The organism is Adlercreutzia equolifaciens (assembly GCF_029076695.1).
Taxonomy (GTDB): Bacteria; Actinomycetota; Coriobacteriia; order Coriobacteriales; family Eggerthellaceae; genus Adlercreutzia; species Adlercreutzia equolifaciens_A.
The window spans coordinates 1-57671 of record NZ_JARFIK010000003.1 but is presented as its reverse complement, the minus strand read 5'-3'; the positions used below and the strand labels follow the sequence as shown (position 1 = coordinate 57671).

Below are 57671 nucleotides of genomic sequence, written 5' to 3'. Positions count from 1 at the left end.
AGAGGGTGGCGTACATGACAGCCTTGATGGTGTGCATGCGGTTCTCGGCCTCGTCGAAGACCTTGGAAGCCTTGGACTCGAAGACCTCGTCCTCGACCTCCATCTCGGTGACGCCGAAGCGCTCGGCAATGTCGGCACCGATGGTGGTGTTGGTGTCGTGGAAGGCCGGCAGGCAGTGCAGGAAGATGGCGTCGGGGTTGGCCATGGCCATAACTTCCTTGGTCACGCGGAACTTCTCGAGGTGCTTGATGCGCTCGGCCCACACCTCGTCGGGCTCGCCCATGGACACCCACACGTCGGTGTAGATGACGTCGGCGCCGGTGCAGGCCTCCTTGACATCCTCGGTGCACTTCACGGTGCAGCCGTTCTCGGCAGCGATGGCCTCGCAGGTCTTCACCAGCTCGGCGTCCGGCATGTTCTCCTTCGGGCCGCAAGCCACGAAGTTCATGCCCAGCTTGGAGCACACCACCATGAGGGAGCGGGCCACGTTGTTGGCGGCGTCGCCCATGAACACGAGGGTCTTGCCCTTGATGTCGTAGTTGAAGTTCTCCTGGACGGTGAGGATGTCGGCCAGCATCTGGGTGGGATGCCACTCGGTGGTCAGGCCGTTCCACACCGGCACGCCAGCGTTGGCAGCCAGGTCCTCAACGTCGGTCTGGGCAAAGCCGCGGAACTCGATGCCGTCGTAGAAGCGGCCGAGCACGCGGGCGGTGTCCTCGATGGACTCCTTCTTGCCCATCTGCGAGCTGCCGGGATCAAGGTAAGTCACGCCCATGCCCAGGTCCATGGCGCCCACTTCGAACGCGCAGCGGGTGCGGGTGGACGTCTTCTGGAACAGCAGCACGATGTTCTTGCCCTCGAGGTAGCGGTGAGGGGTGCCGGTGCGCTTGAGGTCCTTGAAGTTCTTGGAGAGCTTGAGCAGGTACTCAATCTCCTCAGTGGAGAAGTCGAGAAGGCGCAGGAACGAGCGACCGCTGAGATTTACAGGCATGTTGTTTCCTTTCACTTGAAACAGACGATTTATATCGCGCGGGCCCCTCGAAGGTTCAAGAGACCCGCGCCTCTTTTTCGACCCCGTGCTGGCTGGCTAGACGGGACCGGAAAAGCCACAGGGAGAAAAGCCTTACAGCGCCTCACGCCAGGCCGGCATGGACATGCAGCGCGGGCCGCCGCGGCCGCGGGAGAGCTCGGCGGAGGGCATGACCAGGCAGTTGATGCCGTTCTTGTACAGCACGTCGTTGGTGACGTTGTTGCGCTGGTACACCACGACGGTGCCGGGGCGCACGCACAGCGTGTTCGAGCCGTCGTTCCACTGCTCGCGCTCGGCCGCGATGCGGTCGCCGCCGCCGCAGGGGATCAGCGTGACCTTCTCGCCGACGTACTCGGAGAGCACGGACTCGAGGTCCTCGTTGCGCTCGCGGATCTTGGTGCCGCCCTTGCCGTCCGGGGTGATCTCGAACACCGTCAGCGGGCCCATGATGCCGGGGTGGATGGTGAACTTGTCGCGATCGATCTGGGTGAACACCGTGTCCAGGTGCATGAAGGCGCGGCTGGACGGGATGTTGAACGCCAGGATGGTGTCGATGGTGCTGGTCTCGTCGTTGAACACGTTGTGAGCGATGGCGTCGATGGCGTCGGGCTCGGTGCGCTGGGAGATGCCGATGGCCAGCACGTGCTCGTTGATGTTCAGGATGTCGCCGCCCTCGATGTGGAAGGTGTCGTTGCGATCATAGTACTGGGGCGTACCGGCGAAATCCGGATGATAGTTGAAGATGTAGTCGCCGTAGATGGTCTCACGGTTACGAGTGACCGAGTACATGCGGTTGATGGACACGCCGTTGCCGATCATCGCGAACGGGTCGCGGGTGAAGTACAGGTTCGGCATGGGGGCGCACACCAGCTTGCAACGGTCGGACACCATGTCCACCAGCAGGTGGGTGTCCTTCTGGGGCAGCTCCTGCAGGTTGATGCCGGCCATGGTCTTCATGACCATGTCCTTGGTGCCCGCGTAGTTGGAGTTGATGTAGTCCTTGATGATCTTCGTGTACGTGTCGGTGCGGATGCCGGCCTCGTAGATCCACTGATCCAGGAACTGCTCGCGCAGCTCGGGGTTGGCGTCGATAACCTCGGCCATGAGGTCCTCGAGGTACACCACCTCGACGCCCTCGGCACGCAGGATGTTGGCGAACGCGTCATGCTCCTCCTGGGCAACCGGAAGGAACGGGATGTCGTCGAACAAGAGCTCTTCCAGGGTGTTGGGGGTCAGGTTCAGCAGCTCGTCGCCGGGGCGGTGAAGGATGACCTTCTTGAGGTTGCCGATCTCGCTCTTGACGTTTACACCTTGCATGTGACTCTCCAATCCGGCGCGGTCTTTCGCGCCTCCATTGCCGAGACGCTGCGGCCTCCCGCAGCCCCGCCGCGGTCGGCGCGGCGGATAGGTTCAATGTGGCAGAAAGGCTCTCAATCGCAAAGGGTAAAGCGGGCTTACCGCTGGGTATAACTCGTGCTTACTGCCAGTTTTAAGCCCCTACAACCCTCATAAACAGCACGTGAGACGCCATTTTCTCCGCGACCGCCCTGCCGAGCGGCCCATTGGACACAACCCTTTTTCGACCTTGCCCCTATGCGCCCTCACCCTTGTTTCGGACGGGAGCTTGTTTGTCGATGGGTTCAAAGTATCATCATTTTTGTTCACATGCAATAAAAATATTCCAATAAGTTTAGCCGAGTGCTCATTTTTTTACGCTTCTTGCCGATTTTTCAGCAGGCGTAGGCGGAATATTCATTGACACCGTATCTATCCAGGGCTTTTCGATAATCATCGTTTGCCCATAACTCTTTACCTTACTAACACTCTGTCAAGTTTTCTTTTTGATCTCACTGAGCAAAGCAGCGCGTATATTCGCTCAACTTTGCGTATTTGACGGAAAAAGACCGTCGTCGCCTCTCTTTGGGAAAAATGCTTCTTTTGCAGATGAGCAATTTGCAGCAAGCGCGTATACTCCCCTCGAAGCTGTATTTCGAAGGGAGCAACTGCATGGATTCGTCGTTTTTTCCCGCCGATCTTATCCTGCGCAGCAGCGCAGTGTTTACCGGCTCCGAAGAGGAGCCCCGCGCCGCCGCGGTGGCCGTAGCTGGCGACCGCATCGTCTGGGTGGGAGATCCCGCCGATATGCCCGAGGAGCTGCAGGGGCCCGACACGGAGGTACGCGATTTCGGCGACGCCCTGATCATGCCGGGCTTTCACGACGCCCACATGCATGTCTTCCACTCTGCCCTGTACCTCTCGCCCCTGGCCGAGCGCTTCGTAGGCGACAACGAGGCCGACGCCGTAGCGCGTCTAGCGCCCTTGGCGGCGCGGCGCCCCGCGGGATCATGGCTGCTCACTCAGGGCTGGCGCGACTACCTGTGGGATCCAGCGGGCATGCCCTCGAAGTCCTCGCTGGACGCGGCCTACTCTGATCGACCCGTGGCCATGTACTCGGGCGATGCCCACACGTTGTGGCTGAATTCCTGCGCCCTGGAGCGCCTGGGCATCACCGATGACACAGTGCCCCCCGCAGGCGGCAGCTACGACCGCGACGAGGAGGGGCACCTCACTGGCATCGTGCGCGAAGCCGCGGCCATGGAGCTCATGCCGCGCATTGTGGCGGAGTTCAGCACCGAGGAACTGCTGGACGCTTACCGTTCCTTCGAGCGGTACCTGAACGAGCACGGCATCACCGGCGTGTGCGACGTGTCGCTCATGGCCATGCCTGGGCTTGATTTCGTACGCGACGACCTGTATGCCCAGCTAGAAGTTAACGATGAGCTGACGGTGCGCGTGTCGATGTTCCCCACGCTGCTGGAAGACCGCAGCCGTCTGGACGAGCTGCAGGCCGAGCACACGGGGCCGCTTTTGCAGGCACGGGGCTTCAAGCAGTTCTTCGACGGCGTTTCCAGCCAGCACACCGCCTGGGTGCACGACCCCTACACCAACGCGCGCTTCGACGGCGACTGCGGCCGCCCCACCGTGGGTCCCGAGGTCATGGAAGCCCTGGTGGCGCCTGCGGCGGCCGAGGGCCATGCCGTGCGCGTCCATGCCATCGGCGATGAGGCCATCCACCAGTGCCTGGACATTTTCGAGCGGCATCCGGTGGAGGATGCATCCGCCCGCCACACCATCGAGCACTTGGAAAACTTCCAGCCCGCCGATATCGAGCGCCTGGCCCGCGCGGGCGTGATCGCGTCGGTGCAGCCGCGCCACATCACGCTGGACCCCGGCGGCCCCGAGCGCGACCTAGGGGCCGAGCGCGTACCTTATATGTGGCCCTTCCGCACGCTGCTGGACACCGGCGCCATCTTGGCCTTCGGTACCGACTCCCCCGTCACCGACATCGACCCCCTGGACGCGGTGTATACCGCCGTCACCCGCCGCGATGCCGACACCCACGAGCCCGAAGGCGGCTGGCTGCCCGAGGAGGCCATCACCCTGGCCGAGGCCCTGCGCGCCTACACCGCCGGGAGCGCCGCCGCAGCCCAGCGATCCGGCGAACTGGGAGAGCTAGCTCCCGGCCAGTACGCCGACCTGGTAGCGCTAAGCCCCAACCCCTTCGCCCTGCCCCCCGAGGACGTCCAGCAGGCAAAGGTGCAGGCTACGTACGTGGGCGGCAAGCAAGTGTACGGGGCGGACTAGGGGCTTGCTGGGGAGGTCGGGCGGTTTGGTTCCACCTGCCCGCTCCCGGCCCCAATGCTAGGTTCCCAGATTGGGCAGTTTGGCACCGCATCCGCTTCGTTGGGAAATCCCCGACCTGGGGTTTTAGGGCAACAGGGAACCAAACCCACGTATCCCGACAGCTCTCGGGATACCAAACCGGCCGCTTCTGGAACCTAGCGTCTATTCCGGACTGCTCGACCTGCCCGCTCCCGGGCCCCGGTACTCTAACTGACTAGCTCTTTCCGCCTAGGCACCGAGGGCTCTCAGAGGAATGACGTAGACGCCCTCCTCGGCCTTGTAGGCGTACTCTCCCGTTCCCGTGATTACCGCCATGAACTCGGGGGGGCGCGTCCGGGCCTTAGGATTGGCCTCGAGCTTCTTCCTCAAGCGCAGAAGGCTTGCAACGCCCTTCTCGGCGCTTGCGCTCCCCAACTTGCATTCGAAAGCCGCCCACCTTCCATCAGACAGTTCGACAATGGCATCAGCCTCAAGGCCGCTATCGTCACGATAATAGCGGACAGGGGTCGCCGGCGCCGCGGGCAAAGCCCCCGCGTACACGGACAAATCTCGTATGAACATATTCTCGAATACGAGACCAAACGTTTGCCAGTCTTCGAGAAGGCTCTTCTCGTCCACGCCTATCAGCGCGGAGGCAATGGACGGGTCGGCGAAATACCGCTTCGGTTTCACCGCAAGACGCTTCGGAGACCTTCGCGGCGGAACCCACCCCGGCACCTCTTCAATAAAGTAGAGGTCTTTCAAAAGCTGGAGATACGATGCAAGCGTATTAGCCGCAACAAGAGGCTCATCACCAGCTGATATGTCGTCGATGATAGTTTGATACGTTGCAGATTGCCCCACGTTGCGCGCAAGAGAAAGAGCAATGCGACGAGCTGTTTGCCCGCTCTTTCCGTAACGTGCCACGCCCTCCGAAAAGACAAGCTCGAGATATTCATGCGCGACAATTTGAGCCTGCGTCGCTGTCAAATCAAGCGCTTCGGGCCAGCCGCCTCGACAAGCCAAGGAGGCAAGCGATGCCGCATCGCCGGGAACCGCCGCGGGCGCGAACCGACCCTCAAAGAGGCCGGCAAGGGAAACAGCCCCCGACGAATCTCCTGATTCAGCCAGCGACATAGGATACATGCGTATCCTGCCAATACGTCCCGCCCCGCTATGAAGGGCCTCGACTTCGGTATCGCTTTTGAGAAGCGGCGTGGACGATCCCGTGAGCACCCAGGCGCCCCGCAGCTTTCGCTGCGCATCAACAGCGTGGCGAACCTCGTTCCATACCAAAGGAGCGCGCTGCCATTCATCGATAACGTGAGGACGATCGCCTGCGAGCGCTGCGCCTGGATCGGACTTGACGAGCGGAAGAACTCTATCCACATAAGTAATGCTGCTGCCGTGCGCGCACGCCGTCCACGTCTTCCCACACCACTTTGTTCCCGCAATTTCAACGGCGCCGAATATACTCAGATACTCCTCGACACGGGCATCGACAACACGAGGAAGATACTCACCAGCCGGCAAAAGATCAGAAGGCATAGCCCCTCGCTTTCTTCTAAGACAACAGCAACATAGTATCTGATGCTTCAGGCCTTTGTAACATCCATTTACGATTTTCCGAACTTTTCATTTACGATTTTCCGAACTTTTCATTTACGATTTTCCGAACTTTGTAGTTGAAAGATTAGTTGGTGCTTCTCAAAAGCCAGTCCAGCTTCCTCAATTGTCAGGTCCGCCAGCCCGCTTCAACCGGGTGCTGCCCTCCCGGGGCGCCCTTCCCGATCCTTCGTTGCTGGAGCTGTTGGCAGTCGGTATAATGCTTTCATCAGCCAATTCGCATCCTGACCAGGGGCGCGCCGACGAGAGACGGCGCAAGAGCCCCTCAGGGCATTCTCGGGATTGGGGAATCCGACGCCATGAGCTTCGCTCGCGCGACATATTGCAATGCATTAGCAGGGAGCACCCCCCCCCCGAGGCTCTTGTCTTAACCTAGGCCGCTCTAGTCTAGAAACGGCCCCCCAGCGCTCTGACCTAAAACTTAATACCTTCCTGCTACTCTGTCATCCTCAAAGACGCGACGCCGTGCCCTCGGCACCGCGGCCCCATTCGGCTACGGAACATCCGGCCAGCACTGCTCTATCCCGGCACCCCATCCCCCGCATTCGACCCTCCCCTTCTAGCATCGGCCTTAGATGATCAATCAGAAGGAGAAGAGATGAAACAAGTGGAAGAGGCAAAACGCGCTTTTGCCCAGAAATTCGGCTGCGAGGGGCGCAGCGTCTCAGATCGGGACGACCTATTGTTCGCCGTAAAACTCGCCTACCAGGACGCGACGCCGCGCACCATCAAGGGCCACGGCGAGATCCCGTCCGACGAGATTGCCCAGATCTGCGCACGCATCGCAGACCAAATCAACCGCTATCTCGGCGGCGCCGCACCGGAGACCGCCGAGGAATTCGACGGGGCGCACGACGCACCCTGCGTCAGTGTCTTAGATGACTACAACAAGCTGCTAGAAGGACACAAGCTACCCAAGCAGGCCTACGGCAAGGCCCAAAAGATCGTGAACATGACCCTCAAGTACCTGTACTGCTTCGACGACGCGGCCAGCCGCGACGCCTGGTTCGCGCACTGCCATATGCCCATAGACAGCATCATCAGCGAATGGTGGAAGGACGAGGGCGTCACCAGCTGCACCATAACCTGGACCCGGTTAAGCGAGACCGAGTACCGCTTCTTTACGAACCTGGCGCGCAATTGGTGCGAGGGTCATCCGCTCACAGAGGATGGCGAGACCGACGCGCGCCCTCTCGACCTGGAGCTGGTGGCCTGGAACCAAGCGCGCGGCATCTAGGCGCCAACAACCAAGAGAGAAAGAAGGAGACATGGAAACGACAACGAGAAGGCCGCACCGGCCCCTGCACGTGCTCCTGGCGGCGCTGCTCTGCCTCGCCTGCGTCCCCGCCCAGACGCTGGCCGGCGCCGGAGAGGCCTGGGCCGCCAGCCCCACGCCCCTCTTCTACGAGACGATCTACAAGAAGGGCAAGGACTACACGCTCGTCCTGCAGAAAGACGCAAGAGCCGACAGGAGCTTCGGCGCGAAAGTCTGGCAGAAGGCGATCTACAGCTGGGCGCACGAGGACTATTCGCTCGACGATCTGCGGAACGAGGATGGCAGTATTTACGACGCCATCGACGAGCTCGACTACACGCGCAGAAATTTAGATGAAGACGTGCCGTACGAGCCGACGCGCATTATCGTTCGCGACAGGATACAGGCTCCCGCGAACTGCGAACGTCTCTTCAATTTTAGTAGCTGCATCTTCATGGACCTGTCAGGACTTGATACCTCGCACGCGGTAACCATGCGACATATGTTCTCTTGCGACAATCTGCGCTCGATCAAGGTATCAGGATTCGACACAAGCAACGTGGAGGATATGGGCGGCATGTTCGACGGATGCCGAGAGCTTCGTTCTGTTAATCTATCCGGGCTCGACACTGGAAACGTCGCGGACATGAGCTATATGTTTTCCGGCTGCGAAAAACTTCGTTCCGTCAAGCTATCCGGGCTCGACACCGGAAACGTCACGGACATGAGCTATATGTTCGAGTACTGCGAAAACCTTCGCGAGATTGATCTGTCGGGACTGGACACGCACAAAGTGAAGGACATGAGTAGCATGTTCTCCGGGTGCGATAGCCTCCTCAACATCGATCTATCCAGTTTCGACACTCGCAGCGTCAAGAAGGCCACTTGGATGTTTTTCCGCGGTGTTAATGTTAGAGTGATGTGGAGCATCGACATCTCGCACTTTTCCCTGCCTTCATCTTCGTACGATTCAGCCTTCTTTCCGTACAGGACGTACTCCGTGAAGCTTCCAAAAAAGCAAGCGACTGTTATCGGCAGAAGGGCCCTCAGCGGCGTATTCAAACTGACAAATCCCCAGAAAAGAGTCTTCTGCTCAACAGGCAAGTGGCTCAATTCGAAAAATAAGGCGTACTCCCCAAAAAACATCCCAAACGTTGCTGACACCTACCGCCAACAGCTAGATTTCAGCAAGGCGCCGCTCACCATGGCATCCCAGGAGTACACAGGAACGAGGCTCCAGCCCTCCCTCAAGTTTAGCAATGGAGGCACCCTCAAGAAAGGTCTCGACTACACCGTCACCTTCAAGAACAACAAAAACGTCGGCACCGCCACCGCCGTAGTGAAGGGCAAGGGACATATCGGCAAAAAGACGATCACGTTCAAGATCAACCCCAAGGGCACCCAAGCCAAGTCGCTGAAGGCGGCGAAGAAGGGCTTCAAGCTGACTTGGAAGAAGCTCTCGGCTGCGGCCCGTTCACAGATCGACGGCTACCAGGTACGCTACGCCACCGCCTCCAGCATGAAGGGTGCCAAGACTGTAACCGTCAAGGGCGCGGCAAAGACCTCTGCTAAGGTGACCAAGCTCAAAGGCAACAAAACCTACTACGTGCAGGTGCGCTCCTACAAGAAGGTAAGCGGCAAGACCTACTACTCCACCTGGTCGGCAACCAAGTCTGTAAAGACGAAGAAGTAGCGAAAATCGCCTCTACCAGATGCTCTTCCGAAGACCCAACCAAGGACGCCGCTTCTCGCAAGACGGCGTCCTTCCTTTACGCCCCGATCTTCCTCAGCCGACGAAGCAGGCAAACTGAAAAACGTATTTGACACTAACGCATGCTAGACACAAAGCGATAAACATACTTTGCACTTTGGCACCGCGCAGGATACCAAAGTGGCCGTTCCTGGAACCTACTAGCCCTGCAGCATCTTAGCCAAGCCCCAGAGCTCTTCCATCTCCTCGGCACTCAAATCCTCGATGCGCCGTCCCTGACCAGCAGCAGCGCCTTCCATGAAAGCCCAGCGGTTGCGGAACTTCGCACAGGTAAGGCGCAGCGACTCTTCGGCGTTCACACCCATTTTGCGCGCCACGTTCACCAGCGAGAACAGCACGTCCCCGAACTCCAGCGCCACCGCCTGCTTGGCGGCGGGATCGGCGTCGCCGTCCACCTTGCCGTTGGACGACTTGGGCGCCGCGGCGTAGGCCTCACGCAGCTCGGCAATCTCCTCATCGACTTTCTCCCACACGGCATCCACCGTAGGCCACTCGAAGCCCGCTGCGGCGGCCTTGCGCGAAATCTTCTGCGCCTGCATGAGGGCCGGGAAGCTCTTCGGCACGCCGTCGAGCAGCCCCTCGGGCTCATCGGCGACGGCTTCGGCAGCGCTGTCGGCCACCTGCTTCTCGGCCATTTTCACCTGGTCCCACAGATCCAGCACCTCGTTGGCATCGGCCGCCTGGGCCTCGCCGAACACGTGGGGGTGACGGCGCACCATCTTCTCGTTGATGTCGCGGCACACATCGTCGATGGTGAACTCGCCGGCATCGGCGGCAATTTGGGACTGCAGCACCACCTGCAGCAGCACGTCACCCAGCTCTTCCCGCAGGTGCTGCACCGACTGCGACTCAATGGCATCAACGGCCTCGTAGGCCTCTTCGATCATGTTGCTAGAAATGCTCTGATGCGTCTGCTCGCGATCCCAGGGACAACCGTCGGAGGCGCGCAGGGCCTCGATGGTGGCAACAAAATCGTTGAAGGACGGATGATCGGTGGCGACAACGTCAGCAACAAGCTTTTCGGTCATGGCAGCTTCTTTCGAATAAGGGGCAACACGGCTCGCAGAAGACGCTCAACTTGCTCATAGCGCCTTCTGGTTTTCTCGATAGCGCCGATTATACCGCGCCGCGCTTTTTGCAAGCGGCGACCGACCCCATCTCAAACAATGACCACCGCGCCCTCCCCAAACAACTCCGCAGTAATCGCAGCCCCTCCTTCCTCCCGCTCTCCTTTCCTCTCGCCTCTTCTCAAGCCACCGCACTCCTCGCCCCTGCGGATCGTTCCTCCCTCGTCTTTACTTTCCATGCCCGCGAACCCCTCGCTCCTCTGCCAGCCCTACCGAAACCAGGTACTTCTTTCCCTAGCAATCTCACGCTGTCACAACGTCAACAAGGTCATTTCGTCACTAAATCCCCATTTCGGAGCCTAAAAAGTGCATTTTTGCCCACAACACGGCACTTTCATCGGAAAAACCGTGCACGAAACGGCCAAATTCTGTATTATCGTCTCTGCCAAAAGCGAGGACGCGCGGCACCACTCTTTCTTGTGCCAGCGTCCTTAGGAAGTTTTCCCTGTTAGAGAACAGGGAACGAGAGAGAAAGAGTGTATTATGCCCGCACCGACAATGACCCCTGAGCAGCGTGCTGCCGCCCTCGAGAAGGCTCGTATCGTTCGCGCCAAGCGTTCCGAGATCACCAACAAGCTTTCCATGGGCCTGCTGACCCCCGCTGAGGTTCTTGACCAGATCGACGACCCGGTTGTCGGCCGCATGAAGGTGAAGGCCTTCGTGAACGCCCTCCCCGGCTTCGGCAAGGTGAAGACCGAGAAGCTCATGGAGGAGCTGGGCATCCCGGCCGAGCGTCGTCTGCAGGGCCTGGGCTCCAACCAGATGCAGTCTCTGAAGGCTGCCCTGTCCTAAGCGACATTCGCCTGAACTTTCAAGCGCCAGTCTATAATAGGCTGGCGCTTTTGTTTTGCCCGAAGCGCTCGTACCCCATTCCCGCAAGCAGGAGGAACTATGCCCGTTGTACTGGTCGACTCGCTGGACGACCCGCGCCTTGACGCCTTCGCGCGGCTGACCGAGGCCCAGCTGCGAAGCAAGCTGGAGCCGGAGCGGGCGCTGTTCATTGCCGAGTCGGGCAAGGTCATCGAGCGCGCCTTCGCCGGCGGTATGGAGCCTTTGTCGCTGCTCATGGAGGAGAAATGGCTCGAGCCCATGGCGCCGCTTATTGCCGCCATGGAGGAACGCGTACCGGAGCTGCCCGTGTTCGTGGCGCCCCGCGAAGAGCTGGCACGCCTGACGGGCTTCGAGCTGACCCGCGGCGCTTTGGCCGCCTTCCGCCGCCCTCTCCTGCCCTCCCTGGCCGACACCGTGGGCGCGGGGCGCCTCGTGGCCGTGCTGGAGGACATCACGAACCACACGAACGTGGGGGCCATCTTCCGCAGCGCCGCCGCCATGGGCGTGGATGCCGTGCTGGCCAGCCCCGCCTGCTACGACCCGCTGTACCGTCGCGCCGTGCGCGTGTCCATGGGCACGGTCTTCCAGGTGCCGTGGACGCGCATCGGAAACCTCGACGAGCCCAACCGCCCCGGCGAGGGCACCTGGAGCGCCGATGGCCTTGATCAGCTGAAGGATCTGGGATTCACCTGCGCGGCTATGGCGCTTTCCGACGACTCCCTCACCCCCGACCAGCTAAACGAGCAACTGGCGGCCAAGGAAGCCGCTACGGGCGTGCCCGCCAAGCTGGCGCTGCTCTTCGGCACCGAAGGGGACGGCTTGGCCCCGGCCACCATCGCCCGCTGCGACTACACCGTGCGCATTCCCATGGCCCCGGGCGTCGACTCGCTCAATGTGGCCGCCTCCTCGGCCGTAGCCTTCTACGCTTTCCGTCACTTGTCGAAACTGGGACGGGCCGACGCATGAGCCGCGCCTCTCAGCCAACGGAGACGCCGACGCCCCACTCGGCCGCACCACCCACGCGCCCCTCGCGCCTGCTCACGGCTGCCACCTGGATAGCGCGCCTGTGCTTCGCCTTCGTCTTCGTCGTGAACGTGCAGTGCGCCCTGGGGTTCGCCCTCACGCCCGAGGCTTATATGGGTGCCTACGAGCTGGCCGGCGTGCCCGGTCGCGTGGCGGCCCAGGGTATCGGCATTGCCTTTCTCATGTGGAACTGCACCTACCCGGCCTTCATTGCAGCCCCGCGGCGCTTCACTGCCCTGGGCGTTGTCATCCTGGCCCAGCAAGTGGTGGGGCTCATCGGCGAGTCGCTTATTCGCGCCACGCTTCCCGCCGGCCACGAGCTGCTGGCCTCCAGCATCAACCTGTTCATCACCTTCGACGCCGTCGGACTCATCCTTATGGGTGCCTCCTTCGCTTTCCTGCGCAAAGCAAAGGGGCGCTCCGAAGAGCGCCCCTTGAAGAGAGAAGGCTAAGTCTCGCGGCTATTTCATGAGATCGGCCACGGCCTGGGCGAAGGCCAGCGGGTTGTCGGGCAGGATGCCTTCCACCAGCATTGCCTGATCGAACAAGATGCCCGCGTAGGTGCGCACCTTGTCGTCGTCGCCGGCTTCATGGGCGGCCTGCAGCGTGGCGAACACCGGATGCTTGTCGTTCAGCTCCAGCACCAGATGCAGGTCAGGCAACTGCTCGCTGCCGGGCTGGCTCTTCAGCACCTGCACCATCTGCAGCGACACGCCGCCCTCGCTGGTAATGACGGCCGGCGCGTCGGTCAGACGCGTGGACACCACCACGCGCTCGGCACGGCCATCCAGCGCCTCGCGCATAACATCGAACAGCGCAGCGTTGCTCTCGGTGGCTTCCTCAGCCTGCTTCTTTTCCTCATCGGTGGTCAGGCCCAGGTCCTCGGCGCCCACATTCTTGATGAAGTAGGGCTGCTGGTTGTCCTCGTCGCCATCCACCGCGTGCTCGCCGTAGGTGCCCATGGCCATCATGCAGAACTCGTCCACGTCCTGATCGCACAGAAGCACATCGTAGCCCTTGGCCAGCACCGTGGTGACCAGCGGCATCTGCGCCAAGCGCTCCAGCGAGTCACCGGCAGCGTAGAAGATGGAATCGGCCCCGGCCGGCGCATCGGCCAGGTACTCGTCCAGGGTGATGAGCTTCTTCTGCTTCGCCGAGTAGAACAGTAGCAAATCGCCCAGCACGTCCTTTGCCATGCCGTAGCTTTGGTAGATGCCGAACTTCAGCGTGCGACCGAACTGCTCGAAGAACTTCTCGTAGCCCTCGCGGTCATCGTCGCGGAAGGAAGCCAGATCGCTCTTGATCTTCTTCTCCAAACGACGGGCAATGGCACGCAGCTGGCCGTTGTGCTGCAGCGTCTCGCGGGAGATGTTGAGCGTCAGGTCAGACGAGTCCACCACGCCGCGCACGAAGCTGAAGTAATCGGGCAGCAGTTCCTCGCACTTCTCCATGATGAGTACGTTGGAGCTGTAGAGCGCCAGGCCCTTCTTGAAGTCCTTGGAGTACAGATCCCACGGCGCGCGGCCGGGCATGAACAGCAGGGCGTCGTAGTTCAGCGAGCCCTCGGCGTGCACTGAAATAGTGCGGGCCGGGTCCTCGAAGTCATGGAAGTCGGTCTTGTAGAACTCGTTGTACTCCTCCTGGGATACCTCGGACTTGCGGCGCTTCCAGATGGGAATCATCGAGTTGATAGTGGCAATTTCAGTGTAGGTTTCCCACTGGGGCTGGCCCTCGGCACTTTCCTCCTGCTCTACCTTGCGGCTGCGGGTGACTTCCATCTGAATGGGGTAGCGCACGTAGTTGCTGTAACGCTTGATAAGCGAAGTCAGACCCTGCTCGGTGGCAAAGGTGTCGAAGGACTCCTCGTCAGTGTTGTCCTTCAGGTACACAATGACGTCGGTGCCGTGCTCATCACGCTCGGCCGGCTTGATGTCGTAGCCGTCCACGCCGTTGGACTCCCAAGCCCAGGCCTCGTCGCTGCCCACGGCGCGGGACACCACGCGCACCTTCTTGCCCACCATGAACGCCGCGTAGAAGCCCACGCCGAACTGGCCAATAATGTCCACATCGGTCAGATCGTCCAGACCCTTCACGTCGGCGCCGTCCTCGGGGGCGTCGCCCTCCACAACCTGCTGGGCACGCTCGGCCTTGAACTCGTAGGAGTCGGAGTGAGCAATAGTGCCCAGGTTCTTGTCCAGCTCGTCCTTGGTCATGCCGATGCCATTATCGGACACCGTCACAGTACGGGCCTCTTTATCGAAGCCCACAGTAATGGCCAAGTCACCGCGGTTCACCGCCACCGAGCTGTCCGTCAAGCTGCGGAAGTACAACTTGTCCACGGCATCCGACGCGTTGGAGATAAGCTCGCGCAGGAAAATCTCACGGTTGGTGTAGATGGAGTTGATCATCAGGTCGAGCAACTTCTTGCTCTCGGTTTTGAACTTTCTCATAGGGTGCAATCCTTCTTTCGCGAATACGGGAGACGCAAACGCCTTCAGCATAGAACCGTTGCAGGCAGTGTCTTGCGTGCGCTGCATCCTGAAAAAGAGTCGTTGACCTGCGACGGCGAAAACGTTAGCAGTCTCCATCTTTGAGTGCTAACATGCTATTGTATACAGAAGGAAATCTAAGTCAAGTTATATAAGGTTTCTCCAAAAACCGCGACGAAGTCGCGAGCTGCATCAGCCTTCGCGGACCTTGAGATACGCCAGCATGTCAGCAGCGGAAAGAGCACCCTTGGGCGCCTTGCGACAAAGTTCTTCGTCGTTGGTGACAAGGAAATCAGCCTTGGAGGTTTCAAGTGACGCCAGCACTAGATCGTCTTCGAGGTCACCGTGCACATCCTTATAGTGGCAGGCAAGCCAAACTTGCGGCTCGCCGATGGGGGCCGCAACGGCAATTTCCCTCATGGCATCCACGCAAGCCCAGGCATATTCGCGACATGCCTGGGCCTGTGGCTCTGTCAGAGCGCCAGTTGCTTTTCGGAACTCCCTTTTTGTTTCCTGATTGAGAACGTAGTAGAGATCTTTGATGCTCAGAGCGGGGTAAGCAAGGGTAATATTGCGCATGTCAGCAACGGAAATCAACTCTGCCGCTGCTTTGCTTCCCGGCCGATCGCCCAGGTAATAGTCTATCCAGATATTAGTGTCGAGCAGAAGCGTCGGGGGCATTTCCTCATTCACAGCAAGCCCCTTTCACGATAGCGCTCATAAAGCGCTTCTTGCCGAAGCTCCTCATAGGAAGCCATATCGCTTGGATCAGGCTCAGGCAACCCATGCTTCTTGCGGAAATCGCGGATAATCTGCGGACCCCGGAGCGCTGCCTCCGAAGGTTGGGGCTGCTCCCCCGCCAAGCTGGGTCTATCCTCGAGAATACGCTGTATCTCTTTGAGCTTGCGCGGGTTGCGTTGATTGCGGGCGGCGTAGCCCCACAGCGCGCGCGTGGCCTGGGATGGGCTCCAGCCCACTTCCTCAAACGCCTGGTTGCCCTCGGCGCGCAACTGCTCGTCGATGCGCACGTTCATCTGACTCATCATGACAGCCTCCCTTGCTTGGAATGCTGCGAGTATAGCAGCAGTAGTTTCTGCTATACATGCAGAATCATGAGATATTTTCCGCGCACAGAAAAGAAGGCGGACTCGGAGCAACATACTCCGAGCCCGCCTTCGGTGCCTACCTCAAGCGCTTCATCGCACCGTCGCCAGCCGACCCCCTACTTCTCCAGCAGATCGATGGCTTCGGCGAGGGAGGCCATGATGTTGCGGCGGGACAAAGCGCCCACCAGCTTGCCGTCCCGCACCACGGGCACCTTCTTGATGCGCTTGGCGGCAAACAGCTGGCATACCACATCGACCGGCGTGTCCCACTCCACCGACACGACGCGCTTGGTGGCAACATTCATGACGTTCAGCTTCACAAGGTCCTTCAAGCGGTCCATCTCGGCCTCGTCGTCCACGTAGCGGTAGATGTTCAGCGTGGCGTCGGCCAAGGAGATCTCCGCCTTGCCGAGGTAGGCGGCCACATCGCCGTCGGTCACAAAGCCCACGAGCTCGCCCGCCTCGTTCACCACCGGCACGCCGCTCGTCTGGTCGGCGGCCATCAGGCGGATGACCGAGCCCATGGTATCGGTGTCGCGGGCGCACACCGGCTCGCGGTTCATGACGTCGGACGCCATGTACACGCGCTCGCCGCCCAGCGCCTCATCGGCCGTGCCGTCAACCGTCACGCCGGAGATGCCGGCCGCGTAGTCGGTGGCCTCTTCCCCGCGCTGAACCGCCGTAACGGCCGCGCCCTTCTTGCGATCGCGCACCAGGAAAATGATAACCAGGGCGGCCACGCACATAAGGCCGAAGGTGGTGCAGTAGGCCATGTGCTCGCCCAGGTAGCTCTGGTCGAAGGCACTGGCATCGGGCGCCACCATCGGAGCCAGAGCGGCCACCGACACCAGCATGGCCGTGCCGAAGGAGCCCGCCACCTGGTTCATAGTGTTGGACAGCGCCTGGGCGTGCTGGATAACGCGGTTGTCCAGCGAGTTGACGCCCCAGGTGTTAAGCGGCGTCATGGTGAACTGCAAACCGATGATCAGCGTCGTTACCGTAAGCATAACCGTGATGAAGTTCGCATCGATGGCCAGGGTAGCCAGACCCGAGGCGCCCAGAGCCGCCACCAGCACACCCGGCACCGCTACTTTGCGCACCCCGAAGCGATCGAAGAGCCGTCCACTTACCAGACCCGTAAAAGCACCGATGACCGCGCCGGGCAGCATGGCCAAACCAGACATGGTGGCCGTAAAGCCCAGGGTTCCCTGGATGTAGAGCGGCGTGATGACCTCGGTGCCCAGCAACGCCGCCTGCACGATGATAATGACGCAGGCCGCCGTGGCGTACTGCCGCGTCTTCAAAATGCGCACGTTCAGCATGGGCTGAGGCAGCTTCAGCTGGCGCCGCACATACAAGGCCACGAACACGATGCCCACCGCAATAAGGCCCAAGGTCAATGCCATATTCTCCGTGGAGGCAAAGGTGGAAAGCCCGTAGAGTAGGCACACCAGACCCACCGTGGAAAGCAGCACCGACAACTTGTCGAAGGTGGTGCGGGAGAAGTCACCGTAGTTGCGCAGCAGGCACGCGGACAGCACAACCACCACCACGCCCAGCGTGGTGACAATGGCGAACAGCGCGCGCCAACCCACCGAGTCCACCAGCAGGCCCGAGAGCGACGGACCCACCGCCGGCGCAAAACCGATAATAAGCCCGATAACACCCATAGCCGTGCCACGCTTTTCGCGCGGGAAGACCAGAAGGATCACCGTGAACACCATGGGCATAACGGCGCCGGTACAAGCCGCCTGCATGATGCGGCCCAGCAGAAGCACCCAAAAGTTCGGCGCTAGAGCCGCCGCCAGACTGCCCAAGGTGAACACCGACAGGGCGGAAATGTACAGCTGGCGCGTGGTGAAGCGCCCCACCAGGTAGGCCGACAGCGGAATGACCACAGCCTCGACCAGGGCGTATACCGACGTCAACCACTGCGCCGTTGTGGCACTGACCTGCAAGTCCTCCATAATGGAGGGCAGTGCCGGCGACAGCATCGTCAGATTCAACACCGCCAAAAGGGTGCCCGTCAGAAGCACCGCCACCATTACCATGTCTTTTCTTGTCACGCCCATAGCCATACGCATCCACCTTCGCTCTCGTCTCGTCTACGTGAAAAAGTCGAATGTTCCGAGGCTACAGGAGCAACTATGAAAACGTAAGGGGCTGCTCGGCGAAAGGCGCCGGGATCGACCATTCTCCACAGGTCACCCACGGTTACTGTTTGCGCACCAGTTTTACCGAGTCGCAGTCGCAGAAGGTACGTCCGGAATCAGGGAGCAGCCCTAATCATCCAGGGCGTGCAACCGATCAAGCAGCTCTTGGCGCTTGTGAATGTCCAGCTTGGTATAGATGTGCTTGGCATGGGTGCGCACGGTGTTCTCGCTGATGACCAAGCGATCGGCAATGGCCGCCATGGAGTTGCCGCGGGCAATGAGCTCCATCACCTCGGTTTCGCGCGCCGAAAGACCGTAGCTTTCCTGCAGCTGCAGGCACTGCTTGGACACTCTATCGCGAATAGCTCCGGCATCCTCGGAGGCCGATGGGCGGTTGCGGCGGCGCTTGGGCCGCGCCACAGGAGCCGCGGGGGCGTCGGAAGCGTCGGCCACTGACCCAGGGTCCTTAGCTACATCCGTGACGCCGAGGGGCGTGTCTGGCGCCACTGCAACGGGACGTCGCCTCTTCGCCGGCTCTGGCGTCCCCGCCCGCTCCGCTGCCGCCGAAAGCGCCTGAAACTCGATGGGGTCCACCGTCACCGTCCCCTTGGCCACCACGGGCTTGAACAGGGTGCCCGTGGCCACAAGCAAAGTCAGGCCCAGCACGTAGCTGGACACCATGGCGATGACGAACAACCAGGTGGACCCCGACGGGCCCAACACGTTGCTGGTCCACCCCAGCAAAAAGCCGCCGCTTTGCATAATGTAGGCCACGCCACCGAAGAAGCCGTAGATGAACACGGGGTTGATGCCGCGGTCGCGCGACACCTGGGCGCACTGCATCATCATCAACATCTGCACCAGGGAAAACACCATGTAGGCCGCCGCGGCGAACAAATTAAGGTGCACCGGGCCGCAAAACGGCAGCAGCAGAAATCCCGTAATAAGCAGCGGGTACACCACGCGAAACACCGACGTCAGCCCGAAGCGAAAGCTCATGCGATACCACAGCAGCAACAGCACCGCCGCCGACAGGAACGCGCCGATCATAGAGGCGCTGTTAACCACCAGGCTTATCTCCTCATGCAGCAAGGCCACGCCGCGGATAACGCCGCTGGCAAAGGTCAGCGCGCCCACGCACAGGGCGCTCCGCCAATAGTCGGCCACCACCTGACGGTACACCCGCGGGTGCTGGCGCGGCACGTCCTCGAACATGGGCTGATCAAAGCGCATCTCGCGCACTGAAAGAGCCACGCACAACCCACAAAGGGGCACGAAGATGAGAGGAATGAGAAATGCCGTAAGAGCAATGGGCACCAAGTAGAGCGCAAAGTAGATGAACGGCGCTATGGCCGTACCCACCATAAGATACAGGTTGCCCTCGCGCGCCGGGAGCGATGCGAAGAAGCGCTGCCACAGCATGAACATGCCGGCACAACCAATGCCCAACAGCACGCCGCCCGCTCCCACGAGCCACAGAGTGAGCGGATCAAGGTACATGGCCGCAATCAGGCAAGCCGAACCGATAAAGAGCAGAATGGCCGAAAGCGACACCAGCATGCGGCGCGCCCCATGGGGAAAGTAATAGGAGCCCCACATGCTGGCGATGAAGGCGCCACCAAACGATACCGCCTGCGCCAGAAAGAACGTGAGCGTCACCGAGGCGGTCTGAAACGCCAAGGGAAGAAACGGGAAGATGCCGCCCCAGACCGACGTGGCGTTCACCGTAAGGAAGCAGGCATAGCCCCAACTGGACACATGCGAAAGCCCGCTTTCCAGCTTCATAGTATCAGCGCTCCCCTCCCTCTTCGATGTTTCGCATGGTAGCATAGGCACCGCTGCGCTTCGGCGGCAGTTGATGATGTTTGGGGTATCTAACATTACTGCGAACTGGGGTTTCTTCCTTAAATCACACTCGTCGTGTGATTCGACGCCGCACCGATTTCGGTACTTTGGGAGGCGGCGAGAGAGAAATCGACAGAGGAGGGACCTATGACTGAACCTACTTCGACCGTGTCGCGCCGCACGTTCGTCAAGGGCTCGCTGGCCAGCGTGGCGCTGGCTGGAGCCGCGGGCGGAGCCTTGTACGGCTGCGCTCCCCAGGCCCAGGAGGAGGACCTGGCCACCACGGGCGACAACGCCCCGGCCGCCGAGCCCGACACCATCAGCTGGAGCCAGTGCAACGTCAACTGCGGCGGCAACTGCGTGTTCCAGTGGCACTCCCGTGACGGCAAGGTGCTGTACATGGAATCCGACAACACCGGCGACGAGAGCCTCCAGGCCCGCGCCTGCCTGCGCGGCCGCTCCATGCGTCGCTGGCTGAACAGCCCCGACCGCCTGCTGTACCCCATGAAGCGCGTCGGCAAGCGCGGCGAGGGCAAGTTCGAGCAGATTACCTGGGACGAGGCCCTGGACACCATCGCCGAGAAGCTGCAGTACACCATCGACACCTACGGCAACGAGGCCATCTACGTGAACTACGCCACGGGCATGTACTCGTGCACCGGCAAGCAGCCTGGCCTGCGCCTGCTGAGCCTTCTGGGCGGATACGTCAATCAGGGGTACGACTACTCCACCCATATGCTGCAGATGGTCATGCCGTTCATGTACGGCAGCTACGCCAACATCGACGAGAACGGCAACCACGTGACCCTGGGCAAGCCGGCCACCGGCTTCAGCCCCTACGACAACGTGAACGCCTCCTCGTTCTCTGAGGCTGCCCGCGCCTCCGACCTGGTGGTTATGTTCGGCAACAGCCCGGCGGAAACCCGCATGGGCGGCGCCAACGCCGTGTGGGACTTCGCCCGCGTACGCGAAGGCGTCACCAGCCGCGGCGGCAAGATCATCAGCATCGACTACCGCCTCAACGAGACCGCCTCGGGCCATCCCGACGAGTGGCTGCCCATCCGCCCGGGCACCGATGCGGCGCTGTGCTCGGCCATTGCCTACGAGTGGATTAAGAACGACCAGGTGGACAAGGAGTTCCTGGACAAGTACTGCGTAGGCTACGACGACGACACCATGCCGAAGTCGGCCAAGGGGAAGAACAAGTCCTACAAGGACTACATCATGGGCACCGGCTACGACAAGGTGGAGAAGACCCCCGAGTGGGCCGCTCCCATCACGGGCATTCCCGCTGCCACCATTCGCGAGTTGGCCTCCACCATTGCCAGCGCCGAAGCCCCCTTCATCTGCCAGGGCTGGGGCAGCCAGCGCCATTCCAATGGCGAGGACACCACCCGCGCCATCTGCATGCTCCCCGTCCTCATTGGCAAGCTGGGTCTGCCGGGCACCAACACCGGCCAGCGCGAGGCCGAGCCGCCCACGTACCTGGTGGGCAGCATCCCCTTCTCGAACCCCATTGCCACCACCATCCCCGTGTACCAGTGGCTGAACGCCGTGGACCACGGCCACACCATGACAGCCACCAACGCGGGCATCATCGGTGCCGACAAGCTCACCAGCGACATCAAGTTCATCTGGAACTACGCTGGCAACTGCCTGACCAACCAGCATGGCGACATCAACAAGGTGCACGAGATCCTCTCTGACGAGAGCAAGTGCGAGTTCATCCTAGTGTGGGATACGGTCATGACCGACTCGGCCCGTTACGCCGACATCCTGCTGCCCGACGCCATGCGCTCCGAGCAGCTGAACATGCAGACCCAGGGCTATTCCGAGTATTACACCGCCGTTGTGGTGGGCGGCCCGGCCCAGGAGGCCCCGGGCGAGTGCCGCAGCAGCTATGACGTGTGCGCCGATTTGGCCGACCGCTTCGGCATCAAGGACGCCTTCACCGAGGGCCGCACGCACGACGAATGGGTGCAGTTCCTCTACGAAACGGGCGCCGAAGCCGACGGCTCCATGCCCACGTGGGACGAAATCAAGGAGCAGGGCATTTACAAGCGCGAAGTGGAGCCTGCCATCGGCCTCGAGGCCTTCCGCACCGACCCCGACGCCAACCCCCTGGGCACCCCCTCGGGCAAGATCGAGATCTACTCCGAGGATCTGGCCACCATCGCTGAAACGTGGGAGCTGGAAGAGGGCGAGGTTATCAGCCCCATTCCCGTGTTTACGCCGGGCTTCCACGGCTACGGCAGCGTGACCGAGGAGTTCCCGCTGTACGCCTGCGGCTTCCATCACAAGAGCCGCACCCACTCCTCCTTCGGCTTCATCCCCGAGCTGGAGGCTGTGGCCCGTCAGCAGCTGTGGATCAATCCGGCCGACGCCGCCGAGCGCGGCATCGTCAACGGCGATCTGCTGGCCGTCACAAGCCCCGCAGGCGAGATTCGCATCGAGGCGAAAGTGACGCCGCGTATCATCCCCGGCACCGTGGGCATTCCCCAGGGCGCCTGGCATCAGGCCGACATGAATGGCGACAAGGTGGACCAGGGCGGCTGCGTGAACACGCTGACCACCTACAAGCCCACGCCGCTGGCCAAGGGCAACGGCACCCATTCCATGATCGTCCAGGTTGCGAAGGCGTAAAGGAGGAGAGACCATGACTCAGTACGGATTCTATTTCGACAGCACCCGCTGCACGGGCTGCCGCACCTGCGAGATGGCCTGCAAAGACTACAACGACCTGCCCGTCTCCTACGCTTACCGTCGCGTCTTCGACTACGAGGGCGGCGACTGGACCGACAACGGCGACGGCACCTACAAGCCCACCACGTTTGCCTATCACGTGTCCATGGCATGCAACCATTGCGAAATGCCCGCCTGCATGGCAAACTGCCCTCAAGGCGCCCTGGACAAGGACCCCGACACCGGTCTGGTCGTGCACGACGACGAAAAGTGCATCGGCTGCGCTACCTGCGTGAACAGCTGCCCCTACGAGGTGCCCGTAGTGGACACCGAGGTAATGAAGAGCCGCAAGTGCGACGGCTGCGCCAGCCGCACCGCTGAGGGCCAAGCCCCCATCTGCGTGGAGGCGTGCCCGCTGCGCGCCCTGGAGTTCGGCGACATCGAAGCGTTGCGCGCGGCCCATCCCGAGGCCGTGGACGCCATCGCCCCCATGGCCGCCCCCGATCAGACCCACCCGAGCACGGCCATCCTGCCCTGCCCGGCAGCAAAGGAGCCCGGTGACACCACGGGCGCCATTGCCAACCCGCTAGAAGTAGAGAACGCCGCCTAAGGCCTCTCTCCCCGCGGCCCGCGCGCCTCCCCCTCCCTGGGGCGCGCGGGCCGCCTCGATTGAACGGACGGAACCATGACGCTCCGAGGATTCTTCTTCGACAACAGCCGCTGCACCGGGTGCAGAACCTGCGTCATGGCCTGCAAGGACTATCACAACCACGGAGAAGGGCAGGCATTCCGTCGCGTGCTCGACTACGAGGGTGGCTCCTGTCTGCTCCACGACGATGGCACGGTAACGCAAGACGCCTTCGCCTACCATATCTCCCTGGCCTGCAATCATTGCACCAATGCCGTTTGCACCCAGGTGTGCCCCACCAAGGCCATGCATCGCGACGAGCTGGGATTGGTCTGGCCGGACATCGATCGGTGCATCGGATGCGGCTACTGCACCATGGCCTGCCCCTATCACGCGCCCGCTATTGACCAAGAGTTGAAGCGCTCCAGCAAGTGCGATGGCTGTCGCGAGCGCGTCGGCGCTGGCAAGGCTCCCATTTGCGTGGAGGCGTGCCCGCTGCGCGCCCTGGACTTCGGCTCCACCGCCGAGCTGGTCGATCGTCACGGCGACGCCTATCACAACGCGGTGCGCAGCATCTTGCCCCTTCCCGAGGAAAACGCCACCGCCCCCAACCTGTTCATCGCGCCCTCGCCCGCGGCCCTCCGGGCCGAGCAGGGGGACGGCGCCCTTGCCAACCGAAAGGAGCTGGGGCTGTGAGCAGCGGTTTCGATCCGGTTTCCCTAGCCGTCTTTACCACGCTGGCACCCGCTGGCGCCGTGGCCTTCCTGGTCTTGGCCCTCGCGCGCCTCGCAGCGCCCGATCATGCCGATGCCGTGCGCATCGACCGCGTGATTGCCCTGCCCTTCGCCACGGCCCTGCTGGGGTTCATCGCCTCGGCCACGCATCTGGGAACGCCGGCCAACGCGCTGCATGTCTTCTCGGGCGTAGGCACCTCGCCCCTCTCCAACGAGGTGCTGGCCGCCGTCATTTTTCTGTTCTTGGTGGGCGCCTACTGGATGTGCGCCTTCAAGATCAACTTCCCCGACGGCATTGCCGACCCGTGGCTTGTCGTAGCCAGCCTGGCCGCCGTGGCGTTCATCGCCTGCACGTCCTTGGCCTACGCCGCACGCACCGTGCCCACGTGGGACACGGTGTTCACCCCGGTCAACCTGATTCTTGCCGCCCTTATGGCGGGCACGCTTCTGGCGCTGCTGTTCTTGGCCGTGGCGCGCATCGAGCGACCACTCCTGAACCGGGCTTTGATGACTCTTTCGCTCGTAGCCCTGGTCTTTGGATTAGGCTCTCTGCTGCTGCAGCAGGCCGATCTGGCCACCATAGGCAACAACGAAACAACGGCCCTCTCGCTGGTGCCGCACTATCCGCTCGTCATCGCCGCCTTCGCCCTTCTGGGCGTCGGTGCCGAGGGGCTTGGCATCTTCTCACTGCGCCGCAGCCTGGCCCGTCGCGGGCGCATTGTGGTGCGCGTCGCCGCCAGCCTGCTAGCCGTAGCGGCGGTATTGGCCGTGCGCACCGCCTTCTACAACCTGCACATGACCGTCGGGTTCTAACCCGTCCTCCTGGTTCCGGTTGCCAGCGCGGCGGCGAAAGAGCGCACGCCCGCGCTGCTGATGACGGTACCGCCCCGCAGACAGCGCCGCTTACGCCGTGGTCTTCACCGCGCCCTTGTCGCAGCGGTTGCCCCAGGAGTCGATGATGTCCTTGTCACGATAGACGCAGATGACCTCGCAGTGGTTGGCGCATTTCTGGCACTCGATCTCGCGAGTCTTGAAATCGAAGTCCAGCATGGCCTCGAAGTCGAAGGTGCCCCCGGCGAAGGGACCCGACTCGGCGTTCTCGATAGGGCCGGCATCGGCAGCCAGCAGCGCGGCGCCGAAAGCACCCATCAGGTGGCCATCGGGATCCACGGCCACGTCCATGCCCAGCTGCTCCTCGAACGCATGCACCACGCCGGCGTTCTTCGACACGCCGCCCTGGAACACCACGGGCGCGGCAATCTTCTTGCCCTTGCCCACGTTGTTCAGGTAGTTCGAGGCCACGGCATTGCACAGGCCGGCAATAATGTCCTCGCGGGCGTAGCCCACCTGGATCTTGTGCACCAGGTCGCTTTCGGCGAACACCGTGCAGCGGGCGGCAATGTTGGCGGGCTTCTTCGAGGTAAGGGCAATGTCGCCGAACTCCTCCACCTCAACGCCCAGACGATGGGCCTGACTCGACAGGAACGAGCCGGTGCCCGCAGCGCACAGGGTGTTCATGGCGTAGTCCACGGCAATGCCGTCGTTCACGCAGATGATCTTGGAGTCCTGGCCGCCAATTTCCAGGATAGTGCGCACGTTGGGATGCAGGAACGTGGTGCCCACCGCATGGGCCGTGATCTCGTTCTTGATCACCGAGGCGCCCAGCATGGCGCCTACCAAACGGCGCGCGCTGCCCGTGGTGCCGGCGCCGACAATCTGAACGTCCTGGCCCTCCACCTGGCTTTCCAGCTCGCGCACTACGTTCTTCGATGCCTGAGAGGGGTTGCCCTCGGTCCACAGGTAGGAGCGGGCGATAATACGACGATCCTCGTCGATGATCACGCCCTTGGTGGAAATGGATCCGATGTCGATGCCTAAATACGCTTTGGTCATTTCGCTTTCTCCTTCTTCATGGCAAGCATGTCGTAGAACGCCTCGAGGCGCGTATCCAGACCGGTGTCGGAGGTCTGGGAATCATAGGTGAGGTACAAAATGGGCATGTGGAAGTCCTCGCTGACCTTCTGCAGCACCGGGATGCAGTCAATCTCGGGCGTGCAGCCGGCGGACTTCGCGTGGATAACGCCGTCGAAGCCCTCGGCCGCGTACTTGCGCGCAGCGGCCACCGTCAAGGTAGACGTGGGGCCCATATCGTAGGTGAGGTAGTCCTTGGCGCCGATGCGCAAGTTGGGCTCGTTGTAACGAAGGTAGCGGTTGGTGAAGTTCAGCATGCGGTGCACTTCCACGCCCATGGCCATCAGCTTGTGGTCGAGCTCCAAATTGCTGCGCTCGTCGATGGCGGTGAACATCTCTCCCACCACTCCGATGCGGATGGGATCGGCCGGCTTGTTCAGCGGGATGGACCGCATATCTTCCATAGCCTCGCGGTAAACCTGGTTGATGTCGCGCTCGTCCAGGCAAGTACGCATGGCGTCCATGGCGCGGCTCCATGCACGGTCAAACGAGCCCGGCTCTACCTCAAAGCCGCCGTTGGCCAGGTAGAAATCGCGCAGGCTGTCCAAATGCTCGATCATCTTCGCCACGGCCTTCAGCTTGACCACGCCGTGGGGCACATCGATATTGGGGTTCACCGTCTGCAGCACTTCCTTAGCCCAGCCGATGTAGCCCTTCTCGATGCCGTGGGCGAAATTGAGCATGATGAAGTCGTAGCCCATGTCGCGCAGGATGGATTCCTGCAGCTCGCCGTAGTAGCCCAAACGGCAGGGGCCGCCGAACTGAATGAGAATATCGGCCCCCAGGTCCAGGGCCTCGGCGAAGTCGCCCAAGATGTGCTTGAAGGGCGTGCACACGTAGTCGCTGGAATTCTGGGCACCTACCTCGCTGGATACGCGGGTGGCCTCGGGCAGCGGCAGATAGTCAACGTCGAGCACCTGCTCGCAGAAGAACTTGAACGCCGGGTCGTAGTAGCAGTAGCGGAAGAAGGCCGCCTTGGTGTACTTGTGGTGCTTCGCCTTGTGCTTGGCCTCCTTCGCCGCCTTGCGGTCGGCCTGCAAGCTGGGAGGACGATGACGCTCGAACTCCACCGTCACCTTCGAGCGCACCTGCTCGATCATAGACTGGGGCTTAGCCATGAACGTAGCCTCCCTTCTGCTGGAAGCGCAGAATATCGACGAAGCTTTCCACGCGCGTCTCCACGCCGGCCGTGCCCGACTGGGCATCGATCATGAGGTTCAAAATAGGCGTGCCCTGAATGCAGCGCATGATGGCATCGTCGGTCATGGAGTCGGGGCCGCAGGGGAAAGCGCTGATGAGCACAATGCCGTCGATGCGGTCCTGCAGAAGCAGGATGGCGCCGATCAGCTCGCGGTTGATGAGCCACGGCATGGTGTCCGAGAACTCGAAGCTCTTCTTGTAGGCCTTCTCGTGATCTACGGCATCGGCATAGAGCACCGTGGCGCCCATATCTTCCAGGGCGTCGATAACCGCGCCGGACAAATAGGCGTCGTGGGTAATATAGGGATGGGCCACCACCAAAATGCCCAGAGGCAACTCGGCGTTGGGGTTGCCACTTTTCTCCACCTGGCGGCGATGGTCCTCCAAAGCCTTCAGCAAGCGGTTCTGCGCATCGAACAGGGCCTCGTCATGGGCGCGCTGCGCTTCCATGGCGGCCTTGATCGCCCGACGGGCATCGCGGGGGCTTACCCCCATGCGCGCCGCCATCTCCTCGAAGGCGCGGCGCACCTCCTTGGGCTTGTGCACGTTGCGCACCTCGCAGGAAATAACCCGCAGGTGCCGGTCGCGAAACGTGTTGCGCACCACATCGGTAACCGACTGGAACTTGGTGCAGAAACCCGTGCGCGGCTCGCCGGTGGGATACGCAGGCACAAACACCGCGTCGCAGCGGCCTACCAAGCTGTCCACATGGCCCATGTACACCTTCGAGGCCAGACAGCACTCGTCCACGGACAAGTGCTCGCCGCGATCGGCAATGGCCTTGTCCGTCGCGTCGCTGACCACTACTTCGCGACCAATGCCCTCGAAGAACGTAGTCCACAGCACGCCGAAGCGAAAATAGAGAAGGCTGCGGGGAATGCCCACTACCTTGACGTCGGCCCAATCCGTTGGCTGGGGCACGAAAACCTCCTTTGATCAGCCCGCCTGGGCGGGAAATAGCAACCTTGTATTGTAGACCAAGCCTCCGACGGTTGCCATAAAGAGCCTACAGGCAGCACAGGAACGGCTGACAGAAGGCAGGGGCGCACAAAAAGCAGCAGCACAGCGAGGTGGGATCAACGCAGCCGGTGGAGAACCCGCGGCTCTCGCTTTCCTGCTGGTAGCTGCGAGCGCGGGCGCCTATGACCGCCTCAGCCTGACGATAATCCGCATTCGTGGGGTCGGCCTTGCGAGCTGCGCGAATCTGATCCACCGCAGCCACCACGTTGCCTGCCCCGTAATTCGCCAAAGCAGCCAGGTAATACCAGCGAGCCCGACGGTCTTTGATGTTGATGGCAGCCAACACCGACAGGGCCGCCTTGTAGTTGCCGCCGTCAATGAACAGCACCGCCTGGCGCAACTCGGCCGAGTCGGTAGCCGACACCTCGGGGCGGGGCACCGAGGAGGCCTGAGCCCATCCGTTGAAGATGTCCTCCCAGTTCACTTCCACCCATTGGTACTGATAGCCACCAGGACCCGTGCCGCCGGGCGCACCGCCGAAGGGATTGCCCGCCCCCGTGCCCGAGCCGGGGCGGGGCGCACCGTATCCGTAACCCGGATTGTAGGGAGCCCGATAGCGGCGGGCGTCTTCGCGGGCGAACTTCTCGGGGTTGGTAATGCGCTCATAGGCCTCGTTGATTTGCTTGAGGCGCTCTTCGGCCCCCGGGTCGTCGGGGTTGAGGTCGGGATGATTCTCGCGGGCCTTCTTGCGATAGGCTTTCTTCACCTCATCGGGCGAGGCATCGCGCGAGACGCCGAGAACTTTGTAGGGGTCGTCGATCATGGGGTTTCCTAAGAAGAGCGATGGGCCGCGTCGGGGTTGATGCTCATGGATTCGAAGCGGTTCTCCATCCATTGGTTGTCGAAATGCTGAGCGCAAAACTGTTCAAGAGCGTTGTCGGGCGGCAATCCGGCCAAGCGCGAGTACCAGCAGTCGAGGGCCACCAGCGTCATGGCGCCATCGAGCAGCATAAGCACCGCGCACACCACGGTGACCGAGTAGCGCCACCGCCACGGAATGAGGTTCACGGTGTGCAGCAGGGCCGGCAGTGCCAGACGCACCCACACCACGCCCAATACACCCCACATGCACATGAACATGAAGTTCGTACGGCCGTGGATGTTGAGGAAGGTGCCAGTGTAGTCCCAGGCCACAGCGCCAAAGGCATACTCCATGAACCAGCTGACGAAGTATTCGAACGCACCACCGATAACGGCGCTGACCAAAAACACCACCCATACCGGCGCGTTATGGAACCGGTTGAGCGCCATGGTCATGAGCACGGCGCCGAAACCGTAAATGGGCGAGAAGGGCCCCCACAGAAGACCGGCGCGATCTTCGTAATGACCGAAGTCCACCACCAGCACGTGGTACACCGACTCGATAACCACGCCGGCCACCGAGGCAATGACGAAGATCCAGAACAGGTTAAAGAAATCGAGCTCGATGTAGCCCTTGCCCGTTTTATCGAGTCCCAAGATGCCCTCTTCGGCATCCTCGCGGGTTTCCATCAGGCGAAGCTTGCGCTGCAACTCGCGCTCTTCGGATAGCGAGGGATCCACGAAAACATGGGCCGTAATGAGGATGAGCGCCGACGCCCCCAGAAACCAAAGGCCCGGATTGACGCCGAACAGCAGCAGATCGGCCAAGAAGGCCACCACCAGCGCCACCGCCATGGATTCGGCCACCAGGCGCGCGCGACGGCGCTTTCCCAACAGCAGACGGACACCAAGCACCACCGAGCACAGCACGGTGTAGGACACGCCCACCACCAGCGTGACGTACAAGATAATGGTGAGTACGGAATCGTCGGCGTAGGAACCTTCCACAAAGACTTGGCCCATCTGCACCAGCACAGCCACCACTTCGGGCACCAGCACCGCGCCCCCGACAATAAGCAGTACGCCGAAGACTTTCAGCAACAAAGGCGTACGCGCCCCGGGGGCATCGCGGCCGATACCGGGGTCGGGTTGCAAGGGGGTTTGTTGGAGAACCGGTGATTCCATAGGGCTATGGTATCATGACCCCCGAAACCCCGCCTGTGCACCGCCATCTTGGGCACAAGCGTTACGAAAAACCCACGGGCGCCCTCGACGCCCTTCTGGAAGGAGTGCGGTGGAATCCCAGCGGAAAGACAGCGTCTCCTGGTACGTGCGGGCCTTTTCCTACTTGCTTCTCCTGTGGGGCATCGTCGGCCTGCTCAGCGGCGCGGCCATTCTCTACGCCGCTTTGACGGAATGCTTCGCCGCAGGCGCTTCCCTCTCGCTCTCTGCCACGGTTCTCGGGGTAGTCGAAGCAGCCCTCAGCGGGCTTACCCTGGCCGTGGGCATCATGGGGCTGCGAGCCTCGCGACAGCCGCAACACGCCGGCTCGCTGCGCACCCTGGCGGTGGCAGGCATCGTGAGCACCGTGCTCGGCCTGGGGCTTTGTAACGCCGTCGGAAACGACCTTCCCACCTCCCTGCTTTTCAACGGTGTGCTCATGGTCATCTGCCTGGTCGTTGCGGGCAACCTCGACCGCCAAAACCGCGCCTAGCAGTCCCATCTATTGACACTTCGTGCATTAAGGCGCCCCGACGCCTCCTCATTCCCCTTTTCCCCTAGCCGACAAGGGGCTTTGTCGAGTACAATGCTCGAATAGGTAGCATACACGCTGCCCTGAATTATTCAGGAGGACGTTATGACTGAGCAAGATTCGCAGAAGCCTACCCAAGAGCCCGATTACGGCACCGTGGGCGCGGCTCAGGCCCAGAATGTAAAGAAGGGCCATCGCGGCGCCATCATTATTGGCCTGGTCATTGCCGCTTTAGTAGCCGCTGGCGTAGCGGTGTACCTGTTCACCCAGGGCACTTTCAACGAGCCCGTTGTTGAAACGGTTCAACGCGTACCGCTCTCCGAAGAGCGCGCCCTGGCCGCTCTGGAAGAGGCCGATATGGCCGCCCCCGACATCTCCAAGTACGCCTACGTTTCCCAGGACGACCTGATCGGTCCCAAGTTCAGCGACGTCAAAGTGGCCGAGCCGGTGGATCTGGGCGCTCCGGCCAACGTTGTGGTGGAGTGCACCGTTACCGCTACGGCCACCTTCAAGAACAAGGGCGTCGAGATCAACGTGCCCGTTACGCTGCCTTTCGATTATTCCGTCGATAGCGAGACCTGGGTGCCGGGCGACCTGACCCGCGGCGACGTTACTTCCAAGCCGCTGGCCTCCGCCAAGGCCAGCGAGATTGTCGAGCACCTGGACACCATCTTGTACGAGCACGATCCCACCTACGGCGAGGAAATGGCCGAGGCCAGCGTGGTGAAGACCAGCTCCGACCTGTCCATCGACGGCGGCCCCATCACCGTGGAGCTGTCCAAGCAGGCCGAGGTTGAGAAGGACAAGAAGAAGTACAACCAGCTGCGCACCTGCACGGTAGAGCTGGCGGTCACCTGGGCCAACGACGCCGGCTGGCAGGTAGCCGTGGCCGATGCGGGTCAGATTGACCGCAAGGACGTGCCCGTGCCCACCGATGAGGAGACCGAAGGCGACAAGAGCTCTAACGAGCAGCAGGCCGAAGTCACCGCCGCCGAAGTGAAGCCCGTGAAGCTGGGCAAGGTGAAATTCGGCGACACGGTGAAACTGAGCGGCACGCTGGAGAAGATCGGCAAGACCAAGGCCTCCAAGCTGGCCAAGGACAACGATTACAGCAACAAGGATGCTTCTGATGACGCCGACGGCGACGTGCAGTTCGTCCTCAAGTTCAACCAGCCCGTTACCATGACCCTGGACGGCAAGAAGTACGAATTCACCACTTTGCCTGTGGCGGTATCCGGCGTCAGCAAGTCCCAGATGAAGACCCTCGACGGCTTCAAGGTGGAATACGTGGAAGGCCCCTTGGAGGAAAGCTTCGCCACCAGCTGGGCCCCGGCTGGCATCAAGGCGCTCAACATCAAGCAGGCTGGCTAGCCCCGTTGCCCTTAGGGGCGAGCAGAAAGCTCAGCAGCGTCTTCCCTGAAAACCAAAGGGCGCGCGACTAACGTAGTCGCGCGCCCTTATTTGTTGCGCTCCGCCAAGCTCTTGCTTGGCGGCTTAAACACCAGCCCGACAGGACTTTCCACCTAAGAGTTCATGCCATAGGCGCCGACCCTTCCCGTGAACGGCCGGCGCCGAAAGCCCTACTGGAACGAGCCCGGCGTGGGCGGTTGCGTGGTGTAGGTGGGATACAGCGGCGGCTTCGGCACCGACAGCGTCGTCCAGTCGGACGCATAGCGACCCACCCAGTGCCCGAGGGCGCGATAGGACAGAGCCGACGCGATAACCTCGCCAATGCAGGCTACCACGTAAATGACCAGTACACCGATGACGAGCGGACCCCCCATGGCGCCCAAAAGCGCCATAGCCTGGCCAAAAGTGGGCTCAGCAACGGAGCTCATACCGGCCATGGCCGGCATAGCCCCGCCAATGCCCAGCATGACGCAGGGCATCATGACCACGAAAGACAGCACAGCGATGATGAAGCCCATCACAATGGAAGGCACCAGCGTAACCAGCAGCAGCTCGCCCCCTTTGCGCTTGCCCTTTTCCCACAGGTCCTTCACGTCGAAAGCCGCACCCAGGTTCATTGCCATGATCATACGCATTTGCATGAGCATGACCGCCACGCTGACAGCCAAGGTGACCGCAAGGCCCAACAGGCCGCCCAGGATCGGAATGAAGCCCAGGATGCCTCCCACGATACCACCCACAATGGCACCGATGAGCGACAGCACAAACGCGTAGAAGCCGTATTCGAACGTTTGGCCCGTCACCATTTTCTGAGGCAGTGGCGTGCGACCGCCGAAGGGCACCTCGCGCGCCCACAGCAGCAGGTAACCTGCCACGACAAAATTGAGGACGGGAACGCACATGATGAGGCCAAGCAGCAACAGCCGCTTGACGTAGTCCGGCGACGCCTTAAGATCAGCCCACCCGGCCGACAGGCAGCCTTGGGCGTACACCGGCGGTTGATAGTTTGCAGGCTCCATGCAAAACCTCCTTTGCGTTAAGACGCACGATGCGTCGATGCCAGGTGCGGGCCTTGAGCCCATCTGGCGCAAAAGCACCTTCCTCTGAAGCTCTCGCGCAAGACGGCTCACCCGCGCCCCTATTGTGCCAGCCTCGGGGTATCGACCTGGAATCAGATAGAAAAATGTCAACTTTTACCACGAGAATCCGCTACCATCGAAAAGAACTGCCAACCGCGCCTTCGCGTCTCCCATCGGCCGCAACGGCGCCTTCGAAAGGACGAATCATGCCCCAGGTATCCACGCCCGACGCCCCCGCCGCTTTGGGCCCCTATTCGCAAGCCATTCGCATTAACGGCTTCGTCTTCGCCTCCGGGCAGCTGGGTCTCGATCCGGTCAGTGGCGTCTTGGCCGAGGGCGTTGAGGCCCAGACCACCCAAGCCCTCACAAATCTGCGTGCTGTGCTGGAAGCCGGCGAATCGAGCCTTGACCTGGTAGTCAAGACCACGTGCTTCCTGGCCGATCTTGCCGATTTCGAGGCATTCAACGCGGAATACGCAAAATTCTTCGCCACCCAGCCGGCTCGCGAATGCGTCCAAGCGGCCGCCCTGCCCAAGGGCGCGCTGGTGGAGGTATCCGCCATTGCCGTAACGAGGTAGCCCTTCGCTCAACCCAGCGACCCTCCCTGGCTGCTTCTTATTTGAGCGCCCGCTTCTCAACCATGGTGTAGCCCTGACGCAAATTGCGTTTCACCAGGCGGTAGCACCCAAGAGCCGTAAGCGGCATACCCAGCGCCAGCACGGCACCCACATCGAAGCTGGCCAGGGTGCCCAATGCGTCGATAACCGCGCCGCCCAGGGAGGGGCCTACGGCCGCGCCGCAGGTGTAGCCAGCGCCCAGCCACGTGATGGCCTCGGTCAAACGCTCCTCGGGTACCGCCTTTTCGCATACCGTATTGGCCACAATGAGCAGCGGCGCATAGGTAGCGGCCCCTGCCAGACCCACCAACGCCAGAGACACCGCCGAGTCGATAAGGAACATGGTGGCGAAGGCGCAGCCCACCAGCGTGGCCGCTACCGCCAGCTGTTTGGCCAGCGGCTGGCGCAGGCGCACCATACCGAAGGCAAAGCCAGCCACCATGGACATGACGCCCTGCATCACCAGCACGACGCTGGCCACGTTGGGGCTGTGCAGATCTTCGGCCAACGATACCGTCGCCGTATCGAACAGGCCCAGAAACGACCCCATGAACAGATAGATAAAGAACAGTACGCGAACGACGGATGACGTACGGAACAAGCTGCGTCGCCTGGACCTTTCCGGGGCGTCCCCCGAGGCTGCCAGCTGCGCATCCTCCACTTCACTTAAGGCTCCGGCCTCTTCTTCAACGCTGGCACCTTCGCTCCAACCTGGCTGAGGCGCCGTCGAGCGCGCCAGCGTCAACAGCAAGCAGCCCGTGACAAAGGCCACGCCTCCTGCCACCATGCCAGCAACTGGATGAACGGAAGCGGCCAGGGCAATAGAGATAGAGGGGCTGAAAATAAACGCCATATCGTCAAGCACGCTCTCGTAAGAGAACATGGTACGAAGCTCGGGCGCATGGGAGCCCAGCCGCCCCGAGCGAATCAGGTACGTCCAACGCGCACGGGCCATCGCCTGAGGGCTCGGATAGAAACCCACCAGCACAGCGCCAACAAACAGCGGCCACACCGGACCATGGGCAAGCACGACCGCCAGCAAAATAACCAAGCCCGTTAAGGCCACGGCGGCGGCCTTCGGCACCACGGCCGTCTGACCACGCTCGTCAATGCGCTTGGAAACGCGCGGCCCCACTACAAAAATGGAGAGCGCGATGGTGGAGGATACGAGACCCGCCGCGAAGAACGAATACCCGGACAGCGTCATCATGGTCACGACGCCGATATTCAGCATGCTTCCAAAGAAGCGCATGAGCAAGCAGGCAACGTCGAAGGGATACGCCTGGCGCACGCGCAAGATGTCCTTATAGACCCCGGGATTAACCGCCGCCACGTTCCCTCCTTCCGCCCAATCGCCCCGAAACAGACACGCCCGAGCATCGCCGGGCGCGCATAGGCCCAGATTAACACGATGCTCAGAAAAAACGAACCCCTCCGCCTTCCAATTGTCGGACGGTCTTTTTGTTCCCTTCGACAAAGGGCACGGGGCCTCCTCTCCGTAGAAACGTTCCTGAACGTGTGCGAACTACTGCCTGTTCCATCCGCAATCGCTGTGACGGTCGCAACCGCTTCAGCATGCACCACGAGCCGCTGCAGCGCGGCCCTGGGCGCCCAAACGCAAAAGGGCCCCGCAGCAGGGCAGCTGCGGGGCCGAGACAACGGGGCGGCAAGTCGGACGCCGCCCCTTTACCACGGGGACGGACGAGCCGGGCACCTCAAGGGAAGCTGGACCAAGGGCTCAAGACCAGCATTAGCAACCCGGCTACTGGATTTCGTCCAGGGGTATACCGTTATAGTCCTTAGCAGTGAAAAACAAGATGATGCCGGCAACGGCAGCAATGGCCATCATATAGAACGCCGGCATGAGACCGTTGCCCGTGGCGTCAATCAGAGCCGTCGCCACAAACGACGCAGTGCCGCCGAACACCACATAGGCCAAGTTCGAACCCAAGGCCGCACCGGTGTAGCGCACCTCGGTCGGAAACATCTCAGCCTGATAGCAGGCAATATTCGCATCGTTCAGCGACAAGGTGATGCACATTATAAGCTCGGCAACAATGACGACGGGCAGCGTGGCCGTTCCCAACATAAGGAAGCAGGGCACCGAGAGCGCGATGAAGGCCACGCACGCAGAAAGAAGCATGCGGCGGCGACCCACTTTGTCGGACAGCGTGCCCGCGCCAAAGATGATGAACAAGTACGCCACCAGCGCCACATCCGTGGCCAGCTGCGCCTGGGAAGCCTCCATAACCGTATAACTGGTCAGATAGGTGGGCAAATAGGTCAACACCAGGTAGAAGCCTACCGCGTTCACCATGGTAGCGGCGATGGAGGACAAGAGACGTCGGCGATACTTCTTGAACACGAGACGCGTGGGGTGAGCCGCTTCCTTGTCTTCTTTTTCCATTTCCTTGAACGCTGGAGAGTCCTCCAGCTTCGTACGGATGTAGTGAGCGATAAAGCCCAGCGGACCGGCCAGCAAAAACGGGATGCGCCAGCCCCATTCGATAAGTGCCGCTTCTGGCAGAGCCATTTTCAGCACGAGGGCCATAGTAGAGCCGGCCAGAAGCCCCGTAGCCGTAGACGCCGGCACCAGCGAGCAGTAACGACCGCGCTTATCAGGCGGCGCGTACTCGGCCAGAAACACGGCAGCCCCCGAATACTCGCCCGCCACCGAGAAGCCCTGCACACTGCGCAGCACCAGCAAAAGAATGGGCGAGGCAATACCGATGGTGGCGTAGGAGGGCAAGCAGCCGATAAGGAAGGCCGCGCCCGACATGAGCAATACTGAGATAGCCAGCGATTGCTTACGTCCCTTCTTGTCGCCCATATTCCCCCAGAACATCGCACCCAAGGGACGGAAGATGAAGGCCAAGGCGAAAATAGCGAAGGCAAGCAGCGTAGAATTTACCTCGGAGTCGGGAAAGAACACAAGACCGATGGTGATAGCAAAGTAAGTGTACGTGGCATAGTCGAACCACTCGATGAAATTGCCTAAGAAGGAAGAGGCGGCGACACGTTTCAGATCGCGACCCGCAGAGGCGCCTGAGGTGGCCGGCGCAGGCCCGTCGCTAGTTCTCATGGAAATCACCCTCGCGATAAAACTCGTGCTCGATAGCACTTACCATGTTTCGCACCGCCACGTCGCGCAGGATGACGCCCTTTTCGCGCGTGGAAGCACCTGGGTGAGACAGGCACCCCGAAGGCGGCGTATAGGAGGCCACCACTGGCAGAACGTCATAGTTGGGCAGCTGAGCGGGCAGATCGCAGTACACGCCGACATCAATGCGATCCATGTCCACCAGATCGGGATGGAACAGCAGCATGAGGGAGGTTTCCATTACGCCCGCGTGCTCCAAATCCCAGCCCGTGAAGCCGTCGGGGTACAGCGCCTCGATGGTGGCGTCGTCCACGAAGTCCCAGTACGAGAGCAGCTGCACCTTCACGCCCTCGATGCCGTCGGCCTTCGCCTTTTCCAAGGCAAGCTGCGCCCCCTCGAAAATGAACTGGTAATTCTCGTAGTGTCCGTTCATGAACACGATATAGCGGGCACCGTCTTCAATGAGGTTGTAGCAAATATCGCGGGCCAGCGAGATAAGGGTGTTGCCGGCCAGCGACGTCGTACCTGACAGGTGAAAACCACCGCCGCTGCGCTGCTGGGAGCGATAGCCGAAGTTAATGGGAGCACACACGATGCCCTCAACCTTGCCCTGGGTGTCAGCCACCAAAGCCTCGGCCGTGGCCCCGGCCATGTCCTTGGTAAGCGCCGCGTCAACGCACATAGCCATATGGCTGCCATGCTGTTCCAACGCACCCACGGGGATAAACACCACTGCATCTTTGGCGATTTTATCGCGATAGGTGAACGCGTCCATTTCCTCCATATACACCGAGTTCTTCATGAGAGCGTCCTTTCCCAAGGGCCCCGCCGCCAGGGCGGGGCCGATGTCGTGAAAAAGATATTGAGGAGCCGTTACGCCGTTGCGTCGGAGGGGTGATCCCGATCGTAGGTTGCCGCTGCCGCATCGGCTGCGTCAGCCATGGCGGCAAGCTTCGGGTCCATGCCGTCGGGCGATGCATCGATGAAGCCAGCGCCGCCAGCGCCCACCTGGGCAGCCAGGGCCACTTCGCCGTCAACCGCCGCGTCATTTACTTCCGTGTTGGCTGCCTTGGTGGTGAACACAATCTGGCTCACACCGCCCAGCACAATGAGCGCGCCGCCGATAAGCTGGAAAGCCGTCATGGTCTCGCCGAAGAGCAGCAGGCCAAGCAGACTTGCCATAATGGTCTCCTGATAGGAGATGGCCGCCAGCTCTCCCGCCTTCAGGCGCTTAGTGGCATGGGTCAACAGATAGAAGGCACCGAAGCCCGTGATGAGTGCCGCAGCAATGAGCCAGAGCCACGAATCCAGCGGCATGGTGAACAGATTCCACGGGTGCGTGATGATCTCTCCGGCGGCGTTGATCTGCGTAACGCCGTTAATCTTTTCCGGATAGGACAGCGGCTGCAGGAAGAAGTTGTGCCACAGCAGCAGCACAAGAATGGCCAGCGATGCGAACAGGAAGTTCCACCACGAGCGCACGTTCGAGTCGCAGTCCTCGCGATAGCGCGAGAAGAACAAATACAGGCCGTAAGCGATGCCGGAAGCAAAGGCGATGGCGTTACCAAAGGCATAGGTGGGATCGAGATCGAGCGTGAGGCCGTTTGGCGTCACAATGCCCACGATGAACAACATGCCAACCACCACGGCCACAATGCAAAGAACGCTCTTCCAGTTGAGCTTCTCCTTCAAGAAGATGGCCGCCAGAATAGTTGACCAAATGGGACCGGTGTAAATCAGAAACGATGCATTGGCGAGCGTAGTGTACTGCGTGGAAAGGCAGTACAGGCCCGACAAGAGCCCCAAGAAAATACCGGAGAGCAGCATAGTTCCCGAAAAGCGCGTGGTCTTCACCTTCTTGAAGCCACCGATGAACAAGAAGATGATCGACAAGGCGATAAGACCCGCGAAGTTGCGCCAGAACGACACGAAGTCGCCGGGGGCGTCGATGAAGCGTGTAAAGGCGCCGATGCCACCCATCAGCGACGACGACGCGAACATCATGATAAAGCCGATGAGTTTGTACTTTGCCCGTTCGTTCATAGGAACCCTCTTTCCCTGAGCGTCAATGGAATTGGAGTGAGCCCTTCTCCCTGCCTTCGATTCTGAAGAGCACCCGCGCAAATCGCAAAGGTCGTTCAAGGAACCTTGTTCCCCACGACAGAATGTCAAAGGGTTTCTGTTCGCTTGAACGGACAAAAACCGTCATGTGTCAAATTTTCAGAACAGACATGCTAATATGTCTCTAGCAACGGCATATCTCTGATAGACGTGTTGTCAATATTTGACTTTTATCTGGTACTATTCGGGCAGCACACAAACGCCCTCAAGAGGATGAACGGCCAGCCCGGTTGAAGGTGGAGGCGCCATGATCACGGATCTTACGTTGGGCGAAAGCATCTTTAGCTCGCCGGAATTGAGCACAAAGATGAAGATTCTCCATTCGGTGAACAAATCGCTCGACCAAATCACCGTGGCAGAAATTTGCCGCAATGCCGGCATCTCGCGCCAGACCTTCTACCGCCACTTCGAGAGCAAGTACGACATTCCCTGGTGGTACTCCATTTTCTGCCGACAGTTCTATCTCAACGAGATTGGCCGCACTATTGATTGGCGCACGGGCTATTACCACCATATGCGGCTCATCGCCCAAGAGCGCGACTTCTTCCGCGAGTCCATTCAGTACTCCATCAACACGCCCTTCGGGCAAACCATCATGCCCGAGAACCGCAAGACCGTGCTTCTTGATACGCTGGAAAATTACCGGCATGTGCCCGTCACAGACAACTTGCGCTTCATCGTAGAGGTGTTCTCGAAGCTGGAATGCGAGGTGCTGAACGACTGGTTCCGCTCCGATGAGCCCACCGACCTCGTGCGCTGGACTGACGACCTGGTCAGCCTTGTCCCCGACCGCCTCTACCGCGCCCTTGAAATCCCCGGGCCGCCGGAGCCCAATTCCCAGCCCTGACGCAAACGCAACGGAGAAGTGCCACCTTGTGCCCCTCCTTGGCACGCAACAGGTTCACGTTGGAAAACTTGTAGTACTATGGCGAAGAATCATTTCACCATCAGCCTGCAAGGAGCATGACCTATGTACGACGGACTTCCCACCCCCGGCCGCAATGACGAATGCTGGTGCGGCAGCGGCAAGAAGTACAAGAAATGCCATCTCAGCTTCGACGAGCGCCTGGAGGCCCTCTACGAAGCTGGCGAAGAGGTTCCCCCGCGCGACCTGCTGAAAACCGCCGAGGACATTGCCGGGGTCAAGCACAGCGCCGAAGTGAACATCGGCGTGCTGGACTATGTGGCCGAGCGCATTGGGCCGGGCGTCACCACCGAGCAGATCGACCAGTGGGTGCACGATTACACCGTCGAGCACGACGCCATTCCGGCCCCACTCAACTACGAAGGCTTCCCGAAAAGCGTCTGCACCTCCGTCAACGAGGTAGTCTGCCACGGCATCCCCTCTTCCGATGAGGTGCTGAAGGAAGGCGACATTGTCAACGTGGACTGCTCCACTATCCGCGACGGCTATTTCTCCGACTCCTCCCGCATGTTCTGCATCGGCGAGGTATCGCCCGAAGCGGCCGACCTGGTGCGCGTCACCAAGGAGGCCGTCGAAGAGGGCCTGAAGGCCGTCAAGCCCTGGGGACACTTGGGCGATGTGGGCGCCGTCGTGAACGAGTATGCCAAGGCCCACGGCTATTCCGTCGTGCGCGAATTCGGTGGTCATGGCATCGGTCTTGAATTCCACGAGGATCCCTTCGTGAGCTTCGTCACCGAGCCGGGCACGGGCCCCATTATGGTGCCGGGCCTCATGTTCACCATCGAGCCCATGATCAACGCCGGCGCGCAGGAGATCGACATGTCCGACCCCAACGGCTGGACCGTGCGCACCGAGGACCGCTCCCTGACCGCCCAGTGGGAAGTGCAGCTCGTCATCACCGAGGATGGCTACGAGCTTCTGAGCTGGTAGCAAGTCCAGGTTCCAGCCCTGCCTACCCCGAACCCGCCCTCTTGCCCCTACAACAAGATGGCGGGTTTTTTACGGTCGGCATACGCTTAGCGCGCGACTTCGCGTTTGCTGCTTTTTCCCGCCTATGCTGAGGTCTGTCTTACCAAAGCACCTCAATGAGAGGAGTTCTCATGACCGAAAACAACACCGATCCTCGCGTCTCTAACGGCTACACCGAGGACGGCCATCAGGTAGAAAGCCAGGTAGTAAGCGGCTCGGACGCCATGTCCATCCCGAATGAGCCCGTTGTCCCCGCTGGCGACGACGAAGCCGCCGGCTTTGCCCTGCAAGCAGAAACGCTGAGCGACGGCGAGCCGGCTCGCGTTACCTCCGCCCCCGTGTCGCCCTCCCCGGCCGATGCCGACGAGCGTGCCGGCGCCCTCCTGCAGCAGCAGGAGCTGTCCCCACAGGAGCCCGTCGCTACCGCGCCCGCAGTCGCTCCTGCCGCCAACCCGGTCAGCGCCGGCTACAGCGTCGAAGGTCGACAGCTTGAACAACAGACGGTTTCCCCTGTTTCACCTTCCTCCTTCCCCACCGAGCCCGTTGTGCCCTACGGCGCCGCCCCCACCGCCTCTCAGGCCTACCAGGCCGCCTATGGCGCTCCGGTGCCGCCGCGCCCCACGGTGCCCACGGGCAATGCACCGCAAGGCGCTGGCTACAACCCCCACGCTGCCGCCACGGTCGCGGCCTACCAGAAAACCCGCAGCGCCGTTGATCCGCGCCGCGTGTTCCTCATTTGCGGCATCGTCGTAGGCGCCGTCATGGTGCTGTTCGGTCTGTGCATGCTGGCCTTCCATACGCCCAACGTAGCCGCGCAGGCCATGGACGCCTTCCAGCTGGGCCAGCAAACCTATCAGGCCACCGGTGCCACGTCTCAGGAAATCCTGAAGACCGGCTTCTCGCTGCTGCTCATCGGCTTCGGCGCTACGGACATCTGCGCCTTCGGCGCCAAGCTCTTCGCTAAGAAGGGTGCCGACCGTAAGTAAGCGCGAAGCGCAACGTCTATCTCTGCTGCACTGAAGAAAGGGGTGGAACGAGAGGTTCCGCCCCTTTGCATAGTTAGGCGTTTGCCGAGCCAAGACACCACGCTTGCCAAACCCCCAGTCGCTGTTCGCCGGAATCCACGAACGCCCTCCCAGAAACCGCGAAATCTGGGAGAACGTTTTGTTCGGCAACAATTCTTTTGCTTTTTTAATGTTCCTGTTATAATAGTCTGCAACTTACGAGGAAGCGCACAAGCTTCGCTAGATGAGGGTTCTGTTTTTGGAGGGGACAGAACCCTTTGTCTTTTCTTGGGGACTTACGCGCACCTGAAGCCAAGGCTCAAAAAAGCGTGCTCGAGCCGATTATCCACGTGCAGTAATCGACAGCTTTGCGGAATCCCCCAGGCCACTCCAAGCCCGTGCTCGTCCAGCGCCCCGTCGTCCCGTCTCTTCGGCCCGAACACCCCAGCCAATCGGCTCTATCACCCCTCTTGCCGCACCCCACACTGGTCAATCAGACCGCGTTTGCCATCCTCGCGTCTGAAAACGCGGGTTTCTGGTCAATTTCTTTGCGCTTACCATCAATTCAGAGGTATTGCTCAACTTTATCTGATTTCCGAATAAATCTGACCAGGCCCTGCGCACGCCCTCAGAAGCTCGGATGGAAAACACTCCTTCATTGACCAGCAAATTGTCGGAAAACACATGCTGATTGACCAAAGAATGGCATTTTTCAAAGGCAGGATGGAAAACGGGGCTTTATTGACCATCACGACACAACGCGCCTGTCGAAGCGGAGGCGTCGCGGCCATAACCGCCCCGTAGGCGCCAAGGCGCCGCGCCCCTGCGCGCGGAAAGGCGACGCAGCCGCGGACTGCTCCTCTGGCGCAGCGAAGCCGTAGCGCGCCGCGCCATAGCGAAGCCGCTCCACGGCCCCCAGTGCAGCGCAGGACCCCTCCATAGCGAAGCGGCCCCACATCGGGGGCCGCTTCGCATGCTTCGTTCTCTTTTGTCGCTACCGCTCTTCGGTACCGCCCTAAGCGGCGAACACGATGGAGCAGATGCTCAGCAGAATGGCACCGAACACCAGCGTGAACAGCATCATGGGCCACACGAACTTGAACCAGTGGGACATCTTCATGTCCAACATCTGCAAGGTAGCCATAATCAAGCCCGTCGGCGCAATGTAGAGCATGGCGTACTGGCCGAACTGGTAGGCAGCCACAATAATCCAGCGAGGAATGCCCACGGTGTCAGCCAGGGGAGCGAAGATGGGCATGGACAGCACGGCCAGGCCGCTGGACGAGGGAACCACGAAGCCCAGCACAAAGAAGATGAGCAGCAGGCAGATAACGAACAGCGGGCCGCTCATGCCGGTGACCAGGTTGGAAGCGGCGTTCAGCATGGTGTCGCTGATCATGCCCTCGGTCAGCACGTGATTCACACCGCGAGCCAGGCCGATGATAAGGGCCACGGGCACCAGACTCGAGGCGCCGGCGCCGAAGGCGTCAACCATCTTGGCCTCGCCCACGCCGTCCTTGCCCGTGCCGCCAATGACCATCACCAAGATGGACAAGGTCACGAACTCGGCCGCCATCTGCGGAAACCACCAGCCCAGGCTCATAACGCCCACGATCATAATAACGAAGGCAGCCACGAAGATGACCAGCACCAGCTTGCGACGCCAGCTGAACTCACGGCCCTCGGCGCTCGACTCGTCGAGCTTCCACTCGGCATTGAACTTCTCACGGTCTTCGTAGGAATAGCTGAACTCAGGATTGGCCTTGACCTTCTTCGCATACCAGTGCAGGTACAGCAGGAACACAATGCCGCCCACCACCAGGGCCAACGCACGAACGGCAATGCCCTCGGTAAACACGGTACCGGCGGCGTTCGAGGCGATAACCGCCGAGAAGGGGTTCACCGTCGAGAAGGTGGTGCCGATGGAGCCGGCCATGAAAATGGAGCCCACCACCACAATGGAGTCATAGCCCAGGGCAATAAATATTGGCGCCAGAATGGGATAGAAGGCCACCGCCTCTTCCTCTAGGCCGCACATAGTGCCACCGAAGATCATGAACACCGACACGCCGAATACGAGCAGAAACTCGCGCCCCTTGGTCTTCTTCGTCAGGGCCGCCAGCCCCGACTCAAAGGCCCCGGTAACTTTGACCACACCGATCAAGCCGCCCAAACAGAGGATGAACACCATGACGTCGATGCCGTCAATGACGCCCCACACCATGGAATAGGGAATATCCGCCAAGCTTACCGGGTTCTGGTCGAGGCCCTCATAGGTACCGGGGATAGACACGGCCTGGGTAATGGCGCCGTCAGTGAACTGGTTGATATCGATCTTCACACCCAGCTTGTCCAGGCTCTCCTGGGTGGCATCCATAGTGGACACCTCGCCGGTGGGCGAGGTTACCTGCAGCTGGCCGCTGTCCGTGTCATACATCAGCTTCGAGTACTGGCCAGCTGGCACAAACCAGGTGCAGATAACCGCAATGATGGTGACGATGAACAGAATAGTGAACGCCGAGGGGAAGGAGAACTTCCGCTTCTTCTTCTCGCTCTTGGGCTCTTGCGCGCTGGGAACGGTGCCGTCGATCACTGCTCCCGTGGTTGCTTCAGCCATGATTCGCCTCCTTACGTTTGAGGGCTTCGTTGTCTCACAAGGAGGCCCGTCGTCGCTCGGACCTCCTTGTCTTTCGCTGCCCCTAGGCTATCGGGCGCCCCCTCTGGTCGCCAAGGTATAACGTGGCAAGAACGAGGCTCTGGAACGGCTATAATGCGGTAATAGAGAAGGAAAGTGGCGGCTAAACCGAAAATAAACGCCAGATCAAGCGCTTAATTGACAGCGTTGCATCGACTCGCCTTTTCCTCAATGACAAGACGCGAGATTCGCTAAACTATGAGCAGATTGCCCATTGTTCGCCACGGGCCGTGGCTTGAGGTGCTTCATGACGCTGTTGTTCTACTACACGCTTATCATCATGTTCTTCTACACCCTGGTAGCCGCCTGCAGCCTATGCGCCTACTTCGTGTCGCGCCGAAAAGCCTACCTGTTCGCCACCCTCGGCTTCGCCTTCTATTTCTTCGACGTGTCCCTGGTGTTCAAGGACAACTTCATCACGCCGGCGGCGGTCTTCGACGCCCCCTCGTTCTACGACGTGGGCAATCCCCTGGCCACCATCATTACCGGAGCAGGCACGTTCCTTTTCCTGTGGCTGGCCGTGTGCCGCTATTGCCGTGAAGGGCGCTGGCCCATACGCTTTCTTCCCACCGTGGTCTGGGTGGCAGCCAGTGCGGCAGCCTACCTGCTCATCAAAGACCCCCAGTGGCGCGAGTTCATCTTCTACTCCATGCGCGCACTGCTGCTGTTCTTCAGCTACGGCGTGCTCCTGTACTGGTACCGCACCTCGCCCGACGCCCAGCGCCGCTCCATCATGCGTGGGCACCGTACCGCCTACCTGTGTGCCGTGGGTCTGACCGTGGCCATCGTGCTGGAGAACGTGTATTTCCAGCTCATCTACGATCCCTCGAACCTGCCTAGCGGCATGTGGATCATGGCCGAGCGCAGCCCTTCGGAGAACATGCTGTTCGTGTGCATCGGTCTGGCTGTGCTCCATGCCGCCCAGATAACCCTGCGCCTGCGTGCCGCCGAAGTGCCAGCAGGAAGCGATCCGCTTTTAGCCGAGTCCATCGACCGCCTGATGCCCCTGTACGTGCAGGCCCACGAGCTCTCAAAACGCGAAGAAGAGGTGTTGCGCTACGCCCTCATGGGCCTCGACAACCAAAACATCGCCAGCACCCTGTCGCTTACCGCCGGAACGGTGAAGGTGCACATGCACAACATCCTGAAGAAAACCGGCCACGCCAACCGCACCGAGCTGGCTCAGCACTTCTGGGAGCATTAAAAAAGCGCTCGGCTTAGCCAAGCGCTTCGTTGTTTAAATTCTGCGAGACGCACCCCTGCGAGTGCCCCGGCTCCCTACAGCGGCAAGCGCGCCTCCAGGGCGCGACCGAGGGTTACCTCGTCGGCGAATTCCAAATCGCCGCCCACGGGCAAACCGCTAGCCGGACGCGTCACCTTAATGCCGAGCGGCTTGATAAGGCGAGCCAGATAGGCCGCCGTGGTCTCGCCCTCCACGTTGGGATTCAGGGCCAGCACCACCTCGTCCACCTCTTCGCGCCCCAGGCGAGCCATGAGCGGCGCAATACGCAAGTTGTCGGGGCCAATGCCGTCCATGGGAGACAGCACGCCTCCCAACACATGGTAGACGCCGTTGAACACAGCCGTGCGCTCGATGGGCGGAATGTCGCGCGGCTCCCCCACGACGCAGATGACCGCACTATCGCGCTTGGCGCTGGCGCAAATCTCGCAGAGATCACCTTCCGCGTAGTTGAAGCAACGGGTGCAAAAATGCACGCCGGCCTTCACTTCGCGGATGGCATCGGCCAGGCGCAGCGCCTCGGAGGCGTCGGTGTTGAGGATCCAGTAGGCCATGCGCTGGGCCGACTTGGGCCCTACGCCGGGAAGGCGCTCCAGCTCATCAAGAAGCTTCTGAATGGACGGTGCCGCTTGCACGAAAAGTCGCTCTCGCTCGAACGGCTACATCAAGCCGGGGATCTTCACGCCGCCCATAACGGCGTTCATGCGGTTGTTGGCCGCCTCGGAGGCCATGCGCAGGGCCTCGTTCACCGCTGCCACTACCATGTCCTGCAGCATATCCACATCCTCGGGATCCACCGCAATGGGATCGATGGTGATGTCGGTGATAGCCATCTCGCCGGTAGCCGTGGCCTTCACCATGCCGCCGCCCGCCGAGGCCTCGAAGGTCATGGCAGCAATTTCCTCCTGGGCCAGGGCGGCCTCGCGCTGCATCTTCTGGGCCTGCTTCATCATTTTCTTCATGTCCATGGGAATGATCTCCTTGGGGTCGTAAGCTTGCTAGAGCTATTGTAGGGCAATTTGCCTAGAGCACTTCTTCGAAACTGATGCCCTCGCCAAATCCGAAAGCCAGGGAAGCGTTGAGCTCGTCGCTCGACACGGCGGGCGCTGCAGGATCAGGCGCGGGTGCTGGGACCAGGGTCGAAGCCGCCGAAGTCGGCTCGGCAGCCACCGGCGCCGAGGGCGCAGCGGGGGCAGCTTCCCACGGGGGCACCTCAGCGGGAGATACGGGCGCGGGCGTCGGCGCAGGAGCCGGGGCCGAGGGCGCAGGCGCCGTCGAGCGCGGCTCGAAGGGAATGTCGTCGTCCTCGTAGGGTACGTAGTCGTCGTAGGGAGGCACATCGTCCAGGGCCGTCAGCGACGGGTCGGGGAAGCCTGGCGAGGCGGACGAAACGGTGTCGGGCTCGGGAGGCAACGGCTCGGCGGTCGGAGCGGCCAGCGCGGGGGCCGCGGCGGATGCCGGCGCGACCGCGGACGCAGGCGCCGGAGCCGTAGGAGCAGCCGGAGCGGGCATCGGCGCCACGGACGACGGAGCGGGAGCCGACGGCGAGGCCGCGGCCGAACGCGCGGGAGCTGCGGGAGCCGCCATAGGTGAAGCCGAAGACGTCGGTGCCGTCGAAGCGGCCGAAGCGCTCGCAGCGCCCTTCATCTGGCGCAGCGAGAACGCCAACGGCGCCCCGGCAGCCTGCTGCAACGCACGGGCCAGCTCTTGCTGCACTTCGGGCTTCTGCACCACGCGGAAGGCAAACTCGCTTTCCGCAGGGAACTCGATGACCAGCGACGAGGACGCGGGATCGAAAACCGCCTTTGTGGTCAGGAACAGCGCGCCATAGGCCGCTTTGGCTTTCTTGAGAGTGCCCTGGGCCGTATGCCATAGGCGCTGGAGCGACGCAGGATTGCGCAGCTGCTCCTCCAGGCCAGCCGCCAACGGGCCGCCGGCAGCCACTACGGGAGCCCCAGCAGCCGAGGCAGGAGACTCCGAAGCGGGCGCGGGCTCGGGCGCCGCGGGAGCAACCGCAGGAGCCGGTGCGGACGCAGCGGGAGCCGGGGCTGCGGACGGTTCGGCGGCGATAGAAGCCGGCGCGGCTGCGGAAGACGGGACGGGCGCCAAAGCTGCCTCAGCCGCCGGAGCCGAGGCAGGCGCCCCCTTGGGTGCCGACGCCGGAGCGACGACAGGTGCCGGCGCAGGCACCGCAGCTGGCACGGGCGCCACCGCACCCCCCGCCAACGAGCGCTCCAGGGCCTCGATGCGCTCGGCCAGCGCCTCCAGCGTCACATCGGACTCGGGACGCACCATGCGCGTCAGGGCAATTTCGAAAGAAAGCCGCGGATTCGTGGACGTCTTCAGCTCGGCGGACACATCGCCGAGCACACCCAGCAAGCGCGCCAGCCGATCCACACCGAACAACGGCAACTCTTCAGTCAGCTCGCGACGGGTGGCATCGCTTACCTCAAGGGGCACGTCTCCTCCGGCCACGGCCATCACGTACATATTGCGCAGGTGATCGGACAGCTGCTGTACAAACTGGGCCAGATCGGCGCCGGTTTCCACGTACTCCGCCACCCAGCGGAAGCAGCCGGCTCCGTCGCGGGCCCCGATAGCCCGCACAATGTCGGCCAAATCCGTGGAGTCCACCGACCCCAGCATGCGCTCGGCCACGGCCATGGTAACCGCGCCGTCGCCGAAGGCAATGAGCTGCTCCAACGACGTCAGCGCGTTGCGCATGCCGCCTTCGGCCCGATGGGCCACCAGCTCCAGGGCCTCGCCCTCGAACTCAACGTGTTCCAGCTCGCAGATAGCCCCCAAGCGCGCCACCATGGCCTCGGTGGAAATGCGGCGGAAGTCGAAGCGCTGACAGCGCGAGTGAATGGTCTCGGGCACCTTTTGCGGATCGGTGGTGGCCAAAATGAACACCACATGGCTCGGCGGCTCCTCGAGCGTTTTCAGCAGCGCGTTGAACGCCGCGGTGGACAGCATGTGCACCTCGTCAATGATGTACACCTTGTACCGTCCGCGGGTGGGCGCATAGCTGACGCGGCCGATGATCTCCTCGCGCACGTTCTCGACGCCGGTGCGGGAGGCAGCGTCCAATTCGTAGACGTCGGGGTGCTCGCCCGCAGCAATCATCTGACAGTCCTCGCAGGTGCCGTCGGGCTCGGAGGTAGGACCGCATTCGCACAGCAACGCCTTGGCCAGAAGGCGCGCCGTGGTGGTCTTGCCCGTGCCGCGCGGACCGGTGAACAGGTAGGCGTGGCTGACCTTGTCCTGCTCGATGGCGTTCTTGAGGGTACGCTCGATATGCTCCTGCCCCACCACATCCTCGAAGATCTGGGGGCGATACTTTCGGTAGAGGGCCTCGGCCATAACCTAGTTCTCCTTGCTCTCCTCAGCAACCCGCTGGCGCGCTTCGGCCTTCGCCTCGGCCTCGGCTCGCAGCACCTTCTCCTCAGTCAGCTCGCGCTCGTACTCCGCCTGGCTCACCTTCTCCTCGGCCTTGGCCACCGGATCGCCTTGCTTGGCCTTGCGCGCCGTCATGGCCGCCTTGATGGCCCCGATGAACGCCGGCGCCACCGACACAGCCACAATGCCCAGCACGATAACCTCGAAGTGCTCCTGCACGACGGGAATACCACCGAAGAAGTAACCCACCAGCACGAACAGGCTGACCCAGGCGATGCCGCCGATGGCATTGAACAGCGTGAACTTCCCGAAATTCATATGGCCCGTACCCGCAATGAACGGAGCGAAGGTGCGGAAGAAGGGCATAAAGCGCGTGATGATGATGGTCAGGCCGCCGTAGCGCTCGAAGAAATGGTCGAGCTTGGCCATGCGCTCGGGAGTGAGCGCCTTCACTTTGCCCGAGTCGATAATGCGAGCGCCGAACAGACGCGCAATCCAGTAGTTCGAAGTGTTGCCCAAAATAGCCGCGGCATAAAACACAATGAGCGTGGCCCAAATGTTCAGACCGCCACCGTCGGCCGAGAACACGCCCGCCGCAAACAACAGCGAATCGCCGGGCAAGAACGGGAAGAACACCAGGCCCGTTTCGACGAATACGATAAGGAACAGCGGCGTGTACACCCACACTGGCCCCAAGGCAATGATCCAGCCGGCAATGAAGCCGCGCGGATCCTTCAGGAGATTAATGAAGAAATCGATGATGCCCATGGTTGCCTTTCAAAGCAGAATGCAGAAAGTGCCTCGAATAGGTATGGGCGCTCGTCAGCGGTCCCTTATGGCTGCTTCCTCCCGGACCTGACCAGGTTCGGAACTTGGCGCCGCCCATACCCATTCGAGGCACTCGAACTCGTGAGTTCATAGTATAGGCGAACGGAGCCCCAGGCGCGCGCCTCCGTTCGCCGTGTAACCAAAAGTCCACAGGGCGAAAGGTGCTTGGGGGCCTGTTCGGTTCCGTGGTACCATGCATCTCGCAGAAAAAACGATGCTTAAACGATGCAATTCTGAAGGATGCCCATGGCCCGATCCGATCGCAGCCGCACATCCGCCGACCGACGGCCCCGCTCCTCCGAGCCGGCCCTGACGCTCTCCACGGGGCGCCTGGAAGGTCGCTCTGCTCAAGAGGCAGCGGCGCGGCGCAACCGACATAATCCCCTGCGGGACGAATATCCCTCACGGCGCGACGATCCGCGCCCTTCTCGCTTTTCCGACGACGCCGACTCCTCCCGATCGCGACGTCGCTCTCGGACCTCGCAAGACGACCACAACCGCTCCTCGCGTTCTCGTCGCGATACTGGCAGCCGCGGCCCCAACTCGCAACGCTCCCGCGGTGCTGCTCGCACCGCCCCTCGCCGCAGCTTGGACCTGCGCACGGCCGCCCTGGGCGCCGTCGCCCTCATCCTGGCCGTCATCTTCGTCATGGCCCTGGCCCATGTGGGGCCCTTTAGCCGCCCCCAGCAGCAAGATCCCGCCAAAAACGTCGGCGTCCTGGGGTTGGCCGCCGTCAGCAACAACGCCACGGGGCTCTTCCAGAACGCCGCCACGCAAATCAGTTTTGCCCTGCCCGTCGAGCCCGAGCTTGACGAGCTGCCGGCCCACACCCCAACGGCCCAGGAAATCCTGGCGCTCTCGGATCAGAAGACCCCCTTCGCGTTTACCCTGAACAGCGAAGACACCAGCAGCGCCCCGGTCCTGAGTGACCGATCGCTGGTGGCCCTCAACAACGCCCTCATGTTCTATGAAGTGCGCGACTATGCCGCCAGCTACCTTATGCTGGACCTTGCCACGGGCCGCGGCATAGCCGGCAACCTGGATCAGACCATTTACGGCGCCAGCTCCTTCAAAGGCCCCTTCTGCACCTACGTGGTGCAGAAGGAAATGCCCAACGACATCAACGAGGCCTCCTCATCGCGGATCACCGAGATCGAGAACGCCATTGTGTACTCCGACAACGCCTCCTACGGTCAGCTGCGTCGGGATTTCGGCAACGACGGCATCAAGGAGTGGCTGGGTGAAGCCGGCGTCGATGCGGCCCTGGCCGATGACACTATGTTCCCCCGGTATACCGGGCGCCAAGCAGCGCTTATGTGGCTGAAAATCTACGATTACCTGAAGAACGCCGACACCTCAGCAGCCGAGTGGCTCTCCGACACCTTCGAGAAGACCGAGGTGTCCTTCCTGCGCAACGGCGCCTTGGGCACCAGCAGCGCCGGCCACACCGACTATCTGCCCGAAGAGGGGTCGGGCAGCGAAGAGGGCTTCGAGGAGACGGAACTGGCCGCCGATGCCGCCGACGATACCGAGCCTGCCGACGATGAGCTCCTGGCCGTCACCGTGGTTGAAGACGGCGAAGAGGCCGCGGAACCCGCCCCTGAGGTGGCCAGCCTGGGCAGCAGCATCACCGTGCGCAACAAGGCCGGCTGGATCGCCGGCGAGGAGGACGACGCCATCTGCGACGCCGGCATCGTCACTATCAACGGCCACGACTACCTCATGGTCATCATGACCTCGGCCGCCGATTCCGCCGAAGGCGAGCAGGCCTTCGCCCATTTGGCTCGCACCCTCTTCGAGGTGCGCACTGATTTGGTATAGGCGACTCCGCACTGCCGCAGCAAAAGACCCTTCCGACAACAGAAAAGCCCCGCGCTCCGACTTCGGAGCGCGGGGCCCTTTGCTTTAACGCTGCAACCAAAGTGGCTAATAATCCCTTACAGGATGCGCAGGCTGACTTCCTTCAGCTGACGGCCGGTGACAGCGGAAGGCGCGCCCGTCATGGGGTCGCTCGCCGAAGAGGTCTTCGGGAAGGCAATGACGTCGCGGATGGAGTCCTTGCCAGCCAGCAGCATGACCAAGCGGTCGAGGCCCAGGGCGATGCCGCCATGGGGCGGAGCGCCCAGCTCCAGGGCACGGATGAGGTGACCGAACTTCTCGTCGATCTGCTCGTCAGTGAGACCCACCACGCGCAGAATGCGACGCTGCTCCTCGGCATTGTGGATACGAATGGTGCCGCCGCCTACCTCGAAGCCGTCCATGACCAGGTCGTAGGAGTAGCTGCCGCAGGCCAGCGGATCGCTCTCGATCTTATCCAGGTCCTCCTTCAGCACATGAGTGAAGGGGTGATGCTCGGCGGCGTACTTCTTCTCGTCCTCGTCGTAGCGGAACATGGGGAAGTTCACCACCCACAGCAGCGCATGGCCCGGACGCGGAATGTCCAGCGCCTCGGCCATGTGCAGGCGCAGCGCGGAAAGCACGGCATTGGCCACTTCGGGCTTGTCGGCCGCGAACAGCAGCAGGTCGCCAGGCTCTACCTCCATCTCGGCCTTCAGAGCCGCCCACTCCTCGTCGGTGAAGAACTTCTTGATGGGGCTCTTCTCCTGACCATCGGTGGTGAAGGCCACCCAGGCCATGCCCTTGGCGCCGTTGGCCTCGGCAATGGCGGCCAGCTTTTCTACCTCGCCGCGGGACCAATCGCCGGCGCCCTTGGCGTTGATGGCCTTCACAATGCCGCCGGACTGAGCCACGGAGGCGAACACCTTGAAGCCGGTGTCCTTCACGATGTCGGTAATGTCGTGCAGCAGCATGCCGAAGCGCACGTCGGGGCGATCGCAGCCGTAGAGGCGCATGGCCTCGGAATACTGCATCTTCTGCAGGGGGAACTGCACGTCGTCGACGCCCACGGCCTTCAGCGTCTCGGCCATGACGCCTTCCATCATGTCAGTGACGTCCCAGCCCTCCACGAAGGACATTTCGATGTCCACCTGGGTGAACTCGGGCTGGCGGTCGGCACGCAGGTCCTCGTCGCGGAAGCAGCGGGCAATCTGGTAATAGCGCTCGACACCGGCGCACATGAGCATCTGCTTGAACTGCTGGGGGCTCTGAGGCAGAGCGTAGAACTTGCCGGGGTTCGGACGCGACGGCACGATGTAGTCACGAGCGCCCTCGGGAGTGGAGTTCGCCAGGATGGGCGTCTCGATCTCCAGGAAGCCGCGCTCGTCCAGCGCGCGGCGCATGGCCTGGGTAACCGTATGGCGCAGCTTCAGGTTGGCCAGCATCTCGGGACGACGAATGTCCAGGTAGCGCCACTTCATGCGCGTGGTCTCATCGGTCTCGATGCCGTCTTCGATGGAGAACGGCGGCGTAACCGAGGTGTTCAGCACCTCCACGGCATCGGCCAGCACCTCGATGGTACCGGTGACCATGTTGGGGTTCACGGCCTCGGGGGCGCGCTCGCGCACGCGGCCGGAAATCTTCAGCACGTACTCGCGGCCCAGGTGCTCGGCCTTCTGGAAGTCCTCCGCGCTCACGCAATCGGGGTCGACCACAATTTGCGTATAGCCCTCGCGGTCGCGAAGGTCGATGAAGATAAGGCCGCCGTGGTCGCGCGTGTGCCACGCCCAACCGGTCAGGACCACTTCCTGGTTCACATCATCGGCACTCAGCTGCCCGCAGGTGGCCGTGTGCATGCAGTACTCGTTACGGAAATCTTCCATAGTGCTGTTCGTTCTCCTAGTCGTCATTGAAACAAGCCCTTCTCAACCTTAGTTGAGTTTAGAGGGATACGGGGTGGCACTCACCAAGCGAGTTCCGCAGCGAACGGAAATGTCCAGTGAACATTTCCGCCGAGCGAGGACTGTCTGAGCGACTGAGCGCTACCCCGTAGCCCGTTCCCGAGGAGTCGCTACTCCTCGATGAGGTCGCGAAGGACGTATTGCAGGATACCACCATTCTCGTAGTAGCGGCCCTCCGTAGGGGTATCGATACGCACGGTGGCATCGAACTCCACTTCACTTCCATCTTCCTTGGCCGCCGTCACCTTCACCACGGCCGGATTGGGCAGACCCGCCGAGAAGTCGATGGGGGCCACCGTGATAATCTCCGAGCCATCAAGGCCGAGCCATTCGGCGTTCTGGCCCTCCATGAACTGCAGCGGCAGAATGCCCATGCCAATAAGATTGGAGCGGTGAATACGCTCGAAGCTTTCGGCGATGGCCACGCGCACGCCCAGCAGCATGGGGCCCTTGGCCGCCCAGTCGCGCGAGGAACCGGAGCCGTACATCTTGCCCGCCAGCACCGCCGCCGGAGAGCCGGCCTTCTCGTAGTTCACCGCTGCGTAGTACAGCGGTGCAATATCGCCCGTGGTGAAATCGCGGGTCCAGCCGCCCTTACGACCATCGGCCAGCTTGTTCTGCAGCTTCACATTGGCGAAGGTGCCACGCATCATCACCTCGTGGTTGCCGCGACGGGCGCCGTAGGTGTTGAAATCGGCCGGCGCCACACCGTGCGCCTCCAGATATTCCGCTGCCGGCATGTCGGGCGCAATGGAGCCCGCCGGAGAAATGTGGTCGGTGGTGATGAAGTCGCCGAAGTTGCCCAGCACGCGGGCATCGGCCACCGGGGCCGGCGCCGTCACCGCGCGGGTCATGCCGTCGAAGTAGGGAGGACGGCGCACGTAGGTAGACTGCTCGTCCCAGGCAAAAGTGTCGCTGGGCTCCGCGCCCAGGTCCTGCCACGCCGCATCGCCCTCGAACATGCCGGCAGCGCCCTGCTCGTACAAATCGGCCGTCACATAACGCTCGACCAAGGCCGCCACCTCATCGGCATCGGGCACGATGTCGGCGTAGTAGACGGGGTTGCCCTGGCCGTCGACGCCCAGGGCGTCCTTCTCCAGGTCGATGTCCATGGTCCCCGCCAGGGCGTAGGCGATAACGTTAGCGGGCTGCATCAGGTAGTTCTGGGACACGTCAGGGGAAATACGTCCCTCGAAGTTGCGGTTGCCCGAAAGCACGCTGGCCAGCTCGATATCGTCGGCAACGGCATGCACCGGCTCCATCAGGGGGCCGGAATTGCCGATGCAGCTCATGCAGCCGAAACCGCAAGTGTAGAAGCCCAAATCGCGCAGAGGCTGCGTGAGCCCCGCCCGCTCCAGCAAAAGCTCGGTGGCACGGCTGCCCGGGGCCAGGATGGTCTTCACCCACGGCTTGGGGGCAAGACCGCGCTCGGCGGCGTTGCGCGCCATAAGGCCCGTCGCAATCATCATGGCCTGATCGGTGGCCGTCGTGCAGCTGGTTACCGCGGCAATGGCAATGGCGCCGTGGGTCAGCTCGCAATCCTGACCGTCGATGGCCACGTGGACGCTGGTATCGTCCAGGCCGCGCTCCTTGCAGATGGCGCGGAAGCGCTCGCCGGCCTCGGCCAGAGGAATACGGTCATGGGGACGGGAGGGACCGGCGATAGAAGGCTGCACCGAGCCCAAATCCAGCTCGATAACCTCGGCATAGGTGCGCGGTGCGGCTTCCGGGTCGTTCCAATAGCCCTGGGCCTTGGCGTACGCCTCCACAAGAGCAACTTGATCGTCGCTACGGCCCGTCAGGCGCAGGTAGTCCAAGGTGCGCTCATCGACGGGGAACAACGTGCAGGTGCTGCCATACTCAGGCGTCATGTTCGCAATGCAGGCGCGCTGGGTTGCCGAAAGCGCTGCTACGCCAGGACCGAAGCATTCCACGAAGCAGCCCACCACGCCGCGAGCGCGCAGCATACTGGCAAAGGTGAGAGAAACGTCCATGGCGGACACGCCAGCCGCCAGCTGGCCCGTCAGCTTCACGCCGATAACGCGCGGTACCAAGGTGGTAATAGGTTGGCCCAGAGCCGCCGCCTCAGCCTCGATGCCGCCGACGCCCCAACCCAAAACGCCAATGCCGTTGGCCGTAGGGGTGTGGGAGTCCGTGCCCACCAACGTATCGAAATACACCAGCGGGTTGCCGTCGGCACCAGTCAGCCCCGCAGGCGATTCCATGACCACGCTAGCGAACTTCTCGATATTCAGCTGATGGCAGATACCCTGTCCCGGCGGCACGATGCGCACATTCTCGAAGGACTCCTGAGCCCATTTCAAAAAGTCGTAGCGCTCGGCATTGCGCTGGAACTCGAGGCGCATGTTCTCGTCCATGCAGCCCGGACAACCCGCCTCGTCGGCGATGACGGAATGGTCGATTACCAAGTCGCAAGGAACCTGGGGGTTGATCTTCTTAGGGTCGCCGCCCAATTCGGCGCAAGCCTCGCGCATAACGGCAAAATCGACGAATACCGGCACGCCCGTGAAGTCTTGGAACAGCACGCGCGCCGGCGAGAACTCCACCTCATCGCCCGTCTGCCCCGTCAAGCCGGCCTGCACGATGCGATCGGCCATAACCGAGGCCTCCTCGGCCGTGCGGCCATTGCGCAGGGCGTTCTCCAGCAGCACGGTCAGCGAATAGGGGAGCTTTTCGGCACCCTCCACGGCACTGACGGGATAATAGGCATAGGCGGCATCGCCCACTTTGAGCGTAGATTCAAAACTCATGAGGTTGGTTCCTCCCTTAAGAAACGTTTTCCAGAATCTGAGAAGCGCGGCGCTTAAGCATGCCCTTGCCGTTGGTGGCATCGAAGCGCATGCGCTCGGCCAGCTCCTCCTTCACGGACGGGTCCAGTTTGCCCGCAGAAAAATCGATAACAGCCAACAGCATATCTTGGAATTCCAGATCGCCGTGATAGCACTGAATGCCCTCGTCGATGAGGGGCCACACCTTCTCGGAACGCTTCTCAGTGGTAGCGCCCAAGTAGCACAGAAAGCGCATGGCCGCCAGACGCAGCGGACCGCTGTCCTCATCGAACAACGCGCTCTCCGCCCCCGGCACCGCCTTGTCGCAGATACGGGAGTCGAGGGGGATCAGCTGAGTCAGGGCGTCGAGGCACTCCCACCGCGTTTGCGCCTCAGGGCGCTCCAGCGCGTCTACCAACGCAGCGCTATGGTCCAAAAGCAGTTCTGGGTTTTCTTTTGCCACAACGGCCACCGTCTTGGCCGCCTGCTGACGCTCGCGGCGACTCGCGCCCGCCAAGGCATCGACAACCGAGGTCAAAACGGCCGGATCGGTAAGAGCGGCCTGGGCAATGTTCTTTGCTTCCGAAGATTCTGAACTCAAGGGGAACAGTCCTCTCTCTTAAGCAGGCACGCCCAAGCGTGCCCACAGCTTTCCAGAACACATTATACGCCCCGTATAGAAAGCCTTTTATGAAGTTGACTGATTTGCTGGTCAAATGGCAGCAGACGGGAGACGCCACCCTGCCCTCAAAGAAAAGCATCCGCATACAAAAATAGACCAGCAATGCTGGTCTATCGTTTCAAGACAGTGAGTATTGACGCAGAACCTTTTCGACGTTCTGCAAAACCACTTAAAGGCAATCTATCGCCGCCACGTAAAAGCGCCCCCTGCGAGCGGAACGACCTGTCCTCCCGCGGCCTGGCGCCGCAGTACTTTCGGCGAGGTGGGGCTTAACTGCCGAGTTCGGAATGGGATCGGGTGATCCCCCA

Annotated in this window: 45 protein-coding genes, 1 rRNA gene and 1 other RNA gene (1 of these 47 running past the window's edge); 18 read left to right on the top strand and 29 right to left on the bottom strand. The window is 61.6% G+C overall.

Annotated features, from left to right (window positions below; all coding sequences use genetic code 11):
• Positions 1–991, bottom strand: the 5' portion of a protein-coding gene (gene argF / locus PZH32_RS11130) for an ornithine carbamoyltransferase (RefSeq protein ID WP_275208316.1). It extends 8 nt beyond the left edge of the window; the window shows 991 of its 999 coding nt (coding positions 1–991); the start codon lies at positions 989–991; the stop codon falls past the left edge of the window.
• A 132-nt stretch (positions 992–1123) separates the two neighbouring features.
• On the bottom strand, positions 1124–2347 hold the full coding sequence (gene arcA / locus PZH32_RS11125) for an arginine deiminase (protein WP_275208314.1): 1224 nt from the start codon (positions 2345–2347) through the stop codon (positions 1124–1126).
• A 690-nt stretch (positions 2348–3037) separates the two neighbouring features.
• On the opposite strand from arcA, the gene PZH32_RS11120 reads away from it, so the two are divergent.
• Positions 3038–4675 carry an amidohydrolase gene (locus PZH32_RS11120; RefSeq protein ID WP_275208312.1) on the top strand — a complete coding sequence of 546 codons (1638 nt, stop codon included), beginning with the start codon at positions 3038–3040 and terminating at the stop codon, positions 4673–4675.
• 267 nt (positions 4676–4942) lie between these two features.
• Here the strand turns inward: PZH32_RS11120 and PZH32_RS11115 are convergent, their stop codons facing one another.
• Positions 4943–6241 carry an ATP-binding protein gene (locus tag PZH32_RS11115; protein ID WP_275208310.1) on the bottom strand — a complete coding sequence of 433 codons (1299 nt, stop codon included), beginning with the start codon at positions 6239–6241 and terminating at the stop codon, positions 4943–4945.
• 676 nt (positions 6242–6917) lie between these two features.
• On the opposite strand from PZH32_RS11115, the gene PZH32_RS11110 reads away from it, so the two are divergent.
• Together PZH32_RS11110 and PZH32_RS11105 are read left to right on the top strand one after the other, a co-directional pair.
• On the top strand, positions 6918–7556 hold the full coding sequence (locus tag PZH32_RS11110; RefSeq protein WP_275208309.1) for a hypothetical protein: 639 nt from the start codon (positions 6918–6920) through the stop codon (positions 7554–7556).
• A gap of 31 nt (positions 7557–7587) precedes the next feature.
• Positions 7588–9267: a BspA family leucine-rich repeat surface protein gene (locus tag PZH32_RS11105; RefSeq protein WP_275208307.1), complete on the top strand. Its 1680-nt coding sequence runs from the start codon at positions 7588–7590 to the stop codon at positions 9265–9267.
• A 218-nt stretch (positions 9268–9485) separates the two neighbouring features.
• Here PZH32_RS11105 and mazG read toward each other — a convergent pair whose 3' ends face one another.
• Positions 9486–10373, bottom strand: a complete 888-nt coding sequence (gene mazG / locus PZH32_RS11100; RefSeq protein WP_275208305.1) for a nucleoside triphosphate pyrophosphohydrolase — start codon at positions 10371–10373, stop codon at positions 9486–9488.
• A gap of 582 nt (positions 10374–10955) precedes the next feature.
• On the opposite strand from mazG, the gene mihF reads away from it, so the two are divergent.
• The 3 genes from mihF (at position 10956) to PZH32_RS11085 (ending at position 12778) form a co-directional block, all read left to right on the top strand.
• A complete protein-coding gene (gene mihF, locus PZH32_RS11095) occupies positions 10956–11264 on the top strand; it encodes an integration host factor, actinobacterial type (RefSeq protein ID WP_275208303.1) in 309 nt (102 codons plus the stop codon).
• Positions 11265–11363: 99 nt separating this feature from the next.
• Positions 11364–12269 (top strand): TrmH family RNA methyltransferase, encoded by a 906-nt coding sequence (locus tag PZH32_RS11090; RefSeq protein ID WP_275208302.1) that lies wholly within the window; start codon positions 11364–11366, stop codon positions 12267–12269.
• The gene (locus PZH32_RS11085; RefSeq protein WP_275208301.1) at positions 12266–12778 is read left to right on the top strand and encodes a hypothetical protein; all 513 of its coding nucleotides are present in this window, start codon (positions 12266–12268) and stop codon (positions 12776–12778) included. Before PZH32_RS11090 ends, PZH32_RS11085 begins: the two co-directional genes overlap by 4 nt.
• A gap of 9 nt (positions 12779–12787) precedes the next feature.
• On the opposite strand, the gene htpG is transcribed toward PZH32_RS11085, so the two are convergent.
• From htpG to PZH32_RS11060, 5 genes are all read right to left on the bottom strand, one after another.
• Positions 12788–14776, bottom strand: coding sequence for a molecular chaperone HtpG (gene htpG / locus PZH32_RS11080; RefSeq protein WP_275208300.1), 1989 nt, complete (start codon positions 14774–14776; stop codon positions 12788–12790).
• Between the two features lie 231 nt (positions 14777–15007).
• Positions 15008–15508 carry a type II toxin-antitoxin system VapC family toxin gene (locus PZH32_RS11075; protein ID WP_275208299.1) on the bottom strand — a complete coding sequence of 167 codons (501 nt, stop codon included), beginning with the start codon at positions 15506–15508 and terminating at the stop codon, positions 15008–15010.
• The gene (locus PZH32_RS11070; RefSeq protein ID WP_275208298.1) at positions 15505–15849 is read right to left on the bottom strand and encodes a type II toxin-antitoxin system RelB/DinJ family antitoxin; all 345 of its coding nucleotides are present in this window, start codon (positions 15847–15849) and stop codon (positions 15505–15507) included. Before PZH32_RS11070 ends, PZH32_RS11075 begins: the two co-directional genes overlap by 4 nt.
• A gap of 188 nt (positions 15850–16037) precedes the next feature.
• Positions 16038–17999 carry an MDR family MFS transporter gene (locus PZH32_RS11065; protein WP_275208297.1) on the bottom strand — a complete coding sequence of 654 codons (1962 nt, stop codon included), beginning with the start codon at positions 17997–17999 and terminating at the stop codon, positions 16038–16040.
• 204 nt (positions 18000–18203) lie between these two features.
• Positions 18204–19859: a LuxR C-terminal-related transcriptional regulator gene (locus tag PZH32_RS11060; protein WP_275208296.1), complete on the bottom strand. Its 1656-nt coding sequence runs from the start codon at positions 19857–19859 to the stop codon at positions 18204–18206.
• Positions 19860–20066: 207 nt separating this feature from the next.
• Here PZH32_RS11060 and PZH32_RS11055 point away from each other — a divergent pair, with 207 nt between their 5' ends.
• The 4 genes from PZH32_RS11055 to PZH32_RS11040 all read left to right on the top strand — a co-directional run bounded on the left by PZH32_RS11055 (position 20067) and on the right by PZH32_RS11040 (position 24776).
• Positions 20067–22562, top strand: coding sequence for a DMSO/selenate family reductase complex A subunit (locus tag PZH32_RS11055; protein WP_275208295.1), 2496 nt, complete (start codon positions 20067–20069; stop codon positions 22560–22562).
• 13 nt (positions 22563–22575) lie between these two features.
• On the top strand, positions 22576–23211 hold the full coding sequence (locus tag PZH32_RS11050; protein WP_275208294.1) for a DMSO/selenate family reductase complex B subunit: 636 nt from the start codon (positions 22576–22578) through the stop codon (positions 23209–23211).
• A gap of 75 nt (positions 23212–23286) precedes the next feature.
• Positions 23287–23925 carry a 4Fe-4S dicluster domain-containing protein gene (locus PZH32_RS11045; RefSeq protein ID WP_275208293.1) on the top strand — a complete coding sequence of 213 codons (639 nt, stop codon included), beginning with the start codon at positions 23287–23289 and terminating at the stop codon, positions 23923–23925.
• The gene (locus PZH32_RS11040; RefSeq protein WP_275208291.1) at positions 23922–24776 is read left to right on the top strand and encodes a dimethyl sulfoxide reductase anchor subunit family protein; all 855 of its coding nucleotides are present in this window, start codon (positions 23922–23924) and stop codon (positions 24774–24776) included. Before PZH32_RS11045 ends, PZH32_RS11040 begins: the two co-directional genes overlap by 4 nt.
• A 90-nt stretch (positions 24777–24866) precedes the next feature.
• Here PZH32_RS11040 and PZH32_RS11035 read toward each other — a convergent pair whose 3' ends face one another.
• From PZH32_RS11035 to PZH32_RS11015, 5 genes are all read right to left on the bottom strand, one after another.
• Complete coding sequence (locus tag PZH32_RS11035) at positions 24867–25856, bottom strand: acyl-CoA dehydratase activase (RefSeq protein WP_275208289.1); 990 nt, start codon at positions 25854–25856, stop codon at positions 24867–24869.
• On the bottom strand, positions 25853–27052 hold the full coding sequence (locus PZH32_RS11030; protein WP_275208287.1) for a hypothetical protein: 1200 nt from the start codon (positions 27050–27052) through the stop codon (positions 25853–25855). The genes PZH32_RS11035 and PZH32_RS11030 overlap by 4 nt, the downstream gene beginning before the upstream one ends.
• Complete coding sequence (locus tag PZH32_RS11025; protein ID WP_275208286.1) at positions 27045–28055, bottom strand: acyl-CoA dehydratase activase-related protein; 1011 nt, start codon at positions 28053–28055, stop codon at positions 27045–27047. Before PZH32_RS11025 ends, PZH32_RS11030 begins: the two co-directional genes overlap by 8 nt.
• An 85-nt stretch (positions 28056–28140) precedes the next feature.
• On the bottom strand, positions 28141–28917 hold the full coding sequence (locus tag PZH32_RS11020) for a DnaJ domain-containing protein (RefSeq protein WP_275208285.1): 777 nt from the start codon (positions 28915–28917) through the stop codon (positions 28141–28143).
• An 8-nt stretch (positions 28918–28925) separates the two neighbouring features.
• Entirely contained in the window at positions 28926–30110 is a 1185-nt protein-coding gene (locus tag PZH32_RS11015; RefSeq protein ID WP_275208284.1) for a putative ABC transporter permease, read from the bottom strand.
• 139 nt (positions 30111–30249) lie between these two features.
• Here PZH32_RS11015 and PZH32_RS11010 point away from each other — a divergent pair, with 139 nt between their 5' ends.
• Together PZH32_RS11010 and PZH32_RS11005 are read left to right on the top strand one after the other, a co-directional pair.
• Positions 30250–30669 (top strand): hypothetical protein, encoded by a 420-nt coding sequence (locus PZH32_RS11010; protein ID WP_275208282.1) that lies wholly within the window; start codon positions 30250–30252, stop codon positions 30667–30669.
• 144 nt (positions 30670–30813) lie between these two features.
• Positions 30814–32079 carry a hypothetical protein gene (locus PZH32_RS11005; RefSeq protein WP_275208280.1) on the top strand — a complete coding sequence of 422 codons (1266 nt, stop codon included), beginning with the start codon at positions 30814–30816 and terminating at the stop codon, positions 32077–32079.
• Positions 32080–32288: 209 nt separating this feature from the next.
• On the opposite strand, the gene PZH32_RS11000 is transcribed toward PZH32_RS11005, so the two are convergent.
• The gene (locus PZH32_RS11000; protein ID WP_275208278.1) at positions 32289–33137 is read right to left on the bottom strand and encodes a DUF4013 domain-containing protein; all 849 of its coding nucleotides are present in this window, start codon (positions 33135–33137) and stop codon (positions 32289–32291) included.
• Positions 33138–33403: 266 nt separating this feature from the next.
• On the opposite strand from PZH32_RS11000, the gene PZH32_RS10995 reads away from it, so the two are divergent.
• Positions 33404–33775: a Rid family detoxifying hydrolase gene (locus PZH32_RS10995; RefSeq protein ID WP_275208277.1), complete on the top strand. Its 372-nt coding sequence runs from the start codon at positions 33404–33406 to the stop codon at positions 33773–33775.
• 37 nt (positions 33776–33812) lie between these two features.
• Here the strand turns inward: PZH32_RS10995 and PZH32_RS10990 are convergent, their stop codons facing one another.
• From PZH32_RS10990 to PZH32_RS10975, 4 genes are all read right to left on the bottom strand, one after another.
• The gene (locus PZH32_RS10990; protein ID WP_275208275.1) at positions 33813–35147 is read right to left on the bottom strand and encodes an MFS transporter; all 1335 of its coding nucleotides are present in this window, start codon (positions 35145–35147) and stop codon (positions 33813–33815) included.
• A 429-nt stretch (positions 35148–35576) separates the two neighbouring features.
• Positions 35577–36896 carry an MFS transporter gene (locus PZH32_RS10985; RefSeq protein ID WP_275208273.1) on the bottom strand — a complete coding sequence of 440 codons (1320 nt, stop codon included), beginning with the start codon at positions 36894–36896 and terminating at the stop codon, positions 35577–35579.
• Complete coding sequence (locus PZH32_RS10980; protein WP_275208271.1) at positions 36886–37716, bottom strand: creatininase; 831 nt, start codon at positions 37714–37716, stop codon at positions 36886–36888. The genes PZH32_RS10985 and PZH32_RS10980 overlap by 11 nt, the downstream gene beginning before the upstream one ends.
• 71 nt (positions 37717–37787) lie before the next feature.
• On the bottom strand, positions 37788–38957 hold the full coding sequence (locus PZH32_RS10975) for a DMT family transporter (protein WP_275208270.1): 1170 nt from the start codon (positions 38955–38957) through the stop codon (positions 37788–37790).
• 325 nt (positions 38958–39282) lie between these two features.
• Between PZH32_RS10975 and PZH32_RS10970 the strand changes: the two genes are divergently transcribed.
• The 3 genes from PZH32_RS10970 (at position 39283) to PZH32_RS10960 (ending at position 41915) form a co-directional block, all read left to right on the top strand.
• On the top strand, positions 39283–39882 hold the full coding sequence (locus PZH32_RS10970; RefSeq protein WP_275208267.1) for a TetR/AcrR family transcriptional regulator: 600 nt from the start codon (positions 39283–39285) through the stop codon (positions 39880–39882).
• Positions 39883–40005: 123 nt separating this feature from the next.
• Positions 40006–40890, top strand: coding sequence for a methionyl aminopeptidase (locus PZH32_RS10965; RefSeq protein WP_275208265.1), 885 nt, complete (start codon positions 40006–40008; stop codon positions 40888–40890).
• 170 nt (positions 40891–41060) lie between these two features.
• Positions 41061–41915 carry a hypothetical protein gene (locus PZH32_RS10960; RefSeq protein WP_275208264.1) on the top strand — a complete coding sequence of 285 codons (855 nt, stop codon included), beginning with the start codon at positions 41061–41063 and terminating at the stop codon, positions 41913–41915.
• A 1033-nt stretch (positions 41916–42948) separates the two neighbouring features.
• Here the strand turns inward: PZH32_RS10960 and PZH32_RS10955 are convergent.
• Positions 42949–44550, bottom strand: coding sequence for a YfcC family protein (locus PZH32_RS10955; protein WP_275208262.1), 1602 nt, complete (start codon positions 44548–44550; stop codon positions 42949–42951).
• Between the two features lie 325 nt (positions 44551–44875).
• On the opposite strand from PZH32_RS10955, the gene PZH32_RS10950 reads away from it, so the two are divergent.
• Positions 44876–45832 carry a helix-turn-helix transcriptional regulator gene (locus PZH32_RS10950; protein WP_275208261.1) on the top strand — a complete coding sequence of 319 codons (957 nt, stop codon included), beginning with the start codon at positions 44876–44878 and terminating at the stop codon, positions 45830–45832.
• Positions 45833–45906: 74 nt separating this feature from the next.
• Here PZH32_RS10950 and recR read toward each other — a convergent pair whose 3' ends face one another.
• From recR to ffs, 5 genes are all read right to left on the bottom strand, one after another.
• A complete protein-coding gene (recR, locus tag PZH32_RS10945; protein ID WP_275208259.1) occupies positions 45907–46503 on the bottom strand; it encodes a recombination mediator RecR in 597 nt (198 codons plus the stop codon).
• Positions 46504–46527: 24 nt separating this feature from the next.
• Positions 46528–46836: a YbaB/EbfC family nucleoid-associated protein gene (locus PZH32_RS10940; RefSeq protein WP_275208257.1), complete on the bottom strand. Its 309-nt coding sequence runs from the start codon at positions 46834–46836 to the stop codon at positions 46528–46530.
• Positions 46837–46891: 55 nt separating this feature from the next.
• Positions 46892–49231 (bottom strand): DNA polymerase III subunit gamma/tau, encoded by a 2340-nt coding sequence (dnaX, locus tag PZH32_RS10935; protein ID WP_275208255.1) that lies wholly within the window; start codon positions 49229–49231, stop codon positions 46892–46894.
• A gap of 3 nt (positions 49232–49234) precedes the next feature.
• Positions 49235–50035 (bottom strand): VTT domain-containing protein, encoded by an 801-nt coding sequence (locus PZH32_RS10930; RefSeq protein ID WP_275208254.1) that lies wholly within the window; start codon positions 50033–50035, stop codon positions 49235–49237.
• 32 nt (positions 50036–50067) lie between these two features.
• Positions 50068–50161: signal recognition particle sRNA small type (gene ffs, locus PZH32_RS10925), an RNA gene on the bottom strand.
• Positions 50162–50341: 180 nt separating this feature from the next.
• On the opposite strand from ffs, the gene PZH32_RS10920 reads away from it, so the two are divergent.
• The gene (locus PZH32_RS10920; RefSeq protein WP_275208253.1) at positions 50342–51916 is read left to right on the top strand and encodes a hypothetical protein; all 1575 of its coding nucleotides are present in this window, start codon (positions 50342–50344) and stop codon (positions 51914–51916) included.
• A gap of 116 nt (positions 51917–52032) precedes the next feature.
• On the opposite strand, the gene aspS is transcribed toward PZH32_RS10920, so the two are convergent.
• The 4 genes from aspS to rrf form a co-directional block, all read right to left on the bottom strand.
• Complete coding sequence (gene aspS, locus PZH32_RS10915; RefSeq protein ID WP_275208251.1) at positions 52033–53814, bottom strand: aspartate--tRNA ligase; 1782 nt, start codon at positions 53812–53814, stop codon at positions 52033–52035.
• A gap of 188 nt (positions 53815–54002) precedes the next feature.
• Positions 54003–56663 (bottom strand): aconitate hydratase AcnA, encoded by a 2661-nt coding sequence (gene acnA / locus PZH32_RS10910; protein WP_275208250.1) that lies wholly within the window; start codon positions 56661–56663, stop codon positions 54003–54005.
• 16 nt (positions 56664–56679) lie between these two features.
• Positions 56680–57282: a hypothetical protein gene (locus PZH32_RS10905; protein WP_275208249.1), complete on the bottom strand. Its 603-nt coding sequence runs from the start codon at positions 57280–57282 to the stop codon at positions 56680–56682.
• A gap of 290 nt (positions 57283–57572) precedes the next feature.
• Positions 57573–57671: ribosomal RNA gene (rrf, locus tag PZH32_RS10900) — 5S ribosomal RNA — on the bottom strand; the annotation flags it as partial.

Coding starts and splice junctions, on each gene's coding strand:
- PZH32_RS11115 (WP_275208310.1), bottom strand. CDS start 6,241: ATGCCTTCTGATCTTTTGCCGGCTGGTGAGTATCTTCCTCGTGTTGTC.
- PZH32_RS10950 (WP_275208261.1), top strand. CDS start 44,876: ATGACGCTGTTGTTCTACTACACGCTTATCATCATGTTCTTCTACACC.
- mazG (WP_275208305.1), bottom strand. CDS start 10,373: ATGACCGAAAAGCTTGTTGCTGACGTTGTCGCCACCGATCATCCGTCC.
- PZH32_RS11035 (WP_275208289.1), bottom strand. CDS start 25,856: ATGACCAAAGCGTATTTAGGCATCGACATCGGATCCATTTCCACCAAG.
- PZH32_RS10985 (WP_275208273.1), bottom strand. CDS start 36,896: ATGAGAACTAGCGACGGGCCTGCGCCGGCCACCTCAGGCGCCTCTGCG.
- PZH32_RS10965 (WP_275208265.1), top strand. CDS start 40,006: ATGTACGACGGACTTCCCACCCCCGGCCGCAATGACGAATGCTGGTGC.
- PZH32_RS11000 (WP_275208278.1), bottom strand. CDS start 33,137: ATGGAGCCTGCAAACTATCAACCGCCGGTGTACGCCCAAGGCTGCCTG.
- PZH32_RS10960 (WP_275208264.1), top strand. CDS start 41,061: ATGACCGAAAACAACACCGATCCTCGCGTCTCTAACGGCTACACCGAG.
- PZH32_RS11085 (WP_275208301.1), top strand. CDS start 12,266: ATGAGCCGCGCCTCTCAGCCAACGGAGACGCCGACGCCCCACTCGGCC.
- arcA (WP_275208314.1), bottom strand. CDS start 2,347: ATGCAAGGTGTAAACGTCAAGAGCGAGATCGGCAACCTCAAGAAGGTC.
- PZH32_RS11005 (WP_275208280.1), top strand. CDS start 30,814: ATGACTGAGCAAGATTCGCAGAAGCCTACCCAAGAGCCCGATTACGGC.
- PZH32_RS11065 (WP_275208297.1), bottom strand. CDS start 17,999: ATGGCTATGGGCGTGACAAGAAAAGACATGGTAATGGTGGCGGTGCTT.
- PZH32_RS10995 (WP_275208277.1), top strand. CDS start 33,404: ATGCCCCAGGTATCCACGCCCGACGCCCCCGCCGCTTTGGGCCCCTAT.
- PZH32_RS10955 (WP_275208262.1), bottom strand. CDS start 44,550: ATGGCTGAAGCAACCACGGGAGCAGTGATCGACGGCACCGTTCCCAGC.
- PZH32_RS10920 (WP_275208253.1), top strand. CDS start 50,342: ATGGCCCGATCCGATCGCAGCCGCACATCCGCCGACCGACGGCCCCGC.
- PZH32_RS10940 (WP_275208257.1), bottom strand. CDS start 46,836: ATGGACATGAAGAAAATGATGAAGCAGGCCCAGAAGATGCAGCGCGAG.
- PZH32_RS11070 (WP_275208298.1), bottom strand. CDS start 15,849: ATGAACGTGCGCATCGACGAGCAGTTGCGCGCCGAGGGCAACCAGGCG.
- PZH32_RS10975 (WP_275208270.1), bottom strand. CDS start 38,957: ATGAACGAACGGGCAAAGTACAAACTCATCGGCTTTATCATGATGTTC.
- PZH32_RS11060 (WP_275208296.1), bottom strand. CDS start 19,859: ATGAAGCTGGAAAGCGGGCTTTCGCATGTGTCCAGTTGGGGCTATGCC.
- PZH32_RS11110 (WP_275208309.1), top strand. CDS start 6,918: ATGAAACAAGTGGAAGAGGCAAAACGCGCTTTTGCCCAGAAATTCGGC.
- PZH32_RS10930 (WP_275208254.1), bottom strand. CDS start 50,035: ATGGGCATCATCGATTTCTTCATTAATCTCCTGAAGGATCCGCGCGGC.
- PZH32_RS11105 (WP_275208307.1), top strand. CDS start 7,588: ATGGAAACGACAACGAGAAGGCCGCACCGGCCCCTGCACGTGCTCCTG.
- PZH32_RS10980 (WP_275208271.1), bottom strand. CDS start 37,716: ATGAAGAACTCGGTGTATATGGAGGAAATGGACGCGTTCACCTATCGC.
- aspS (WP_275208251.1), bottom strand. CDS start 53,814: ATGGAAGATTTCCGTAACGAGTACTGCATGCACACGGCCACCTGCGGG.
- PZH32_RS10970 (WP_275208267.1), top strand. CDS start 39,283: ATGATCACGGATCTTACGTTGGGCGAAAGCATCTTTAGCTCGCCGGAA.
- htpG (WP_275208300.1), bottom strand. CDS start 14,776: ATGAGAAAGTTCAAAACCGAGAGCAAGAAGTTGCTCGACCTGATGATC.
- PZH32_RS11050 (WP_275208294.1), top strand. CDS start 22,576: ATGACTCAGTACGGATTCTATTTCGACAGCACCCGCTGCACGGGCTGC.
- acnA (WP_275208250.1), bottom strand. CDS start 56,663: ATGAGTTTTGAATCTACGCTCAAAGTGGGCGATGCCGCCTATGCCTAT.
- PZH32_RS11120 (WP_275208312.1), top strand. CDS start 3,038: ATGGATTCGTCGTTTTTTCCCGCCGATCTTATCCTGCGCAGCAGCGCA.
- PZH32_RS11030 (WP_275208287.1), bottom strand. CDS start 27,052: ATGGCTAAGCCCCAGTCTATGATCGAGCAGGTGCGCTCGAAGGTGACG.
- PZH32_RS11020 (WP_275208285.1), bottom strand. CDS start 28,917: ATGATCGACGACCCCTACAAAGTTCTCGGCGTCTCGCGCGATGCCTCG.
- PZH32_RS11045 (WP_275208293.1), top strand. CDS start 23,287: ATGACGCTCCGAGGATTCTTCTTCGACAACAGCCGCTGCACCGGGTGC.
- dnaX (WP_275208255.1), bottom strand. CDS start 49,231: ATGGCCGAGGCCCTCTACCGAAAGTATCGCCCCCAGATCTTCGAGGAT.
- PZH32_RS11055 (WP_275208295.1), top strand. CDS start 20,067: ATGACTGAACCTACTTCGACCGTGTCGCGCCGCACGTTCGTCAAGGGC.
- PZH32_RS11090 (WP_275208302.1), top strand. CDS start 11,364: ATGCCCGTTGTACTGGTCGACTCGCTGGACGACCCGCGCCTTGACGCC.
- mihF (WP_275208303.1), top strand. CDS start 10,956: ATGCCCGCACCGACAATGACCCCTGAGCAGCGTGCTGCCGCCCTCGAG.